The sequence below is a fragment of the Streptomyces sp. NPDC091287 genome (assembly GCF_044768525.1).
Taxonomy (GTDB): domain Bacteria; phylum Actinomycetota; class Actinomycetes; order Streptomycetales; family Streptomycetaceae; genus Streptomyces.
The window spans coordinates 115,344-170,750 of record NZ_JBIVUV010000008.1; the positions used below are offsets into that span (position 1 = coordinate 115,344).

Sequence of the window (55,407 nt, forward strand, 5' to 3'; positions counted from 1 at the left end):
GGCGTCAACGCGTATCTGAAGGGCAAGGAAGGCCGGGACATCTCGGTCGAGTACGCGGCTCTGGGGCTGACCAACGACTACAAGCCCGGCGAGTGGACCCCGGTCGACTCGGTGGCCTGGCTGAAGGCGATGGCCTGGGACCTGCGCGGCAACATGCAGGACGAGATCGACCGTTCGCTGCTGACCAGCCGCCTCGACAAGGACCAGATCGAGGACCTGTACCCCGGCTACCCGTACAAGCAGAACACGCCGATCGTCGAGAACGGCGCGATCTCCCCGGTCACCGGGGAGTTCAACCCCGAGGCGACCCCGTCGGACACCATCGGATCGTCGACCGCCGAGGGCGCCACCGAGGGCCTGAACACGCAGATGGCCGCCCTCTCGGACACCCTCGACGAGATCCCGGCGCTGCTCGGCCCGAACGGCAACGGCATCGGCTCGAACTCCTGGGTCGTCGACGGCAAGCACACGACGTCCGGCAAGGCGCTGCTCGCGAACGACCCGCATCTCGCGCCGATGCTGCCCTCCCTCTGGTACCAGATGGGCCTGCACTGCCGGGAGCTCTCCAAGACCTGCCAGTACGACACGGCCGGCTACACCTTCTCCGGCATGCCCGGTGTGATCATCGGTCACAACCAGGACATCGCCTGGGGCCTCACCAACCTGGGCGCCGACGTCACCGACCTCTTCCTGGAGAAGGTCTCCGGCGACGGCTACCTGTACGACGGCGAGACCAAGTCCTTCAAGACCCGCGAGGAGACCATCAAGGTCGCCGGCGGCAGGGACCGGACGATCACCGTCCGCGAGACGAACAACGGCCCCCTGGTCTCCGACCGCAGCAAGGAGCTGGACAAGGTCGGCCAGAAGGCCCCCGTCAGCAACGCGGCCCCGGACCGGGCCGACGGCTACGCGGTGGCGCTGAAGTGGACCGCGCTGGAGCCCGGCAAGTCCATGGACGCCGTCTTCGCGCTCAACCGGGCCAAGGACTTCACCACCTTCCGGAAGGCCGCCGAGAACTTCGAGGTCCCCTCGCAGAACCTCATCTACGCCGACACCGACGGCAACATCGGCTACCAGGCCCCCGGCAAGATCCCGGTCCGCTCCAAGGGCTACGACGGCACGGCGCCCGCGCCTGGCTGGGACCCGAAGTACGCGTGGGAGGGGTACATCCCCTTCGAGGAGCTGCCGTACGAGTACAACCCGGACCGCGGCTTCATCGTCACCGCCAACCAGGCCGTCATCGACGAGAGCAAGTACCCCCACCTCCTGACCAAGGACTGGGGCTACGGCGCCCGCAGCCAGCGGATCAACGACCTCCTGACCCAGAAGATCAAGGGTGGCGAGAAGGTCTCGACCGATGACATGCAGAAGATGCAGATGGACAACTTCAGCGAGATCGCCGCGCTGCTGGTGCCCGAGCTGAAGAAGATCAACATCTCCGACCCGAGCGTCCGCGAGGCCCAGAAGCTGCTGGAGGGCTGGGACTACACCCAGGAGCCCGACTCGGCCGCCGCCGCGTACTTCAACGGCGTCTGGCGCAACATCCTGAAACTCGCCTTCGGCAACAAGCTGCCCAAGGAGATGCGGGTCGAGGGCGACTGCCTCAACGTGCCGCCGGCCAAGAACAGCGGCCCGGCCGACCAGCAGAAGAAGCTCATCCGCGAGTGCGGCCAGCGCGACGGCGACACCGCGCAGCCGGACGGCGGCGACCGCTGGTTCCAGGTGGTCCGCGAGATCGTGGACGACCAGGACAACGAGTGGTGGAAGGCCCCCGCCCGGGGCCGCGAGGACGCCCTGGAGAGCCGGGACGACCTGTTCGCCCGGGCGATGGAGGACGCCCGCTGGGAGCTGACCTCCAAGCTCGGCAAGAACATCTCCACCTGGAGCTGGGGCCGCCTGCACCGGCTGACGCTGAAGAACCAGACCCTCGGCACCGAAGGCCCCGGCCTGCTCCAGCGGGCGCTCAACCGCGGCCCCTGGAACCTCGGCGGCGGCGAGGCGGCGGTCAACGCCACCGGCTGGAACGCGGCGAGCGGCTACGAGGTCGTCTGGGTGCCGTCGATGCGGATGGTCGTCAACGTGGGGGACTGGGACAAGTCCCGCTGGATCAACCTCAGCGGAGCATCCGGGCACGCGTTCAGCGCGCACTACACCGATCAGACCGACAAGTGGGTCGACGGTGAACTGCTCGACTGGTCCTTCGGGGCGGACGCGGTCGACGCGTCCACCGTCGACACGCTGACGCTGAAACCGTAGGTCTATCGAGGGTTCACGAAGCGCCGCGCTCCGGCCGGCGTGACCACCGCGTCCACGGGGTGGTCGTGCGGTTCCGAGGGGACCCGCGCGACCACCTCGTCGTCGTACAGGAGCACGACGAGCGAAGGGTGCGCCCCGGCCGCCGTCAGCCGGGCCAGCACCCGGTCGTAGCTGCCGCCGCCCCGTCCCAGCCGCATCCCGGCCCCGTCCACCGCCAGGCCCGGCAGCAGCACCGCCTCGGCTTCCAGGACGGCGGCGGGGCCCAGGCGCGGGCCGTCCGGCTCAAGGAGCCCCCGCCCGGCCGGGAGCAGGTGCTCCGGGCCCTCGTAGGTCGCCCAGTCCAGGTCGTTGTCGGCCAGGAGGACCGGTAGCAGCACCCGGACGCCACGCCCGCGCAGCGCTTCCAGGAGGGCCCGAGTGCCCGGTTCACCCCCCACGGAGACGTACGCGGCGACCGTACGGGCGTCGGCCAGTTCGGGCAGGCCCAGGGCCGCCTCGGCAAGAACCTCGGCCGTCCGGACGGCGTCCTCCTTCGTCAGGAGGGCCCGCGCGGCGAGCAGTTCGCGCCGCAGGGAGCTCTTCGCGGACGGCTTTCCGGACTTGTCGGTGTTCAATGGTGACTCGCACGATTCTCGTATGGGCATATTTAAGGACGAAGTTAACCGGAATATCAGCTTCCGGCCGTGTGCAGCCGCTAAGGTCTGCACATGACTCAGTCGCACCCCAGGATCAGCAAGGCCGTCATCCCGGCAGCAGGTCTCGGCACCCGGTTCCTGCCCGCCACGAAGGCCACTCCCAAAGAGATGCTGCCTGTCGTCGACAAGCCGGCCATTCAGTATGTCGTCGAAGAAGCCGTGGCAGCGGGCCTCTCCGACGTGCTGATGATCACCGGCCGCAACAAGCGTCCCCTTGAGGACCACTTCGACCGCAACTACGAGCTGGAGTCCGCGCTCACCCGCAAGGGCGACGCCGAACGCCTCGCCAAGGTCCAGGAGTCCAGCGACCTGGCCACCATGCACTACGTGCGACAGGGCGACCCCCGGGGCCTCGGGCACGCCGTGCTGTGCGCCGCCCCGCACGTGGGCGACCAGCCCTTCGCGGTGCTCCTCGGCGACGACCTGATCGACCCGCGCGACGCGCTGCTGGCCCGGATGGTCGAGGTCCAGGAGCGTGAGGGCGGCAGCGTCATCGCGCTGATGGAGGTCGATCCCTCGCAGGTCCACCTGTACGGCTGCGCCGCCGCGGACGCCACCGTCGACGGCGACGTGGTCCGCATCACCGACCTGGTCGAGAAGCCGGACCCGGCCGACGCCCCCAGCAACCTCGCCATCATCGGCCGGTACGTCCTGGACCCCGCGGTCTTCGACATACTGCGACACACCGAGCCGGGCCGCGGCGGCGAGATCCAGCTCACCGACGCGCTCCAGCTGCTCGCCGCGGACGAGAAGATCGGCGGCCCCGTGCACGGCGTCGTCTTCAAGGGCCGCCGCTATGACACCGGCGACCGCAGCGACTATCTGCGCGCCATTGTCAGACTGGCGTGCGAACGTGAAGACCTGGGGCCGGACTTCCGGACCTGGCTGCGCAAGTACGTCGCTGAGGAGATGTAACCCCGTGAGCAGCACGATCTGGTCGGTGGACGAGCACCTGGACGACATCCTCGCGGCGGTGAGGCCACTGGAGCCCATCGAGCTGCAGCTGCCGGACGCCCAGGGCTGCGTCCTCGTCAAGGACGTCGTCGTGGAGGTGGCCCTGCCGCCGTTCGACAACAGCTCCATGGACGGTTACGCGGTCCGGATCGCCGATGTCGAGGGCGCCAGCGAGGAGTTCCCCGCGGTCCTCACCGTCATCGGCGACGTCGCCGCGGGCAGTGCGGGGCTCGCCGACGACCAGGTCGTGGGACCGGGACAGGCCGCCCGCATCATGACGGGCGCGCCGCTGCCCGCCGGTGCGGAGGCCGTGGTCCCGGTGGAGTGGACCGACGGCGGTACGGGCGAGGGCCCGGCCGCCGCCATGCGCGCCCACAGCGCCGCGCCCGAGGACGCCACCGGCGAGGTCAGGGTGCACCGGCCCGTCGTGGCCGGCGCCCATGTGCGCGAGCGCGGCAGCGACGTCAAGCCGGGCGATCTGGCCCTGGCCGCCGGGTCGGTCGTCGGCCCGCCGCAGATCGGGCTGCTCGCCGCGATCGGCTGCGGCACCGTGGTCGTACGGCCCCGCCCCCGCGTGGTCGTCCTGTCCACCGGCAGCGAACTGGTCCAGCCCGGGGAGCAGCTGACCGGCGGCCAGATCTACGACTCCAACAGCTTCGCGCTGACGGCCGCCGCCCGGGACGCCGGAGCCATCGCCTACCGGGTCGGCGCGGTGACCGACGACGCCGAGACACTGCGCGCCACGATCGAGGACCAGCTGATCCGCGCGGACATCGTCGTCACCACGGGCGGTGTCAGCGTCGGCGCGTACGACGTGGTCAAGGAGGCGCTGTCCTCCGTCGGGGACGAGGACGAGCCGGGCGGCGGGGTCGAGTTCCGCAAGCTCGCCATGCAGCCCGGCAAGCCGCAGGGCTTCGGCTCGATCGGCCCGGACCACACCCCGCTGCTGGCCCTGCCGGGCAACCCGGTCTCCGCCTATGTCTCCTTCGAGTTGTTCGTCCGCCCCGCCATCCGTGCCCTGATGGGCCTCACCGACGTGCACCGCCCGACGGCCCGTGCCCGGCTGAGCGCCGACAAGGCGCTCACGTCGCCGGACGGCCGCCGCCAGTTCCTGCGCGGCCGTCACGACGCCGAGGCGGGGACGGTCACTCCGGTCGGCGGTTCCGGTTCGCATCTGATCGCCGCGCTCGCGCAGGCGGACGTGCTGATCGTGGTACCGGAGGACGTCACCTCGGTCGAGCCCGGCACGGAGACGGACGTGATCCTGCTCGGCTGACCGCCCCCCGGTGGCGGTACGGTATCTGCCGCCGTGCCTTCCGGGGGATCCCCTCCGGTGCCCCCAGGTCCACCGGCGCCCCTACCGCTAGGCGGAGTGAGTTGAGTACGCAGAACAGGCTGACGCACATCGACGAGGCGGGCGCGGCCCGCATGGTCGACGTGTCGGAGAAGGACGTCACCACCCGCGTCGCCCGCGCCGCCGGCCGGGTGCTCGTCTCGCCGCGCGTGATCGAGCTGCTGCGCGGCGAGGGAGTACCCAAGGGCGACGCCCTCGCCACCGCCCGGATCGCCGGGATCATGGGGGCCAAGCGCACCCCGGACCTGATCCCGCTCTGCCATCCGCTGGCCGTTTCCGGCGTGAAGGTCGATCTGAGCGTGGCCGACGACGCCGTGGAGATCACGGCCACCGTGAAGACGACGGACCGCACGGGCGTCGAGATGGAGGCCCTCACCGCGGTCTCGGTGGCGGCCCTCACGGTGATCGACATGATCAAGGCCGTCGACAAGAGCGCGGTCATCACCGACGTACGGGTCGAGGCGAAGTCGGGCGGCAAGTCCGGCGACTACCGGCGCACCGCGCCGGAGGGACCGGACGCGTGACGCCGCCCGAGCCCGGAGCCCCCGGCCACGAGCAGCGGACGCCCGGGTCGGGAGCCCCCGGCCACGAGCAGCGGACGATCGCACCGGGCGTCCCCGGCCACGGGCAGAGGACGGCCGAGCCCACCGGCGTCGAGCCGACCTCCCCGCTCACCGCGCTCGTCGTCACCGCCTCCAACCGGGCATCCGCCGGGGTGTACGCGGACCGGGGCGGCCCGCTGATCGCCGCAGCGCTGACCGGCCTCGGCTTCACGGTCGACGGCCCGCAGGTCGTCCCCGACGGCGACCCGGTCGAGGCGGCCCTGCGCGCGGGCGTCGCCGCCGGGTACGACGTGATCGTCACCACCGGCGGTACGGGCATCTCGCCCACCGACGCCACGCCCGAGGCCACCCGTCGCGTCCTCGACCACGAGATCCCCGGCATCCCGGAGGCGATCCGGGCCGAGGGCCTGACCAAGGTCCCGACCGCCGCCCTCTCCCGGGGTCTCGCGGGTGTGGCCTCCCGCACCCTGATCGTCAACCTCCCCGGCTCCACCGGAGGGGTGAAGGACGGGCTGGCGGTCCTCGGCCGGCTCCTGGTGCACGCCGTCGACCAGCTCCGCGGCGGCGACCACCCCCGACCGGGGAGCCCGAGCTGAACATCGCGACCTGGCCGGTGACGCTGACCGACGGCGAGATCGTCCTGCGCCCCATAAAGATGCGTGACCAGCGGATGTGGCGCGAGGTCAACCGGCGCAACCGTGACTGGCTGCGCCCCTGGGAGGCGACGGTCCCGCCGCCCGCACCCGGCGGTCCGATGGCGCAGCGTCCCACGTACCGGCAGATGGTCCGCCACCTGCGCGCCGAGGCGAACGCGGGGCGGATGCTGCCGTTCGCCATCGAGTACGAGGGCCGGCTGGTCGGCCAGCTCACGGTCGCGGGGATCACCTGGGGCTCGATGTGTTCCGGGCACGTCGGTTACTGGGTCGATCAGAGCGTCGCCGGGCGCGGAGTCATGCCGACGGCCGTGGCCCTCGCCGTGGACCACTGCTTCCGCGCCGTGGGCCTGCACCGCATCGAGGTCTGCATTCGCCCGGAGAACGGTCCCAGCCGCAGGGTCGTGGAGAAACTCGGATTCCGTTCGGAGGGCGTGCGCCCGCGCTATCTCCACATCGACGGCGCCTGGCGTGACCATCTGATCTTCGCCCTCACCGCCGAGGAAGTGCCCGAGGGGATGCTCCGGCGCTGGCGCCGGTCGCGCCCCGCGACGCCGAGGGGCCCGGACCGACCGACGAAATAAAATAAGTGTTCGAATTTGATCGCCCGGCGACCGCATTGGGTCGGGCTATCGGCGGCTGTTGATCCGAACAATCACAAAAAAAGTCCGTGATATCAGCCGGATCGTGCGACACACCGGGCCAATTGGCGGATCCTTCCGCGCAAACCCCTCTACGGTGTGAGCGTGAGCAGCAGCGGCCTCATCTACGCAGTCATCGTCGGGGCCTGGGCCGCCTACTTGGTACCGATGTGGCTCCGCAGGCAGGACGAGCTCAACGAAGCCCGTCCGACGGAACGCTTCAGCACCGCCATCCGGCTGCTGTCCGGACGGGCGGCGATGGAGCGCCGGTATGCCAAGGAGCTGCGGGAGCGCACCGCCGAGGAGGCGACGCCCGACGTCGACCCGGACCGGGAAACGGATCGTATGGAATCCGTGGACGTCCGGGCCTTTGCCGCGCCTCCGGCGCACACGGAAGCCAGGCTGACCGACCCGGCGCACGCTCCCGAGCGCGCCCCGGACCACCAGGCCTCCGACCGCCCGGCGCACGACCGTCAGGCGCACGACCGACGGGCGGCGCATCAGCCGTCGGACCGTCAGGCGCACGAGCGCCGGTCCGGCGAACGCCCCGCGGAACACGTGCCCCCCGCCCGACGCCGCCCCCGCTCCGGCGCGGCCGACGCCGAGCGGGCCCGGCGCGCCCAGCGCTCCCAGGTCCTGGCCCGGCGCAGGCGGACCACTGTCGTCCTCTTCCTGGCCTTCACCCTCGGAGCGGTCGTCGCGGCGGTCGGCGGCCTCGGCTTCCTGTGGGCGCCCGCCGCGCCCGCCGTGCTGCTGAGCACGTACATCGTGCATCTGCGCGCCCAGGAGCGCCGACGGTTCGCCTTCACCATGGACCGCCGCCGGGCCGAGGTCGCGGCACAGCGGCTGCGCGAGAACCGCCCCCGCAGGCACCAGCCCACGGCGCCCGCCCCCGCCGAGCCCGACGACGACTCCGAGGCCCACCACCGGGAGCCGGAGCCGACGCCCACGGTCTCCCCGCAGGAGGCCGGCCGCCGCGCCCTCGTCGAGCAGACGGACCACGCGGAGTGGGTGGACCAGCAGCGCGAGCGCGGCCGTGTCCAGGGCGACAGCTGGGAGCCCGTTCCCGTACCACTGCCCACCTATGTCACCGCGCCCGTCGCCCCCCGGGCCACGGGCGGCGTGGAGGTCAACGACCCGGAGACCTGGAGCGCGGCCCGCTCCAGCACCGCCGAGCCCACCCAGACGGGCACGTCGCACCCGACGGCCCCCGCGGTCGACCCGGCCCCGCGTCAGCGCACGAACCAGGCCCGCCGCAACCGCGACCGGGGCCGGACGCCGCTCTTCGACCAGTACGACGACGAGGACCGGCCGCGTGCGGCCAACGAGTGAGGCGGCGGGTGGAGCTCGGAAATCCCGACACCGCTGACCAGCGGAGGAACGGATTTCCAAGCACCCCCGCAGGGGTGCTAGAGTTTCACACGTCGCAAGGGCCTGTGGCGCAGTCTGGTAGCGCACCTCGTTCGCATCGAGGGGGTCTGGGGTTCAAATCCCCACAGGTCCACAAGACAAGCCGTTCACGGTTCATCCCGGAGCGGTTCAGGAGATCCCGGTCAGACGGTCACCGTCTGACCGGGATCTCCTCGTTTTGGCTTCTCCTCGTGTGGAGGTCGGTCTGGAAGCGCGGCGGCCCGGGGCGGAATGGGCCGGGGCCGGGATGCGGGCGTGCCTCGTCGCCGCAGACGTGAGGCGACAGGCTTCAGCTGTCCGTTGCCACGGCTTTCGTATGCGTGCGGGCGTCCGGAGCCGCCGCGGCCGCGCACCGAGGCGCAATTGCTAGGGTGTCGCGTGCAACGGAAGTGGCGGCGGGGGCTGTTGACCACCATGAACCCGGGGGCTATCCATGAGCGGTGAAGGCGGACAGAGCAGACTGCGGGTCAAAGGTGATCGGCTGACCGCTCTCGCCAACGACCTCGATGCGATGCAGACGCATCTGGACAAGCAGGTCAAGCGCATGGATGCCGTTGTCGACAGCATCGAGGCGGGCTGGCAAGGGCCCGCAGCCAAGGCGTATCGGGCCCTGCATCGGGGTGCCGCCGAGGACGCCGTACGCATCCGTATGGTCCTTCAGCGCCTTGAACAGGGCGTGAGGCTGAGCCGGGACGGGTTCACGGAGCAGGAGCTCGACGTCATGGAGCAGCTGCGGCAGATCCAGACCGAGACGGACGTGCGGGCCGAGGCCGCGGAGCTCTCGACTCCGAATCAGGCCCCCGCGGCGCCGCGGAGCAGCCTCGACGATCTGTGAGCATGGGGGAGAAGGATGGCGGACGACGATCACATAACGGTCGACTTCGCGACGCTGCGGAGTCTGTCCGGCGAGCTTGAGGACATCCTGAAGAACCTCAACGAGCAACTGGACCTCTTGTACGGCCGGGCGGAGAAGGTTGTTCTCACCTGGGAGGGCGAGGCCCGCGAGGCCTTTGTCGACGAACTCGACAAGTGGGACCACTCCGCTCGGGATCTGCGGGCGGCACAGAAGTGGCTGCACGAGGTCGTCACCAAGGGGCACGTGAACTACGCGGCGGCACACCAGGCGGTGCTGCGGGGCTGGGGCGTCGGCTGATGGCGGGACCTGGCTCCGGCTCGCAGCCGGGCGCGCAGGGGCCTGGGCAGAACGGCACCATCGACGTCAAACCGGCGGACCTGTTTCGGGTCTCGAGCGGTGTGGCGATGCAGCAGACCCCCATGGACAGAGGCGCCAAGGACCTCCTGGACAAGCTGAGGCAGTATCCGGACGCCGGCGGCTACGGCACAGCCCCCCAGGCCTTCGCGGCCTCCTACGTGAAGGTGGGCAACCGTTTTCTCGAGGTGTGGGCGAGGAGCGTCGTCAGCATCGGAGGTGCTGCGGTCGGCTTCACCTCGACGGCCAACAACTACGCCAAGGCCGAAGCGGCCAACGACCCCACGGGCCGGACGAAGGCGGTCACCCAACCCCTCCCGCAGGTCATCGAGAACGAGCCCGGCTACGGCTCCGTGCCGAACCTGAAGTGGGGGGACGACGACGGCGGCGACGGCTGGATCCGTTCGCTGCTCGAATGGGTGCCGGGGCCGATCCGTGACGTACTGCGGCCCGTCGTGAAGCACGCCTTCCGGATGGGCAAGGTCGCCGAGGTCTACCCGTACCCACAGCAGCACTATCTCAACTCGCTCTCCAAGGCATGGATGGCGATGACCATGACGCTCTCCATGACCGAGAGCGCACTGACGGGCAATGTCAGCAGCATCACGCAACAGAGCAACAGCGAATGGCACGATGCCATGCGTCAGTTCTGCAGCTCGCTGTGGGGTACGACGGCGTGGGGCACGGGCACTGCGGGCTACCAGTGGAAGCACGACTCGGCCTCCTCGCCCACCGCCACGCATCCGGTGATGACGGTGTTGTTCGACACCGCCCAGAAGGTCAGCGATCTGCTGTACCAGTTCGCCGAGGCGGCCGTGTACGTCAACGGCGAGGTCTGGGACGTTTACTGGGACGCCGTCAAGGACGCCGTACCCAAGGTCGAGGTGGACCTCAAGGACGGCGTCGGCATGGACGACGTCAAGGGGCTCGTCAAGGGCCTGGCGAAGGGGGCCGTCAAGGGCGCCGCCCAGATCGGTGCGGGCATCGTCCTCAACATCGACACCGCGAAACTGAACGCGATCGTCACCGAATACAACTCCCGCGTCAACGCACTGGTGCCGAGGCTGGACGCACTGATGGCTCCACTGGACGAGGCGCACCGGAGCGCGCCCTCGTTCCACGCGGAGGAGGCGCGGGCCGAGTCGTTCGGTGCGAGGGCAATGAACGAATTCAAGAACGAGCACCAATACATGGTTCCGGGCGAGGATCCGAAAGATCATTTCTTTCCGCTCGACCTCGCGAGTCAGGAAGGCATCGGGAACAGCCATGGTGTGGACAAGCACATCGGGCTCACCGACGACCAGCTGACCCAGCGACTGCGCGACCAGAACAACGCCCCGTCCGCTTCGGCGTACAAGGATCTCGCATCCGCGCAGCGGTACACCCAGGCGGCGCTCGACGACATCGACAACGCGGACCGGATCGAGAGGTGGATCGAGCGGGTGCAGCAGCGGGAAAGGAACAACCCCGCGTGGGACCCGAACAACTCCAAGATATCCCCGCCGCTGACCCTCACCTTCCCGGACGCCACCGGGCGCACCGTCGAGCGTGCCGACTATGATGCGCACGGAATGGGGGCGACCGCGAGCGAGGTGCGCTCCGCGCAGGTCGCCCTGAAGTACCAGAAGGGCATGGACCCCCCTTTCGTGGTGATCACGTCATACCCCGTGTCCCCCTGAGACCCCCGGAACTTTCATGGAGATGATCGCGACGTGATCTCGCACACCGGTACCCTCTTCAACGACGGGCCGGTCAGACGTGTGCTCGAGACCGCACTGCGCGCCCAGCGATCGCAGGGCGCCCTCGACCTGAACGACGAGCTCAGGCGCTTCGTTCGCACCATGTGCGCTGCCGACACGTCGCGCTGGCTGTTTCCCGTCGCGTCCGTCGCCGCCCTGCTCGACCACACGGCCGACCTGTTGCGGTCGGAGGGCCCGGCGTTCTTCCCCCGTACGTTTACCGAACGGTTGGGTGAGGCGCGAAACGGCGTTCCGGGAGACGACTATCTGCACGGGCTGGCCGGTCTGATGAGGGCGGCCGACCAGCAGCCGGATGCCGGATTCGCCGATCTGCCCCTGGCGGACTGGGAGGCGACAGCGCGCTTTCCGGAGCTTCGCGGTTTCGGCGCCAACTGGATCTATGACGGCGAGTACCCCTCGCTGTCCGATTCGATCGCGGCTTTCGTCGAAGCGGAGCATCCCTTCTGCAGCGAGACGTTCTCCCGCCTGGTAGCCGATGCCCAATCGGTACTCGTGATCTTTCCGCGGTCCGATGCGCTGTCCGCCAATGTGACGCGTTGGATTCCCTGGGTTTCGCACGACGCGCTACGAGAGATCATCCGGAGAATCGACGACCATATGCGGACCGAGCATTCCGGTTCCTGAATGACGCACAGCCCACAGGAAGTCTTCGCATGACCGTAAGGACTCGCTCGGCCACCTATCCCGACCGGGAAACCGCCCAATGGGCGACCCAGCAGGTGGTGACCGGCAACGAGCAGAAGATTCACCGCTGGCTCGCGCAGGGCACCCGCGCGCGTCTCGTCATCGAGGCCGCCTGGCCCTCCCGTGAGGTTCCTGTCGGCCGCGTCCTGCTCCAGGCGATGATGCTCGCCGGGCGGGAGCCCGTCGAGGTGCGCGCGGCACGGGTCGTCCTCAAGCGTGAGCCGGCCAGCCCGCACGGCTTCGTCGTGCTCACCTCCGTCCCGATCTATCTGTAGAGGTCCAACGCCGTGTCCATGAAGCCGCCCGAATTCGACCGTCGCTATGGCGAATTGGACCTGGTGCTCAGGGCGTACACCGGCATGTCGGCCGACGACGAGCCGGACAGGCCGAGCGAAGCCCTCCAGGCCTACCTCCGCCACACCTGGCACACCCGCCCCGAGGCCTTGGCCACGGCCGAACGCCAGATCCGCACGTACGCCCGCAACCCACCGGGCCGCCTGCGCCTGAGCCTCGGTGAGTTCTACCCCGTGCCGGATGTCGGCCTGGCCGGGTCGGCGATCCAGGACTGGTTGTTCGTCGTCGCGGACCATCTGAAGCGGTCGATCGAGGAAGGCGAGGTCCCGCCCCCGGCGAGCCCCCGCACGCACTGGGAGTGGCATGCCCGCTTTCCCGAGCTCGGCCAGTTCCTCGGCGGTTGGTTCTCGCAGGACATGCCGGACGAGTTCCCGGACCACGACGCGGCCGTGCGCGACTACACCGCCGCCACGGACCCGCAGCTGGTTGCCCGCCTCGCGGGCGAGGTCCGCGAGCTTCTCGCCCTCGGCCTCGAAGAGTCCGACTACGCCCTCGCGACGGCCGAGCTGGGGATGGAGGTCGATCCTCCCCGACCGTACTCATCGAGTGGCTGGCTGGCCTGCCTCGCGGACGGTCTGGGCGGATTCAGGGCGGACTACGGGGCCGGTCCCGCTGGTGACTGACGGCACGGCCCCCGCCCCGGGGCGCGCCCAGGTCGTGTCCGGAGTCGGCCGAGGCCTACCGCTCGCCCCGGGACAAGTCCGCCAGCAGGAGCAGATGCTCCGGCGCCACCCCGGCGATCGCGGCGGCGTCGTTCTGGCCCGCCATGCGGGAGGTGATGAAGAACGCGACGACGTCGATTCCGGGCGGCGGATTCAGGACGAACTCCGCGAGCAGAGCGGACTTTCCGGCCCAGGCGGGGGTCAGCCAACGCCAGTAGTTCTTTTCGGACACGCCTGGGGAACGCGCCTCCGTACCGAAAGACGCCAGCTCCGAAAGCTCGGCTTCACGTCCCCGGAAGTCGGCTGCGGCCATCCTTTCGACCTGGAGCAGATAACCCGACACGGCGGTGCGGGGGGCATGCAGGTTCACATCGCCCGTGACCGCGCCGGTGTTCACGAACACCACGCCGCCCTCCGCTGAGGCGTCGCCCGTCCCCTTCACTCCGATCCTGGCGTCGGCCACCGCGCCGCTACCCCTGCCGGAAGCCGGTGTTCGCGCTGCCCCCGTCGACCTCCGCGTCGCCGCCGCCCCGGGACGTCGCCCTTCCGGTCGCCGAGACCTGCACGTCGGGGCCCCGGGGCGGGCCGAGCGCTCCGTACACGCCGACTCCCAGGGCGGCCACGCCCACCACGGCGGAGACCACTCCGGCCACCTGGTCGGCCCGGTCCCAGCTGAGGAAGGACAGCACTCCGGCGAGCACGGCGACCGCCAGCCCCGTCCACATCAGTACGGCTTGTCGGCCAGTGTTCACGGTGGAGTCCCCCTCATTCGGAAGGTAACTCCACTGCTGGTCCATGGTGTTCGGGCGGGGCTCGGCTACGGCCACATTTTTCGGCGCAAAGGTCTGCACCTGGGCTTTCCGTCGATCTCTCTACAGTTCTCGGCCAGTTCTGTAGAAAAGAGCCCCATCTCCGCTTCTTGTCGCGGCAGTTCCGGCTGAGCCAGAGTTCGGGGCGCGGCGACAGGAACATGTCATCGCCGCCGGGCAGTGTCCATGGAACACATCGTGCTTCCCCAGGCGCGGTGTGGCCACCCCCCCATTGTCTGGACGCTCGCCTGCGTAGCGGAAGGAATCGCGTGAAGCACAGCAGGAAGAAGAACGCGCGCAGATACATCGTGGCCGCCTCGATCGGCGCCCTTCTGTCGGCCGGAGTCGCCACAGGGGCCTACGCCGGGGCGCCGACGGAGCCCTCGGCTCCCTCGGCTCCGGCGTACCAGCCGGAGATGGTGAAGGCGCTCGCCACCACCCTGGGTATCAGCGAGAAGGCCGCAGTGCGGCGGCTGGACCGCGAGGCCGACCAGCAGGATCGGTTCGCGGAGCTGCGGAAGGACCGGGTCGACACGCTCGGGGCCTTCTTCGCCAAGGACGGTTCGCTGATCGTCAACGCCGCCGACGCCGAAGCGGCGAAGGACGTCCGGGCCGCGGGGCTCAAGGCCCGCGTCCCCGAGCGCGGCGAGAGCGAGCTCGACCGGATCAAGGCGCAACTCGACGCCAAGGCGCTCAAGAGCGCCCCGGCCGGGGTCTCCGCGTGGTCCGTCGACCTCGCTTCGGACACCGTGACCGTCGAGGTCAACGGCGACTCCGACGCCGCGACCCGCAGCTTCCTCAAGGCAGCGAAGAGCAACGGCGACGCCGTACGCGTCGTGAAGGGCCAGGAGAAGCTGGAGACCCAGGCCGTCGTTCCGCCCGGCAGCCGGATGACCTTCAACGGCTACCTGTGCTCCGTCGGTTACGGCGCCAAGGACCGCAATGGCAGGCAGGTGCTCGTGACCGCCGGGCACTGCATCGAGGACCTGCCGGCACTGGCCTACAACGGCACCCGGTTCGCCAAGGGCACCCACACCCGGTTCGCGCTGGGCACCCGCAGTGTCGACATGGGTATCGCGGCCGTCGACGCCGGCCACTCGATCGGCCTCGACGTCACCACGTACGGCCGAGCCGGCACCGTCCCGGTCAAGGGCAGCAAGCGGGCCCCCTCCGGCGCGGCGCTCTGCAAGTCCGGTCAGACCACCCAGTGGACCTGCGGCAAGGTCGGCTCGTACAACGTCAGCGTCACCTACACCGACCAGAACGGCGGTCCGGACACCGTCGTGACCGGCCTGGCGAGCTCCAGCGTCTGCACCCAGGGAGGGGACAGCGGAGGCGCGTACATCTCCGGTGACCAGGCCCAGGGCATGACGTCCGGCGGTCCCAGCAACCAGCGCTGCAACGGCCAGGTCAACTCGCCCGGCTCCTCCTACTTCCAGCCGCTCGACGACGCCCTCGCCTACTACGGGCTGACACTCAACACCAAGTAACCGCACCACAGACTCAGACCGGCCAAGGCCACCCCCCGAACGCGGGAGGCCGTCCACTCATCCTGGGCGGTCTCCCGTTCCATCTGTTCCCGTCCCGTAGTCCCACGCCACCCCGTGGACGCCGGGCTTGCACCGGGAGGTGAGGACGTGGACGTCGTGCGATTCGCTCAGCGGGATGCGCCGCCGGGCGCGGGGCGGGGCGCCGACCTTCTCCCGGACGTAGCGGTGGCAGTCCGACGGCAGGGCGCCGGGGTGGAAGAAGACCTGTTGGAGGTACTCGTGGAGGTTCGTCCGCGACCAGCGCTCGTAGTGGGTGGCAGGCGTCTCGGACGGGCTCACCTCGACCGCGTAACTCACCACCGTGGTGTCCAGTTTGGCCAGCTCCCGGCCGAAGTGGATCTCCAGCACCAGGGATTTGAGCCCCTTCAGATACGTTGCCTCGGCGAGGCGTCCGCAGCTGACCCTGATGTCGACCGGCTCGGCCGCCTCGTCGTCGAAGCTGAGCACGAAGATCGCCCGGTCGGCCCCCGCCCGGCTGGCCCGCAGCACGTTCGTGGTGGAGATCGCGCTCAGTGTGCCGCTCTCTCCCATCCTCACGATGTCGTGGACCATCAGGGAGCTGGTCTCCTGGTTGAAGTGGCGGAAGCGCGCACCGAGCGCCTTCTCGACCACCGAGTCCTCCCCGAGGATCTGGAGCGCCGCACCCTCCGCGCCGGGCGGGGTGATCCGACCGCGCGGGCGGCGCGGTCCGAGCAGCGAGCGGAGGGCTCCGGCGGGCAGTTCCAGGATCTCCTCCAGCACCTCCACCGCGCGCAGGGACCGGGCCCGTTCGGGCTGGCTGCGGCCGCGCTGCCAGCTGCTGAGGGTGGCCTGGCTGATGGTGATGCCGCGCACCCTGAGCCGTTCGCTCACCCGCTCCAGGGACAGCCCGCGGCGGTTCAGCGCCTCCCGCAGCGCCCCGGGGAAGGTGTCGGCGCCGGTCGCCGCCGCGTGCAGGGCCGAGGTCGTGATGGCCTCGCCCGTCCGCGCCGCGGTGGCGTGTGCCTCGGTGACCTGCGCCTCGGTGACCTGCGCTTCGGCGACCCGCGCTTCGGTGGTGTCCGGACCGGTGGAGCCGCTCGCTCCGCCGCCCGTGACCTCCGGCAGCGTGACGTCGGTGTCCGTATCGCTCGACATGTCCCTCCCGTTCCCGGCACTCTCTCGGCGGGACGGCCTACGGGCCCCCGCATACTGGTTGACCACCGGGCGGGGGACGGATAACAAAACCCTCAGGGGTGACCTGTCCCACATCCCGGTGGCGAACCGAACGAAGGGCGTGAACGGCGTGGACAGCACCGCTCTGGTCATCGCGGCGAGGAACGGCGACCGGGCCGCCGGGGAACGGCTGGCCGCCCAGTACCTCCCGCTGGTCTACAACGTCGTCGGGCGCGCGCTCAACGGCCATCCGGACGTGGACGACGTGGTGCAGGAGACCATGCTCCGGGCGCTGTCCGGACTGCCCTCGCTGCGCGATCCGGCCCGCTTCCGGTCCTGGCTCGTCGCCATCGCCATGAACCAGGTCCGCACCCGCTGGTCCGGTCTCGGCCACCGCCCGGCCCCGCTGGAGGCGACCGATGAGCCGGCCGACCCCGCCGCCGACTTCGTCGACCTGACGATCCTGCGCCTCGAACTCTCCGGCCAGCGGCGCGAGACGGCCGAGGCCACCCGCTGGCTGGACGGATCCGAGCGCGACGTGCTGTCCCTGTGGTGGCTGGAGACGACCGGCGACCTCACCCGGCCCGAACTCGCCGAGGCGCTCGGGCTCTCCCCGCAGCACGCCGCCGTACGCGTCCAGCGGGTGAAGAACCAGCTCGACGTCGGCCGCGCGGTCGTCCGGGCCCTGGCCTCCGACCCCCGCTGCCCGGCCCTGGAGGACCTGCTGGGCGACTGGGACGGTACGCCGACGCCGCTGTGGCGCAAGCGGATCGCCCGCCATGTACGCGGCTGCGCCTCGTGCTCCGACGGCAGTGCGGGGCTGGTTCCGCCGGAGGGCCTGCTCTCCGGGCTCGCCCTGGTGGTGCCGCTCTACGACAGCGGGCAGCAGGCGGCGGTGGCCTTCGCCTCATCGGCGGCCCCGGCCGCCGCGTCCGCAACCGCCCCGGCCGCCTCCGCCGCCTCCGCACCGCTCGCCTCCGCCCCCTCCACCTCCGCCGCGTTCGCGGCCGGGAAGGCGGCGGGGCTCATAGCCGGCGCGGCCGCCGTGACCGCCCTCGCCGTACTGATCTGGCCCTCCGCCCCCGCCCCGCCCGCATCACGGGGCGGGGGCGTCACATACAGTCCCTCGCCCCCACCCCCGCCGCCCGCGGCCGCCGCCGCCGAGCCGCTTCCGGCACCCTCCACGGCCTCGCCCTCGCCGACGCCCAGCCGCACCGCCGCCTCCCGGCCGCCCACCGTCGCCCCGTCGCCCTCCGCCCCGCCCGCGCGCCCCGAGCCGCGCCCCCGCCCGGAAGCAGGCGTGGTCACCCGGGTCAACACCCTGCGAGCCGCGAACGGCTGCCCGGAGCTGGAGACCGACCCCCGGCTGACCGAGGTGGCCCAGCGGCACTCCGCGGACATGGCCGCGCACAACTACTTCGACCACACGGACTCCTCGGGCCGGGGCGCGGGCGACCGGGTCGACGCCACGGGCTACGACTGGTCCGCCGTCGGGGAGACCATCGCGACCGGCATGAGCGATCCGGCCGCGGTCGTCGAGGAGTGGCGCGACAGCCCGGGCCGCGACGACGACATCTTCAACTGCGACTTCGTCCACGTGGGCGTGGGCATCGCCGACTCCCCGCGCGGCCCCTACTGGACCCAGGTGTTGGCCACCCCGCGCTGAGCGGCCCCCGGCCGATTGTCAGTGGCGGGTGCCAGACTCGGTCGGCATGGAGAACAGCGTGCGGCTCAGGGATGTGGAACCAGCGGACCTGGAGGTCTTTCTCGCGTACGAGCACGACCCGGAGGCGGTCCGGAGGTCGCGCTTCACCCCCCGGGAGCGGGAGGCGTTCATGGCGCACTGGACGTCGAAGGTGCTGGGGGACCCGGCCAACCTCGTGCAGACGGTCGTCGTGGACGGCGGGACGGCGGGGAACATCGTGGCCTGGTGGGACGGCGAGCGGCGCTACATCGGCTATTGGTTCGGCCGTCAGTACTGGGGACGGGGCATCGGCACCAGGGCGTTGACCGCGTTCCTGGAGCGGGAGACGGCACGCCCGTTGTACGCGGACCCCGTCTCCGGGAACACCGGCTCGATACGCCTGCTGGAGAAGTGCGGGTTCACGGCGACCGGCACGGAGCGGCACGGGGAGGACGAGTACGTGGTCCTGGCGCTCGGCGGGGGCGCCTGAGCGACCGCCCCGCCGGACGGGCCGGCTCCCCGGCGCCCGGGGAGCCGGATCAGGCTCCGGGCTGCTGGAGCGGCTTGGCCATGCAGATGCTGCTCTCGTACTCCCGGTAGTGGCCGAACTTCTCGCACACCGTGTAGCCGCTCGACGCGTACAGCGCGATGGCCTCGGGCTGCTGGTCGCCGGTCTCCAGGACCATCCGCATCCGGCCGGCGGCGCGCGCGTCCTCCTCCAGGGCGGCCAGCATCCGCCGGGCCAGGCCCCTGCCGCGCCCTTCGGGTATCACGAACATCCGCTTGATCTCGGCGTCGCCGTCCCAGTAGCCCTCGGCGTTGCGGTCCTGGGTCCGCCAGCCGCCGGTCGCCACCGGGCGGTCCAGCTCGTCGTAGGCGAGCAGGTACAGGCCGCGCGGTGGAAGGAACATCGAGGGGTCGAGCGGTGTGAGATCGCCCCCATCGCCGTAGCGCTCCTCGTATTCGAGCTGGACCTGGTCGTTGAGTTTGACGGCGTCGGGGTGGTCAAAAAGCCGGGTCTGAATAATCATGCTGAATATCGTACATCTATGCGTAGGGGTGGAGTGGGTACTGTTCCGGGATGCTCACAGTGACCTCCGTGAATGTTAATGGGCTCCGCGCCGCCGCCAAGAAGGGCTTCGTCGAGTGGCTGGCGGGGACCGACGCCGATGTGGTCTGCCTCCAGGAAGTGCGGGCCGAGCTCGCCCAGCTGCCCGAAGGTGTCGGCACCCCCGAAGGGTGGCACACCGTCCACGCGCCCGCCGCCGCCAAGGGCCGCGCCGGCGTCTCGCTCTACTCGCGGCAGGCCCCCGAGCGGGTCCAGACCGGCTTCGGCGGCTTCGGGGTCCCGGGGGCGGAGGAGTTCGACGCGAGCGGCCGGTATGTGGAGATCGACCTCCCGGGTGTCACCGTCGCGAGCCTGTATCTGCCCTCCGGCGAGGTCGGCACCGAGCGCCAGGACGAGAAGGAGCGCTTCATGGCCGCGTTCCTGCCCTACCTCCAGGGGCTGAAGGCGCGGGCCGCGGCGGACGGCCGCGAGGTCGTGGTCTGCGGCGACTGGAACATCGCCCACCAGGAGGCGGACCTGAAGAACTGGAAGGCCAACCGCAAGAGCTCCGGCTTTCTGCCCGAGGAGCGCGCCTGGCTGACCCGGGTCCTGGAGGAGGCGGCGTACGTGGACGTCGTGCGGACGCTGCACCCGGAGGTCGAGGGGCCGTACAGCTGGTGGTCGTACCGGGGACGGGCCTTCGACAACGACAGCGGCTGGCGCATCGACTACCAGATGGCGACCCCGGGGCTGGCCGGGCGCGCGGTGAAGGCCTGGGTGGAGCGGGCGGCCACGCACGGCGAGCGCTGGAGCGACCACGCGCCGGTGACGGTCGTCTACGAGCGGTAGTCCCGGCTCGCACCCCGGATGACCCGGCTTGCACCCCGGAGAACCCGGGCCGCGCCCGGAGGACCCGGCCCGCACCCCGGAGAATCCGGTCGGCGCCCCGGGGGAGGGGTGCGTCAGTCGGACTTCGGAGGCTGTGTGCCGTCCTCGCGGCGCAGTCTCCGGTCGAGGGCCATGGACAGCTCGGCGTCCACCACCGCGCGGGCCAGCGGCCGGAGTTGGGCCGGTTCGGTCTCCTTGGTGTGGGCATGCAGTACGCGTACGAAGATCTCGGCGAGCGCGTCCGCGTGCTCGCGGACGCGGCGGCCCGAGGAGAGCACCGTGGACAGCGGCACCCCTTCCCGTACGAGCTCGGCCGACACCTCCAGGAGGCGGCGGCTGATGTGCACGATCTCGTCCCCGTCCGTGGCCAGATAGCCCAAATCCAGTGCGGTGGCGAGGTTCTCGGGCGTGACCTCGCCCTCGAAGTAGTCCGCGAGCTGCTCCGGGGTGAGGCGGACCGGGGTCTCCTCGGTCGGTTCGCCCAGGCCCAGCACCTCGGCGACATCGCGGCCGCTCTCGAAGGTGGCCGCCAGGTCGGCGATGCCGTTGAGGGTGTGGCCGCGCTCCAGCAGGCCGGCGATGGTCCGCAGCCGGGCCAGGTGGTGGTCGTCGTACCAGGCGATGCGGCCCTCGCGGCGAGGTGGCGGGATCAGCCCGCGCTCCCGGTAGAAGCGCAGGGTCCGCACGGTGATGCCGGCCTCCTTGGCCAGCTCCTCCATGCGGTATTCGCGGTGTTCGCGTCCTTCGGCCACAGGGGCACCCTATGTTGTACCGCCGGTAACTTTCCTCGGTCCGCCCCCTACCCATCAGTACGGTCCTGCTCTACTCTCCGAACAATGCCAGTGATTGCTGGCAGAGTCGTGTGACGTACCGCGGGAGGCGGCAGCATGGCCCAGCAGGAGCACGTACGTGTGGCGGTGATCGGAACCGGATTCGGGGGCCTGGGGGCCGCCGTACGGCTGCGCCGCGAAGGCATCACCGATTTCGTCGTCCTGGAGCGGGCCGACTCGGTGGGCGGCACCTGGCGCGACAACAGCTATCCCGGCTGCGCCTGCGACGTACCGTCCCACCTCTATTCCTTCTCGTTCGCCCCCAACCCCGACTGGCCGCGCACCTTCTCCGGGCAGGAGCACATCCGGGCCTATCTGGAGCGCGTCGCCGACACCTTCGGGCTCCGCCCCCACATCAGGCTGAACCACGAGGTGAAGCTGATGACCTGGGACAAGGAGAATCTGTACTGGGTGATCGAGTCCGCCGACGGGGCCGTGCTCCACGCGGATGTCGTCGTCTCCGCCACCGGGCCGCTCTCCGACCCCAAGACGCCCGACATACCCGGGCTCGACTCCTTCACCGGCAAGGTCTTCCACTCCGCGCGCTGGGACCACGACTACGACCTGGCCGGCAAGCGCGTCGCGATGGTCGGTACGGGCGCGTCCGCGATCCAGATCGTCCCGGCGATACAGCCGAGGACCGCGAAGCTCACGCTCTTCCAGCGCACCCCGCCCTGGGTCATGCCGCGCATGGACCGCACGATAAGCAAGGCCGAGCGGGCACTGCACCGGGCCGTTCCGGTCACCGGCACGGCGCGCCGCGGACTGCTGTGGGGCATAAGGGAGTTGCAGGTCAGTGCCTTCACCAAGCACCCCGATCAGCTGGGCCTGGTGGAGAAGATAGCCAAGTCCAACATGGCGCGGGCCATCAAGGACCCGGCCCTGCGGGCGAAGCTGACCCCGGACTACCGCATCGGCTGCAAGCGGATCCTGCTCTCCAGCACCTACTACCCGGCCCTCGCCCAGCCCAATGTGGACGTCGTCGCCTCCGGGCTCAGCGAGATACGCGGCAACACGGTGGTCGCCGCCGACGGGAGCGAGGCGGAGGTCGACGCGATCATCTTCGGCACCGGCTTCCATGTGACCGACATGCCGATCGCGGAGCGGGTCGTCGGCGAGGACGGCATCACGCTCGCCGAGTCCTGGAAGGACGGGATGAACTCGCTGCGCGGCGCGACCGCCGCCGGGTTCCCCAACTGGATGACGATCATCGGCCCCAACACCGGGCTCGGCAACTCCTCCATGATCCTGATGATCGAGTCCCAGCTGAACTACATGGCCGACTACCTGCGGCAGTTGAACGTGCTGGGCGGACGCGCCGCGCTCGGCGCCCGTTCCGCCGCCGTCACCGCGTGGAACGACCGGGTCCAGCAGCGGATGAAGCGCACCGTGTGGAACACCGGCGGCTGCACCAGCTGGTACCTGGACGAGGCGGGCCGCAACACCACCGTCTGGCCCGGCACCACGGGTGAGTTCCGGCGGCAGACGCGTTCGGTGGACCTCGCGGAGTACGACGTCGTCCGGGCCGGTGCGGCGGGCGGGACGGGCCGGGCCGCCGGGAGCGGACGCGTACCGGAGCAGCCCGGGCGCGCCGATCGGGAGACCGTGACCGTCGCCTCCGACACGGCTTCCGACACGGCTTCCGGCTCCGGCGCCGGTTCCGTCGCCGAGGAGGCCACGCGATGAGCCGCCTCCTGCACCGCGACACCGTACCGCCGGTGCCCGCGGCCGAGATGACCGCGCGCTCCGCCGACGGCTCCCGGATCCACGTCGAACTGCACGGCCCCGAGGACGCCCCGGCGGTCGTCCTGGCTCACGGCTGGACCTGCAACACCCGCTTCTGGGACGCCCAGATACGCGACCTGGCCGCTGACCACCGGGTCATCGCCTACGACCAGCGTGGCCACGGGCTCACCCCCGCACCGGGGCCCGGCGGCTACAGCACGAACGCGCTGGCCGACGACCTCGAAGCGGTTCTCGCCGCGACGCTCGCCCCGGGCCGCAAGGCGGTGCTCGCCGGGCACTCCATGGGCGGGATGACGGTGATGGCCGCCGCCGCGCGCCCCGGACTCCGTGAGCACGCCGCCGCCGTGCTGCTCTGTTCCACCGGCAGTACGGGGCTGGCCGCCGAGGCCCGCGTCCTGCCGCTGCGCGCGGGTGCGCTGCGGACCCGGCTCACCACCGCCGTACTGGGCGCGAAAGCGCCGCTCGGGCCGGTCAACCCGGTCTCCAGGAAGGTCCTCAAGTACGCCACGATGGGAGCCGGTTCGGCTCCGGACCGGGTCGACGCCTGCGCCCGCATCGTGCACGCCTGCCCGCGCCGCGCGAGAGTGGAGTGGGGCCATGTGCTCGGCGAGCTGGACCTCGCGGCGGGCGTGCGCGAGCTGCGGGTGCCGACCGCGGTGATCGCCGGCACGGACGACCGGCTGACCCCGCCGGTCCACGCGCGGGCCATCGCGGCCGCGCTGCCGGTCGGGCTCGGGCTGACCGAGCTGGCGGGCATGGGGCACATGACGCCGGTGGAGGCCCCGGAGGCCGTCACGGCGAAGATCAGGGAGCTGGTCACCCGGTACGTCGCCACGGGGACGGCCGCCGAGCGGAAAGCCGCCACTGCGGAGAAGGAGGATGTCGCATGAGCGGCAAGCGGAATCTGGAGGGTCAGGTCGTCGTCGTCACCGGCGCGGCCCGGGGCGTGGGCGAGTTGCTGGCCCGCAAGCTGTCGGCGCGCGGGGCGACGCTGGCGCTCGTCGGCCTGGAGCGGGACGAGCTGAAGAAGGTCTCCGAGCGGCTGCACGGCGAGAGCGACCACTGGTTCGCCGATGTCACCGACCACGAGGCGATGGCCCAGGTGGCGCGCGAGGTGAAGGAGCGCTTCGGCAAGGTCGACGTCGTCGTCGCCAACGCGGGCGTCGCCTCGGGCGGCCCGTTCGCCGACTCCGACCCGGACGCCTGGCGGCGGGTCATCGAGGTGAACCTCATCGGCGGCGCGGTCACCGGGCGGGCCTTCCTGCCGGTGCTGATGGAGAGCCGCGGCTACTTTCTCCAGATAGCGTCGCTGGCCGCGATCACCCCGGCCCCGATGATGACCGCGTACTGCGCGTCCAAGTCGGGCGTCGAGGCCTTCGCGCACAGCCTGCGTGCCGAGGTCGGCTACAAGGGCGTCAAGGTCGGCGTCGGCTACCTCTCCTGGACCGACACCGACATGGTGCGCGGGGCGGACCAGGACGACGTGATGCGCGAGCTGCGCCAGCGGCTGCCGTGGCCGATGAACCGCACGTACCCGCTCGGCCCTGCCGTCGACCGGATCGTGGACGGGATCGCGCGGCGCTCCCCGCATGTGTACGCCCAGTGGTGGCTGCGCGGGATGCAGTCGGTCCGCGGTTATCTGCCGTCGGTCATCGCGATCGGCGGGCAGCGCGAGATGCGGCGGTTCGAGCCGCGGCTGCACACCGTGTCGAAGGGGCTCGTGGGGGCCGGGGGAGCGGCGGACCAGGACGCGCGTGCGGAGCGTGCTGACCGTACGTAGCGGTACGAAATGCGTGGGATGTCGGGTCGTGCAACGCTGGGCGAGGCCCCGCAGGGGGCCGTCCCCCACGTACGCCACGCATCCCACAGGAGTGAACAGCATGGGCATTTCGGACCAGTTCAAGGACAAGGCGCAGGAGCTCGCCGACCAGGCCAAGCAGAAGGCCGGTCAGGGCAAGGACGAGGCCCAGGACCGGGCCTCCCAGGGCCGTGACCAGGAGCCGGACTCCTCCTCGGGCATGAAGGACCGTGCCCGGGACGCGAAGGACCAGGCGCGCGAGCGTTTTGACCGTTGACGGTCATTGAGGTGTGACGCGTGCGTGCTGCGGTTCGCGCGTGCGTGCGCGTCGCTCCAGGAGGCGCATCCGGGTGACCGGGTGCGCCTCCTTCTTGTGCGGTCGCCGCTCCCGGGCGCGGGTTTGAAAGATGTCCTCAATCGCCGGACGGGCTGGGAAAGATGCCCTCAATCGCCGGGCGGGCTGGGGTGGCCGGACGGGCTGGGAAAGATGCCCTCAATCGCCGGGCGGGCTGGGGGTGGCCGGACGGGCTGGGAAAGGTGCCCTCAATCGCCGGGCGGGCTGGGGTGGCCGGAGGGGCTGGAAAGGATGCCCTCAATCGCCGGGCGGGCTGGGGTGGCCGGGCGGCCTGGGAAAGGTGCCCTCAAGCGCCGGGCGGGCTGGGGTGGCGGACGGGCTGGAAGGGATGCCCTCAATCGCCGGGCAGGCTGGAGTGGCCGGGCAGGCTGGGGTGGTTGGGTGGGCTTGAGGTGGTGGGGTGGTCGGTCTCCCCGTGAGGGAGGGGCGTGGGCGGTCACTTCAAGCCCCTCCGGCGATTGAGGAGCGGGGTCCGGGGCGGAGCCCCGGGGTGGGCCGGGGGTTACTGTCGTGGCGGCAGCGGTGGTCGCCGCAGGTTCGGGGCCGTTTCGTACGAGGGCGGGGTCGCCGCCGGGTGCGCGGCCAGTAGTTCCAGGGCCAGGCGGACCGCGTCGTCGAGGACGGCGTACCGGCCCTCCGCCCAGTCCAGCGGAGTGCGCAGGGCCTCCACGTCCGGTTCCACGCCGTGGTTCTCCACCGACCAGCCGTACGTGTCGAACCAGGCCGCGTTCATCGGGACCGTGATCACCGTGCCGTCGCCCAGCCGGTGGCGGCCGGTCATCCCGACCACGCCACCCCAGGTGCGCTGGCCCACCACCGGGCCCAGTTTCAGCAGCCGGAACGCGGCGGTGATCATGTCGCCGTCGGAGGAGGTCGCCTCGTCGGCCAGGGCGACCACCGGACCGCGCGGCGCGTTGGAGGCGTAGCTCACCGCCCGGGCGTTGCGGGTCAGGTCCCAGCCGAGGATCTTGCGGGTGAGCTTCTCCACGACCAGCTCGCTGATGTGGCCGCCCGCGTTGCCCCGTACGTCCACGATCAGGGCGGGGCGGGAGACTTCCAGACGCAGGTCGCGGTTGAACTGGGCCCAGCCCGAGCCGCCCATGTCCGGGATGTGCAGGTAACCGCACTTGCCGCCGCTCAACTCCCGTACGACGTCACGGCGTTTGGCCACCCAGTCCTGGTAGCGCAGCGGGCGTTCGTCGACCAGGGGCATGATCGCCACCCGGCGGGACGGGCCGCCGCCCGCCGGGGAGAAGGTCAGCTCCACCGTCGTGCCGCCCGCCGCCGTCAGCAGGGGGTACGGGCCGGCGACCGGGTCCACCGGGCGGCCGTCGACATGGGTGAGGACCGCGCCCTCCCTGATCCCCGTACCCGCCAGCGGCGAACGGGCCTTGGAGTCCGAGGAGTCGCCGGGCAGGATGCGCTGGACGGTCCAGGCGCCGTCCCGGCAGACCAGGTTGGCGCCGAGGAGGCCGATCGCGCGCTGGTAGTGCGGCGGGCCCTCGTTGCGGCGGGCGGGGGAGACGTACGCGTGCGAGGTGCCCAGCTCGCCCAGCACCTCGCGCAGCAGGTCCGCGAACTCGTCGGGCGACGCTACCCGTTCGACCAGGGGGCGGTACTGGTCCAGCACCCCGTCCCAGTCGATGCCGCACATGTCCGGCTCCCAGAAGTAGGAGCGGATGATCCTCCCCGCCTCGCCGTACGCCTGCCGCCACTCCGCCCCCGGGTCGACCTCGTGCAGGATGCGGCGCAGGTCCAGATAGACCGTGGAGTCGGTGTCGCCGGGCTCGGTGGCCGGTACGGCGCGGAGTTCGCCGTCGTCCATCACGACCAGGCGGGACGCGTCGCCGCTGACCGCGAACCAGTCGAGGTGGTCGACCAGTTCGGTCCTGCGGGCCTTCGTGATGGTGAAGTGCTCCAGGGTCGGCCGCCCCGACATGTCGGCCGGGTTGGCGAACGTCTCGCCCAGCGCCCCCGAGATCGGCCAGCGCAGCCAGACCAGCCCGCCGCCGCTCACCGGGGCCAGCGCCGAGTACTTGGAGGCGGAGACCGGGAACGGCGTCACCCGGCTCTCCAGCCCCTCGAACTCGACCATGACCGTGGACCCCTCCGACGTACCGCCTTCCGGCACGTCCACCGGGTCCAGGCCGCCCGCCGCCGGACGGCCGTCGGGTGAGAGGGCGAAGGGGGACGGGGTCGCCGAGGAGAGCGGGACCAGGTACGGGCGGCAGCCGAGCGGGAAGGACAGGTCGCCGGTGTGGACGTCGTACACCGGGTCGAAGCCACGCCAGGAGAGGAAGGCGAGGTAGCGGCCGTCGTCCGTGAAGACCGGGTTCTCGTCCTCGAAGCGGCCGTTGGTGACGTCGACGATCACCGGGGCGCCGGGGCCGGAGATCCGGGCCAGCTTGATCTGCCGCAGCGAGCGGCCGATGCCCGGGTGCGACCAGGTCAGCCAGTCGCCGTCGGGGGAGAAGGCGAGGTCGCGCACGGGCCCGTTGACCGAGCGGATCAGCTCGGTGAGGCCGGGGTGCTCGTCGACCGGCGCGGCGCTGTCCGGGGTCGCCGCGCCGGTGGCGGCGTGGAGGTCGGCGCGGGTCGAGCCGCTGGGGGCTTTCTCCTCCTCCACGGTCTCCCGGGGCTCCGGCTGCGGTTCCAGAAGCTCCGCCTCCCCTTCCCCCGTGTCCAGGAGCAGCAGGCGGCCGTCGTTCGACGCGATGGCGAGGCGTTCCCCCTCCGGGTCGGAGATCATCTCCTGGACCCGGCCCAGCAGCCCGGAGGCCAGCCTGCGCGGGGGGCGGTCGCCGCTGGCGCGTGGCAGGTAGGCGATCTCGACGGCGTCGGGGCCGTCCGCGTCGGTGACGTACGCGACCTGACCGCCGCTGCCGAGCATCTCCGGCAGCCGCACCCGGACGCCGGGGGTGTCGGCGATGGTGCGGGCGGGGCCGTCGCGGTGGGTGAGCCAGTAGAGGCTGCCACGTACGGTGACGGCGCTGGCCCGGCCCGTCTCGTCGACGGAGAGCGAGTCGACGTTGCTGGCGGCGGGCACCTGGTGGACGCGCCGGCCGGTGCGCGGGCCGCCGAGGCGCACCTCCAGCTTGCGCGGGGTGGCGTCGGGCGACTCCAGGTCCTCGACCAGCCACAGCTCGCCCGCGCACTGGTAGATCACCCGGTGGCCGTCGCTGGAGGCGTTGCGGGCGTAGAAGGCGTCGTGGTCGGTGTGCCGGCGCAGGTCGGTGCCGTCCATCAGGCAGGAGTAGAGGTTGCCGACGCCCTCGTGGTCGGAGAGGAAAGCGATGCGGCGGCCGACGAACATCGGGTTGGCGAGGTGGCCGTCGATGTCCGGGAGCAGGCGTTCGCCATGCAGCCACAGGCGGCCCATGGCCCCGCCCCGGTAGCGCTTCCAGGCGGCCGGTTCGTGCGGGGGCGTGCCGGTGAGCAGCAGGGTGCGGCGCTCGCCGTCGATGTCGGCGACCGCGATGTCGGAGACCGGGCCCCAGGGGAGCCTGCCGCCGGGGCCGCCGTCGGTGGGGACGCTGTAGGCCCAGGAGAAGTACGAGAACGGCTGGTTGTGCGAGGACACGGCGAGGATCTGGCAGGCCTCGCCCGGATCGGGGCTCCAGCCGCAGACCCGGGCGTCGGTCGAGCCCCAGTGGGTGAGCCGGCGGGCCGGGCCGCCGTCCACCGGGGCGAGGTGGATCTCGGGGTCCAGGGTGCGCCAGGTCGTGTAGGCGATGGAGGAGCCGTCGGGCGAGAAGCGTGGATGGCTGACCCGGGTCCGGTCGACGGTCACCCGCCAGGCCCGTCCGGGGCGGTGCCCGGCGGCGGCGAGGGGGGCGACCCAGAGGTCGTCCTCGGCCGCGAAGCACAGCAAGTCCTGGTGAAGGTGCGGGAAACGGAGATACGCGACGTCGTCACTCACCCCCCAATGTTTTCGGTGCGCGGGGCCCGGGGCAACTTGTGGTGCAGAACACAAGCGAAACGATTTCGTTTCGCTGGGTCGTGCGGGTACGGTTCAGGTGTACGAAACAGTTTCGTTCGATGGTGAACGGGACTGCCGAGCCGGACACCGGCAGGCAGGGCGCACGCGAAGGAGGTCGGCACATGGCACGCACCAGGCTGACCCCCGAGCGTGAGGGCGAGCTGTACGAGGCCGTCCTCGACCTGCTCCGCGAGGTCGGTTACGACGCCCTGACCATGGACGCCGTCGCCGCCCGCACCCGGTCGAGCAAGGCCACCCTCTACCGCCAGTGGGGCTCCAAGCCCGAGCTGGTCGCGAAGGCGCTGCGGCACAACAAGCCGGGGAACCTCGCGGACATCGACACCGGCTCGCTGCGCGGGGACTTCCATACCGCGCTGAGCCGGACCGACGACTGCCAGATGGAGAAGGACGCCGCGCTGATGCGGGGTCTGAGCCATGCCGTCCATGAGTACCCCGAGCTGCTCCAGGCCCTGCGCGAGCTGCTGATCGAGCCGGAGATGACCGGCTTCGACCAGATGCTGCAACGGGCGATGGACCGGGGTGAACTGCGACCGGACAATCCGGCGCTGAAGTACATCCCGCACATGCTGGTCGGCGCGCTGGCCGCCCGGCAACTGATCGAGGACCGTCCTGTCGACCAGGAGTTCCTCATCGACTACGTGGATTCCGTGGTTCTCCCCGCCCTCGGTGTCTGACGTCCCCGTCCCACCCGTACGGCCCTCTCCCCGACGCTCCACCTGACACGCCGCTCTCGTCGTCGGGCTGGTTCCTCACGCCCAATTCCACTCATACGACCTGACCGGGAGTACGCCCCCGTGGCCACTTTCCTCTACAAGCTCGGACGGCTCACCTTCCGCCGCCGCCGCTTCGTCGCCCTGATCTGGGTGGCGTTGCTGGCGGTCGCCGGAATCGGTGCGGCCACCGCGCCCGCCGCAACCTCCAGCTCCTTCTCCATTCCTGGTACGGAGGCGCAGCGCGCCTTCGACCTTCTGGATCAGCGCAACCCCGGCACCAGCGCCGACGGTGCCACCGCCCGGGTCGTCTTCAAGGCGCCCGGCGGCGAGAAGGTGACCGATCCCGCCAACAAGAGCGAGATCACCGGCATCGTCAAGGAGCTGGAGTCCGGCTCGAAGCAGATCGCCTCGGTCGCCGACCCGTTCGAGCAGCAGGCCGTGAGCCAGAACGGTTCGACGGCGTACATCTCGGTCTCCTACAAGGTCAACTCCATGGAGCTGACCGACGCGACCCGGGAATCCCTGGAGGACGCGGGCAAGGACGCGCAGAAGAGCGGAATGAAGGTGGAGATCGGCGGTGACGCCCTCCAGGTCATGCCGCACACCGGGACCGCCGAGATCATCGGTGTCGTCATCGCCGCCATCGTCCTGGTCATCACCTTCGGCTCGCTGGTCGCCGCCGGACTTCCGCTGGTGACCGCGCTCGTCGGGGTCGGTATCGGGGTCTCCACGATCACCGCGCTGGCCAATGTGCTGGACCTGGGCTCCACCACCTCGATCCTCGCCATGATGATCGGGCTCGCCGTCGGCATCGACTACGCCCTGTTCATCGTCTCCCGCTACCGCGCCGAACTGGCGGAGGGCCGGGAGCACGAGGAAGCCGCCGGGCGGGCCGTGGGAACGGCGGGATCCGCGGTCGTCTTCGCGGGCCTGACCGTGGTGATCGCCCTGGTGGGCCTGGCCGTCGTCAACATCCCGATGCTGACGAAGATGGGCTTCGCCGCCGCCGGCACGGTGGCCATCGCCGTCCTCATCGCCCTCACCCTCGTCCCGGCCGCCCTCGGCTTCGCGGGCAAGCGGATCATGGGCCGCAAGGCGCGCAAGGCCGCCGAGGTGGAGAAGAGGCCCGAGGCCAAGCCGAACATGGGCACCCGTTGGGCGCGGTTCGTGCTGCGCAAGCCGGTCTGGGTGATGCTCGTCGGCGTGCTCGGCCTCGGCATCATCGCCGTACCCGCCGCCTCGCTGGAAATGGGTCTGCCCGACGACGGCGCCCAGCCGAAGTCGACCACGCAGCGTCAGGCGTACGACATGCTCTCGGACGGCTTCGGTCCCGGGTTCAACGGTCCGCTGCTGGTCGTCGTCGACACGAAGAACAGCTCGGACGGCAAGGCCGCCGCCTCGCGGGTCGCCGAGGAGATCGAGTCGATCGGCGTCAGCGCCGTCATTCCGCCCGCCTTCAACAAGGCCGGCGACACCGCGACGATCACGGTCATCCCCAAGGACCGGCCGTCCTCCCACGCCACGGAGGAGGTCGTCCACGACATCCGTGACGCGGGTCAGGACGTCAGGTCCGACACCGGCGCGGAGGTGCTGGTCACCGGCGCCACCGCGATGAACATCGACTTCTCGCAGAAGATGAACGACGCGCTGCTGCCCTACCTGGCGCTCGTCGTCGGCCTCGCGTTCCTGCTGCTGATGCTGGTCTTCCGCTCGATCCTCGTCCCGCTGAAGGCGGCCCTGGGCTTCCTGCTCTCGGTGGTCGCGGCCCTCGGCGCGGTCGTCGCGGTCTTCCAGTGGGGCTGGCTCGGCTCGCTCTTCGGTGTCGAGCAGACCGGTCCGATCATGAGCATGATGCCGATCTTCATGGTCGGTGTGGTCTTCGGCCTCGCGATGGACTACGAGGTCTTCCTCGTCACGCGGATGCGTGAGGCGTACGTCCACGGCGAGAGCCCGGGCCAGGCCATCGTGACCGGCTTCAAGCACGGCGCACGGGTGGTCACGGCCGCGGCGGTGATCATGATGGCGGTCTTCTCCGGCTTCATCGGCTCCAGCGAGCAGATGATCAAGATGATCGGCTTCTCGCTCGCCATCGCCGTCTTCTTCGACGCCTTCGTGGTGCGGATGGCGATCGTGCCCGCCGTCCTGGCCCTGCTCGGGAAGCGGGCCTGGTGGCTGCCGCGCTGGCTGGACCGGGCGCTGCCCAACGTGGACGTGGAGGGCGAGAAGCTGCAGAAGCAGCTGACCGACGATCCCGGCTCCGAGCAGGGGCCCGGGGACGGCGGCGAGGGTGAGCGCGAGCTCGCCCGCGTCTGACCCGTCCGTCCCGGCGGTGCCCTCCCAGCTCCGGGGCCGCGTCTGAGCGGAGCGTGGCCCCGGAAGCGCCGGTTACCTGTGGGGACGGGGACCGGGGCACAGCGAAAGCCCCCGTGTGAACTGCACGGGGGCTTTCCTCTTGCGACGTTCCTCTTGTCGAGGACGGGCGAGGCGCGGGCGGGGCGCCGCACGCGGTCAGCGCGCCGCCGGGTCGCGGAGGAACAGCGACTTGGACCACAGGTAGCCGAGCACCACGAGGCCGACGCTCCAGCCGGCGGCCAGCCAGCCGTTGTGGCCGATCTCGGTGCCGAGGAGCAGGCCGCGCAGGGTCTCGATGACGGGGGTGAAGGGCTGGTACTCGGCGATCGGCTGGAACCAGCCGGGCATGGTGTCGGCCGGGATGAAGGCGCTGGAGATGAGCGGGAGGAGGATCAGCGGCTGTGCGCTGTTGGCGGCGGCCTCCGCGTTCGGGCTGGCCATGCCCATCCCGACCGCGATCCAGGTGAGCGCCAGGGCGAAGAGCGTGACCAGTCCGAAGGCGGCCAGCCACTCCAGGGCGGTGGCGTCGACGGAGCGGAAGCCGATGGCCACGGCCACGGCTCCGACCAGGACCAGGCTGGCGAGGATCTGCAGCACGCTGCCGACGACGTGCCCGGTGATCACGGAGCTGCGGTGGATCGCCATGGTGCGGAAGCGGGCGATGATGCCCTCGGACATGTCGGTGGAGACGGACACCGCGGCCCCGATCACGGTGGAGCCGATGGTCATCATCAGGATGCCCGGAACGATGTAGGCGATGTAGTCGGAGCGGTCCCCGCCGCCGATGCCCGCGCTCATCACGTCGCCGAAGATATAGACGAAAAGCAGCAGGAGCATGACAGGCGTGAGGAGCAGGTTCAGGGTGAGGGACGGGTAGCGCCGGGCGTGCAGGAGGTTGCGGCGCAGCATGGTGTTGGTGTCGCGGACGGCGAGGGCGAGGGTGCTCATCGGAGGTTCTCCTTCGGCTGGTCGGCCTGTGCGGGCACGGTGGTGGAGGCGGTGAGGGCGAAGAACACGTCGTCGAGGTCGGGGGTGTGGACGGTGAGTTCGTCGGCTTCGATGCCGGCGGCGTCCAAGTGGTCGAGGATGGAGCGCAGTTCGCGCTGAGTGCCGTCGCTGGGGATGGAGAGCGACAGGGACTCGTCGTCGGGGGCGGCCTCGGTCAGCGCGGAGGCGGCGCTCCGGTAGGCGTCCGGGTCGGTGAAGCGGAGCTTGACGTGGCCGCCGGGGACGATGCGCTTGAGCTGCTCGGCACTGCCCTCGGCGGCGATCTTCCCGTTGTTCAGAACGGCGATGCGGTCGGCGAGTTCGTCGGCCTCTTCCAGGTACTGGGTGGTGAGGAAGACGGTGACGCCGTCGGCGACCAGGCCGCGGATGATGCCCCACATGGTGTGGCGGGATCGCGGGTCGAGGCCGGTGGTCGGTTCGTCGAGGAAGATGATCCGCGGGGAGCCGACCAGCGTCATCGCGATGTCCAGACGCCGCTTCATACCGCCGGAGTAGGTGGACGCGGGCTTCTTCGCGGCCTCCACCAGGTCGAAGCGCTCCAGGAGTTCGGCGGCGACGCGTCGTCCCTCGCGCTTGGGCAGGTGGTGCAGGTCCGCCATGAGCAGCATGTTCTCCTCGCCGGTGATCAGCCCGTCGACGGCGGAGAACTGGCCGGTGACCCCGATCGCGGCGCGGATCGGCTGGGCGTCGGTGGCGAGGTCGTGCCCGCCTACGCGGATCTCGCCGGAGCCGGCGCCGGGGGAGATGAGGGTGGAGAGAATCTTGACCGCGGTGGTCTTGCCGGCGCCGTTGGGGCCGAGCAGGGCGAAGACCGTGCCGGCGGGGACGGTCAGGTCGATGCCGTCCAGGACGGCCTTGTCGCCGTACGACTTCCGCAGCCCGTTCGCTGCGATGGCCGGATGGGTCATGGTCGTTGCTCCTCGAAGAGTGTGTTCGCGGGGTGCGTTCGGAGGCGTTCGGATGGTGTGTTCGGGGGTGTGTTCGCGGGGTGTGTTCGGGGTGCCGGCCGGCGGTCAGAGGCTGCGGGCGGTGATGTCGCCGTGGGTGGTGGTGGCGCGGATGTCGAGCTCGGCGGTGCCGTTGTTCTTGAGGGCGTTGCTGACGCGGCCGTGGTCCGTGCCGGCGTCCAGGGCGGCCGAGACGCCGGCGGCGGCCGTGACCGAGATGTCGCCGGACCGGGTGCGGAGCACGACCGCGCCGCGCGTTGCTTCGGCGATCCGGATGTCGCCCCGTGTGGTGCTGATCTCCGCGGGGCCGCCCAGCCGGCCGACCTCGACGTCGCCCTCGATCGCGCTGAGGCGGAGGCTCGCCGCCTCGTCGATCTTGATCCGGCGGTACGCGCCGTCGAAGGCGACATCGCCGAGGCGTCCGACGCCGCGGAGTTCGGCGGCGCCCGAGCGCGCCTCGACGTGGGACCCGGCGGGCAGTTGGACGGTCACCTCGACGGAACCCGAGTCGCCGAGGATCCGGTTCCCGGCCGCCGGGACCGCGATGCGCAGGACGCCGTCGCCGTAGGTGACCTCGATCCCGTCGGCGGCCTTCACGTCCCGGCTCCTGGAGGCGTCGGCGGGCCGGACCTCGACGGTGGCGTCGGCCCGGTCGGCGGCGATGAACTGGACGCGTCCGGCGGGGATGTCGAGGACGGCGGTGACCGGGGCGGTGGTGTCGAACTTCTGCATCGTGCTCTCCTTGCGCTCGTCGTTTCCGATGAGGGAAAAGCTACGTTGCATTTACGGATCGCTCAACGGGTTCGTTGCAAGCAATCCTTGTATTCGCAGGTCAAGGCAACTATTTCGTTGCACTGCTCTTCGCGCTTAACGCAACGTCAGCTAGCAATGCGTTGCAACGGGTTGGGGGTGAACGCTATAGTGGGGGCTCCCTGGACCACGAAGGAGAACCGCGATGCCGGGAGGCAGGCTCACTCAGCAGGAACGTCAGCAGATCGCGCTGGGGCTGGCCGACGGCCTCGCCTATGCGGAGATCGCCAGGCGCCTGGACCGTCCGACCTCGACCATCACACGTGAGGTGATGCGCAACGGCGGCCCTGCCGCCTATCGCGCCGATCTGGCTCACCGCGCCACCGAACACCGTGCGCACCGGCGGAAGCAGGCCGCCCCCCGGGAGCCGCAGGTGTCGGCGCAGCCCTACGGGCGCGACGCCGAGGCCGTGCGGGAGTACGAGGAGCAGTTCACCACCGTCATCATGGGTTCGGGCATGCCTTTGATGATGTCCCGGGTGCTGGCCTGCCTCACCCTCACCGACTCGGGCAGCCTCACCGCACCTGAACTCGCCCAGCGCCTCCAGGTCAGCCCGGCGTCCATCTCCAAGGCGATCGCGTTCCTCGACAGCCAGGGCATGGTCCGCCGGGAACGCGACGAGCGCCGGCGCGAGCGCTACATCGTCGACGACGACATCTGGTACCAGTCGATGATGGTCAGCGCCCGGGCCACCGCCCAGCTGGTCGACTCCGCGCGGGAGGGTGTGGGCGTCCTCGGCCCCGGCACTCCGGCCGCCATCCGCCTGGAGAACGTCGCCCGCTTCCTCGACTTCGTCTCCGAGGGCATAGCGCGCGCCGCCGAGCAGGCCCGCGACATTCTCCATACGGCACCGGCACCGGCACCGGCACCGGCACCGGCACCGGCACCGGCACCGGCACCGGCACCGGCACCGGCACCGGCACCGGCATCGGTCGTGGCGCCGGACGGGTCTTCGACTGCGGCGCCGGGCGCGACTTCGGGCGGCCCTGCCGGGCAGGGTTCAGGGCGCGGCTGAGCCGCCCTCCCGGTGCTTGCCGTCGCGCTCGTCCTGGCGCTCGTCCTGGCGGCCCTTCCGGTGGTGCTTCAGCCGCGGGCGGGCTGCGCGCCCCGCTCGGGCTGCGTGCCTTGTTCCGTCTGCGCGCCCCGCTCCGGGCGGGTGGTGCGGGACGGCGGCTGCGGCTGGGATTCCCGGCCGGCGTCCGGTGGGGTGGCGGGGGTCTGCGCGCGGGTGCGGGCGAGGAAGCGGATCAGCGTCCGGATCTCGAACTGGAACACCTCGACCCCGTCCGTCGAGTGCAGCTCCACGATCAGCTGCGTACGGCCGCACGGCCAGACGCGGACGTCGCCGCGCTCGATCGGGGTCCGCAGGCCGCGCTCCAGGAGGTCGCGGCCGAACGCCCAGTCGGTGCCGTCGGGCAGTCCTATGTGGACGGTACGCCGCTCGTCGGCCGGGTCGTAGCGCAGATTGACGGGGACCGGGCGGGTCAGGGGGCCATCGGTGATGAGCCGGGCACGCGCATGTACTTCGATCACAGGGGACATGGACCGGCTCCTCCTATATGTATAGCTCTGCCCTCTAATGTCCCATATTTCGCGGCAGCGGCGCGGCGAGATCCGCTCCACTTGCTGTGTTTCCGCTCTTGCGTACAGTTCGCAGGACGGCACTACTATTGATGGGTTCATGACCCCGCCCGCAGGACCTCGTCCGCACGGGCGTGGAGACCGTGCGGACCCCGCAGAAAGCGGAGCCTCCCATGCATGTACCCGATGGTTTCATCGATGCACCTGTCTCCGTGGCCGCCGGGGGGATCGCAGCCGGCGCGGTGGCCATCAGCCTGCGCGGCGCGCGCCGTGAGCTGGACGAGCGCACCGCCCCGCTCGCCGGGCTGGTCGCCGCCTTCATCTTCGCCGTGCAGATGCTGAACTTCCCCGTCGCGGCCGGCACCAGCGGGCACCTCATGGGCGGGGCGTTGGCCGCGATCCTGGTCGGTCCCTACACGGGGGTGCTCTGCGTATCGGTGGTCCTGCTGATGCAGGGCATCTTCTTCGCCGACGGCGGCCTCACCGCCCTCGGCGTCAACATCACCGTCATGGGCGTGGTCACCGTACTCGTCGCGTACGGTCTCTTCCGGCTGCTGACCGGGGTGCTCCCGCGCACCCGCAGATCGGCCACCGCCGCCGCGTTCGTCGCCGCCCTGGTCTCCGTACCGGCCGCGGCCGCCGCCTTCACGCTGCTCTACTGGATCGGTGGCACCACCGACATCCCGATCGGCAAGGTCTTCACGGCCATGGTCGGCGTGCACACCCTTATCGGCATCGGCGAGGCGGTCATCACCGCGCTGACCGTGGGCGCGGTCCTGGCCGTGCGCCCCGACCTCGTCCACGGTGTCAGCGGCCCGGCCGCCCCCCTCAAGCTCCGCATCGACGGCGAGTTGGTCGACGCCCCCGCAGCCACCCGCGATCCCGAACCGGCGGCCCCGGCCCGCTCCACCCGTGGGTTCTGGATCACCGGACTGGTCTCCGCGTTCCTGCTCGCCGGGGTCGTCTCCTTCTACGCGTCGGCCGACCCGGACGGCCTGGAGAAGGTCGCCGCCGACCAGGGCATCGACGAGAAGGCCGAGGAGCACGGCGCGGCCGACTCCCCGCTCGCCGACTACGGCGTCGGGGACATCGCGAACGCCCGCCTCTCCGGCGGTCTCGCCGGAGTGATCGGCGTCAGCGCCACCGTCGTCGTCGGTACCGGAGTGTTCTGGGCGGCCCGCCGCCGCCGCGAGGACGACCACGGCACCGCCCCCCACGGCCACGCCTCCGACCACGATTCCCACCGGGACCCCGGCCCCGACCGCGATCACGGACACGTCTGACATGGGCGCGGGCCACGCCCACAAGCTCTACCGGCACGCACACTCGCCGGTCCACGCCCTGCCCCCGCACTGCAAACTCGCCGCCGTCTTCTGCTTCGTCCTCGTGGTCGTCTCCACCCCGCGCGAGGCGATGTGGGCCTTCGGGCTGTACGCGGCGCTGCTGGCCGCGGCCGCCGCCGTGGCCCGCGTGCCTGCCGGCTTCCTGCTGAAGCGGCTCGTCGTCGAGGTGCCGTTCGTCGCGTTCGCCCTGCTCATGCCGTTCGTGGTGCCGGGCGAGCAGACGAGTGTGCTCGGCGTCTCCGTCAGCGTCCCCGGCCTCTGGGGCGCGTGGAACGTCCTGGCCAAGGCCACCCTCGGTGTCGCCGCCTCGGTGCTCCTGGCCTCCACCACCGAACTGCGCGCCGTGCTGCTCGGCCTCCAGCGCCTCAAGCTGCCGCCGCTGCTCGTGCAGATCGCCTCGTTCATGATCCGGTACGGGGACGTCGTCACCGACGAGATGCGGCGCATGTCGATCGCCCGCCGCTCCCGGGGCTTCGAGGCGCGCGGCGTACGGCAGTGGCGGGTGCTCGCGGCCTCGGCGGGCGCCCTGTTCATCCGCTCCTACGAACGCGGCGAACGCGTTCACCTCGCCATGGTCAGCCGTGGTTACACCGGCACCATGCCGGTCATCGACGAGGTGACCGCCACCCGCGCCCAGTGGGCGTACGCGGCGGCACTCCCCGTACTCGCCCTCGCCGTCTGTCTGCTGGGATGGAACCTGTGACCTCCTCCATGGATGACGCCCCGTCGCTGGAAGTCAGCGGCCTGGCCTACGCCTACCCCGACGGCCACCAGGCCCTCTTCGGGGTGGACCTGACCGTCGGGCGCGGCGAACGCGTCGCGCTCCTCGGCCCCAACGGAGCGGGCAAGACCACGCTCGTCCTGCACCTCAACGGCATCCTGGACGCCGGCTCGGGCACGGTGCGCGTCGCCGGACTCCCGGTCGCCAAGCGGAATCTGGCCGAGATCCGCCGCCGGGTCGGCATCGTCTTCCAGGACCCCGACGACCAGCTGTTCATGCCCACCGTCCGCGAGGACGTCGCGTTCGGCCCCGCATCGGCCGGACTGCGCGGCCCGGAGCTGGAGGAGCGGGTGGTGCGCGCGCTGAAGCAGGTCGGCATGGAGGAGTACGCCGCCCGGCCGCCGCACCACCTCTCGTTCGGGCAGCGCCGACGGGTCGCCGTGGCCACCGTCCTCGCGATGGAGCCGGAGATCCTCGTCCTGGACGAACCCTCCTCCAACCTGGACCCGGCCTCCCGCCGCGAACTGGCCGATATCCTGCGCTCCTTGGACGTCACCGTGCTGATGGTCACGCACGATCTGCCGTACGCCCTGGAGCTCTGCCCGCGCGCCGTCATCCTCAGCGAGGGCGTCATCGCCGCCGACGACCGTACGCGGGACCTCCTGTGCGACGAGAAGCTGATGCGCTCCCACCGGCTGGAGCTGCCGTTCGGCTTCGACCCGCGCTCCGTCAGCGTTCCGTCGGCGTAAACAGGTCGTGACAGCACGGTGGTCACGGCGACCCGCCCCCCGAACACCCTGCCGGAACGTGCACCATGGGGGGATGAGCGGGAGCGCGGGAGTGAGCACGACGGCGGGCGCGGAAGCGGAATTGGAATCGGGATCGGGATCGGGATCAGGCACGGGGGCGGAGCCGGGCACGGGAGCGGAGCCGGGCACGGGGGCTGAACCACGCACGGGATCGGGATCGGACAGGGGAACCGAACCACACACGGGAGCCGACGTGACCGTCGCCGAAGCCGTCACCGAAGTCGTGGCCCAAGCCTTCACGGTGGACGTACGGGGCACGGTCGCGCCCGGTTTCGAACCGGTCGCGGAGGCGTTCGTCCGTAACTTCGAGCAGCGCGGGGAGCGCGGCGCGGCCGTCGCCGTCTACCGCCACGGGCGCAAGGTCGTCGACCTGTGGGCCGGTACGCGCGACGTCGACGGCACCGAACCGTGGGCCGTCGACACCGTCCAGATCGTCCGCTCGGCGGGCAAGGGCATCGCCGCCGCCGTCCCCCTCCTCCTCCACCAGCGCGGGCAGGTCGACCTGGACGCCCCGGTCTCCACCTACTGGCCGGAGTTCAAGGCGAACGGCAAGGAACGCGTCCTCGTCCGCGACCTCCTCGCCCACCGAGCCGGGGTACCCGCCCTGGACACCGCCCTCACCCCCGCCGAGGCCGCCGACGGGGTCTCCGGGCCCGCCGCCGTCGCCGCCCAGCGCCCGCAGTGGGTGCCCGGCACCGACCACGGCTACCACGCCCAGACCTACAGTTGGCTGATCGGCGAACTGGTCCGCCGCGCCACCGGCCGCACCATCGGCCGCTGGATCGCCGAGGAGATCGCCCGCCCGCTCGGCCTCGACTTCTGGTTCGGGCTCCCGGCCGACGAGGCCCACCGCATCGGCCGCATCGGCCCGGTGGAGCCCCCGGCGGCGGCCACGGCGTCGGGCGCCCTGCGCGTACGCCCCAAACGCTCCGTCGTCGAGGCCTACCGGGACCCGGACTCCCTCACCCGCAGGGCGTTCGGCGCGATTGACCCGTTCCCCGACGAGAACGATCCCGCCTACCGCGCGGCCGAACTCCCCGCATCGGGCGGCATCGCGACGGCCCGGGGCCTGGCCCGCTGCTACGCCGCGATGATCGGCCCCGTCGACGGCCACCGCCGCCTGTTCGCCCCCGCCACGCTCACCCTGGCCCGTACGGAGGAGTCGGCGGGCCCGGACCGGGTGCTGGTCGTCAACACCCGCTTCGGCCTGGGCTACATGCTGCACGGCCCGGCGGCGCCGCTGCTGGGCCCCGGATCGTTCGGCCACCCGGGCCGGGGCGGCTCGCTGGGCTTCGCGGACCCCGAGTCCGGCATCGCGCTGGGCTATGTCACCAACGGACTCCAGAAGGGAGTCACCGCAGACCCCCGTGCCCAGGCCCTGGTCAGGGCAGTACGGTCGGCGCTATGACACCAGCACCCGCGCAGACCCCAGCCCGGTTCGCCGGATACAGCGTCCTGATCACCGCCGCAGGCCAGGGCATCGGCGCGGCAACGGCCCGCCGCCTGGCGGCGGAAGGGGCCTCCGTCCTCGTCACCGACCTCGACGCGAAGCGCGCCGCCCACACGGCGGCGGCGATACGCGAGGCGGGCGGCACCGCCGAGTCCCTCGTCTGCGACGTGGCCGACCGGGCGGCGGTCGAGGCGGCCGTCGCCCACGCCGTCGCCGCCTTCGGCCGGCTCGACGTCCTGGTCAACAACGCTTACGCGGCGGGCCTGGACACCCCGCTCTTCGAGGACGAGACGGACGAGGTCTGGGAACGCGACCTGGACATCACCCTCTCCGGCCCGTTCCGCTGCGCCCGCGCCGCGCTGCCGCACCTGGTCGCCTCGGGCCGGGGCGCGATCGTCACCATCGGCTCGGTCAACGGCGAACAGGACTTCGGCGGCCACGCGTACAGCGCCGCCAAGGCGGGCCTGACCAGCCTCACCCGTACGCTGGCGGGCCACGCCGGACCGCGCGGCGTACGCGTCAACCTGGTCGCCCCCGGCACGATCCGCACCGACGCCTGGGCGGGCCGCGACGCCGAACTGGACCGGGCCGCCGCCCTCTACCCGCTGGGCCGCGTCGGCACTCCCGAGGACATCGCGTCCGCCGTCGCCTTCCTCGCCTCCGACGACGCGGCCTGGATCACCGGGACGACGCTGCGCGTGGACGGCGGGATCCTCGCGGTGAACACGGGCTTCCGGCAGGCGATGACACAGCCGTAAGGGCGCAGCCGTAAATCCGTGGTCGGGCACCGCCCGGGGGCCTACCCTGCGCGGATGATCGACCACGGACACACGGACAGGACCGGCCGCCCCGTCACTCTGCGCGAGGTGGACGCGGAAAACTGGCGGGCGGTCGCCGACAGCGCGCCCCACGACGACCAGCGCGACTGGGTCCCGGCCCTGGCCGCCCGCTACCTGCTACTGAGCAGCCGCGAGAACACCTGGACCTCGCTCGCCGTCTGCGCGGGCGACGAGGTGGCCGGGCACATCATGTGGGCCCGGGACGAGGACGGTTCGCACTGGATCGGCGGCATGCTGATCGACGCCGCCCACCAGGGCGCGGGCATCGGCCGGGCCGCCGTACGGACCCTGGCGTCCTGGCTCTCCACCCGCGAGGACGGCACGGCGGTGCGCCTCTCCTACGCCCCGGAGAACCAGGCCGCCGCGCACCTGTACGCCTCGCTCGGCTTCCGCCCGACGGGGATGGAGGAGGACGGGGAGGTGGTGGCGGAGTGGGGGTAGCGGCGGGGCGAGGGGGGGAGGCTCCGGCTTCCGGCGGCTCCCTGGGAAAGCGCTCGCGTGCTGCTCGCGCCCCCCTGTACTGATTCCGCGCGCTCTATTTTGCCGACAGGGTGTCGGTATCTACTGGGTGCATGACCATACTCACCGAACGGCCGTTACCGGCCGTCGGCCCGGACGGCGTCAATCCCTCGCGTGCCCGGTCCGCCGTGCGTGCCCTCTACACCCGCCCCGCGCTCACCTCCGCAGACCTGAGTGCCCCGCTCCTCGCGCTCCCTGACGGGCACCCAGGGGCCGGACGGCTCCCTGGGGCGGCGCGGCTTTCGGACGTACGGCGGACCGTGGCCCGCTGGAGGGGGCTCGGCATCGGGGGCGTCAAGGCCTTCGCCCTTGGCCACGACCGCGACGACGCCGGGTCAACAGCTCTGGCCCCAGGCAACCTCATGGTTCAGGCGGTCTCGGCGATCAGAGAAGCCACACCGGACATGGCCGTGACCACAGAAGTGTGCGGCTGCTCCTGGACCAGCAGTGGCGAGTGTGTGTTGCGCACCGCCGCCGGAGGCATCGACCTTGACGCGACTTACCGGCTGATGGGTGAGATGGCAGTCCAGCACGCCGAGGCCGGAGCCGATGTCGTATCGCCCACCGCGATGCTCGACGGCTCGGTGCGCGCTGTCCGTGCCGCCTTGGACGACAGTGGGCTCCGTGACGTTGGCGTGAACCCCAACCTGGCGATCCACACGACGCTGTACGGGCCGTTCAAGGCCTTGATGGCCACAGACCCGGCCGCCGGTCACCGGCGTGGACTTCAGCTCGAACCGGGCCGGGCCCAGCGCGACACCGTGGTCCAGGCCCGGCGTTGGATCGCCGAGGGCGCGGACTCACTCACCCTCCAGCCGGTCATGACGGCGGTCGATGTCCTCATACGGCTCCGGGCTGACCAGGAGGCACCGCTCGTCGCGTACTCCACCTCCGGCGAATGGCCTGCGCTGAGAGAGCTGGGCTCCGAGGGCATGACCGAGTACCTCTCCATGCTCTGCCGCGCGGGCGCGGACCACGTGCTGACGTTCGCCGCCGAGCAGGTGGCCACACACCTGGAGCGCAACCGTGGATGACCGCCCGTACTTCCGCCCGGCCGCCCTTGACGCGATTCTCGCGGATGCGACCCGTCTCGGATTCGCCATGTCGTGCGAGGACCGGACCGGGTCCCTCCTCGCCACGCTCGCCGCGTCCAAGCCCGGTGGGCACCTGGTCGAACTGGGAACGGGGGTCGGCGCCGGGGCGTCCTGGCTGCTCCACGGCCTGCGCCCCGATGCCCGTCTGACCACTGTCGAGATGGACCCCGAGCACCAGGCTGTTGCCGCCGGTCACCTGGGCCACGACGCCCGCGTGTCCTTCGTGACGGCAAACGCCGAAGCTTGGCTCGACAGCTACGCCGGACCGCCTCTCGCTCTCGCCTACGTTGACTGCCGCCCCGGAAAGTTCCATCGCCTGGACGACCTCATCGGACTGCTGGAGCCTGGCGGCCTGTACGTCGTCGACGACCTGTTGCCTCAGCCCACTTGGCCCAGCGACCACCAGGCACGGGTCGACGACTTTCTCGCACACCTGCCCGAGCGGTCCAACATGCTTGGAACCAGCGCAACATGGGCATCGGGGCTTCTCGTCGGAACCCGTATCTGACGGTCTATCGTGAGTGTCATGTCCGCCGATCTGATCCGCATCGTGTCCCGTGACTCGCCCATGGCACTCGCCCAGGTGGAGCGCGTTCGCGCCGAGTTGGCCGCCCTCCACCCCGACACCCGTACGGAGGTCGTCCCGGTCAGGACGACGGGCGACAAGTGGATGGGTGACCTCAGTGCGGTTGAGGGCAAGGGCGCGTTCACCAAGGAGGTGGACGCGGCTCTCCTCGCCGGGGAGGCCGACCTCGCGGTGCACTGCGTCAAGGACATCCCGGCGGACCGGCCGCTGCCCGCCGGCACGGTCTTCGCCGCCTTCCTCCGGCGCGACGACATCCGTGACGCGCTGATCCACCCCGGCGGCCTGCACCTCGACGAGCTTCCCGCCGGGACACGTATCGGGACGTCGTCCGTCCGCCGCGCCGCCCAGCTTGCCGCATCGCACCCGCACTTCCGCTGCGTACCGATGCGCGGCAACGCCAACCGGCGGCTGGAGAAGCTTGCCGCGGGTGACGCCGATGCGCTGCTCCTCGCGGCCTCCGGGCTGGAGCGCATCGGCCGCCCCGACGTCATCACCGAGATCCTGTCGCCCGAGGTGATGTGCCCGCCGATCGGTGCGGGGGTCCTCGCCCTGCAGTGCCGTGAGGGCGACAGCGACCTCATCGACGCCGTGAGCGGGCTCGGCGACCCGGCGGCACACCGTGAGACGACCGCCGAGCGGATGTTCCTGCACGTGCTGCAGGGGCACTGCAACAGCCCCATCGCCGGGTACGCCCAGGTGGAACGGAACGGCGACCTGTCGCTCCGGGCCAAGGTCTTCACCCCCGATGGCAAGACCGTCCTCAACGCCCACGAGTGGGCCGGGGCGCTGGACCCGGCCACCCTGGGCACCTCCGTCGCGGTCAGCCTGCTGCGCCAGGGGGCGAGGGAACTGATCGACGGCATCGCCCACTGACCGCCTGCCCACCCGGATGCCTCAGCCGCGACACCTCAGCCGCGTCCGGAGCCGGGATGTGACCGTCTCCGGGGTGCCGGGCAGCGCCGCCGCGAGCGTGAGGGCGGCCTTCAGGTGTTCGGCCGTGGCGGTCCGGTCCTCGTGCACCGCCCGTACGAGCCGCGCGTCGTCCATCGGGACCAGGCAGTACCGCCAGGCCGGGTGGCCGTGCGACCTGGCGTAGCGGGCGGTCAGCAGCTCAGCGGGGGTCAGCGCCTCCGGCCTGCGGAGAAGGATCATCGCGAGCCCCGCCTGCCGGACGAGATGGCAGATCTGCTCGGGCTCGGCCTCGTTGCGGCGGTGGTCGTCGTGGACCTGGTAGATCAGGCCGTACACGAGCAGCGCCTCGCGTTCGGTGAGCGGGCTCGGCAGCCGGACGTCCCGCCAGAACGCCTCGACGGCGGCCGCGTCCACCGGGGGCCGTGGCCCTGACCCGTCCGTGGAGGTCGCCAGCCGTACGGCTCCGAGGGCGACGGCCGACTCGGAGAGCCGCCGCCGGTAGTCGAGCCCGTGGTGGAGCCCGTGGTGGAGACCCGGCGCAGCCTCCGGGCCGCCGACAGTCCGGACCGCTCGCTCCACGGCCTCGACGGTCTCGCCGTCCGTCCATTCCAGCGTCCACCGTCCCGTATCCGGGTCGCGGACCGCCTCGACCTCTGCCCCCAACTTCCCTGCTATCAGGGCCGCGAGGGCATGGTGCAGGCTGTCGTCGCGAGGCGGTGCCCCGTCTCTGTCCGGCACGGTGCCCACCTACTGCTCAGCGCTCAGGACCATCAGCATCGTGGGGTCGGCCACGGGGGCGAACCCGACCTTGGCGTACAGCTCGTGGGCGTCGAGCGTGGCGAGGAGAGTCCGCTTGAGCTCGTACGGGGCGAGGTGGTCGCGCACGGCGGTCGCCAGCCGTACGCCCAGGCCCTGGCCGCGATGCGCCGGGTCCACGTAGACGTCGCAGAGCCAGGCGAAGGTCGCCCGGTCCGTGACGACCCGGGCATAGGCGACCTGGGCCCCGTCGGGGCCGTAGACACCGAAGTTGAGCGACCCGCGCATGGACCGCTCGACGAGGTCACGGCTGCGGCCGAGTGCCCAGAAGGCGTCGGTGGAGAGCCAGTGGTGCACCAGGCCGACGTCGATGCGGTCCGGGTCGGTGTCGATCTCGTACCGGTCTGCGCCCTGGTCCAGGTTCCCGTTCCCGTTCTCGTCTTCGCTGCGCGTGGTGGACGTCATGGGCTGGGATCGTAGCCGCGCCCGGGCGCGCGGTAGGAGGCGGGCAGTGCTTGGCCGACTGGTTTCGTGGCGGGTCGTGGGCTTGAAGAGGTGACGGGTGCCTCCGACACTGTCGGTATGTGGAGGCGCGCACGAGCGATCGGGGACAAAGATGTCGCACGTCAGATGCGGAAGGTGTTCGGCCAGTTCCCGGCAGAGAGCCGCCGTGACCCGGCGGAGGTCGCCCGGGCGTACGGACAGCTCATGTTCACGCCGGAGCGTTTCGGGAGCCTGGGCTTCGGGCGCACGCAGATCAGGGGCGAAAAGAAGTTCATAGGGAAGAGCTTCAATGTCGGACTGAGGGTCGAAAGTAGCGAATTGGAGCAGCTCACGAAACGCGCTACTCTGGTGTCGGATTGTCTTTTATTGTCTCATGGCTCGGACGCCTCCTATTGTCACCTAGGCGAAAGGAGGCATACCGACGTCGAGGCCAGTGATGATACTTATCATGCCAGAGGGAGTGATACCCAAATCATCCGCTACGGGATTCACTGCCCAGATTTGGACGCTCTTGGCTCCTGGCTCCTGAAGGCCGAGGGGTTAATCAAGGAAGGGCTCGCCTGGTACCTTCCGAGCTACTCCACGAGTACAACATTTGAATCATCGGGCTCTGGGAGGCCCTTCAGTCGGAGTGCGCACCCTGTGAGTCAGGTCGCCGCCGTCGATTACATCATCAGGGGTGGCAGGGTGATCGATTCATCCGAGTCCAATCCTGTGAAGGACCGCCTGGTCCGTCTCGTGCTCCAGGTCGATCTGCCTTTCATTGAAGGAGTCACTCTGGAGGACTTCAGCAAAATCACCGTCGATGAATTCGATTCGTACAGTGGATTTCGCAACTTCTTGCGCACAAGCTTCCTCTCCATGGATGAGGCGCTCAATGCGGAGCAGTCCAAAGTCGAACTGGCAAAGCTGACCCTGGAAATCGAAGATCAGGTGCGGGTGATGCAGGCCGAGCTCCAGGCTGCCAGAAGAAGAAGATCTCTGAGCGTGGTCGGTGCCACCGTCGCTTCTACGGCTGCTTTGCTCGTCGCCGTGGAAGGATCAGTGATGGAACGCGTGCTCACGACTCTCGGATTGACCACGGCCGGAACCTTCTGGGGAGCGATTCAGGAGAGGGTCGAGAACGGCCCCCGTGCAATTCAGAACGGGCAGTGGTATTACGTCTGGGTCCTGGCCCGGAAGAGCAGGTCCTTGTGAGGCGGGGTTCAGGTGGGCGGGTCGCTTCTCCCGGTCAGGCGGCGGTCTGTACGTCCTCAGTGCGGTATTCGCGGTAGGCGCGGTCTTCCCGGCAGTCGCGGCAGTGGCCCGGGGTGGGGGAGCGGAAGGCTCGGTCGCAGGCGTCGCAGGTCTGGAAGGGCGTGACGGTGATGTGGGGGCGGCGGGCGAGTGCGGCGAGTTCCTGGATGCCGGGGGGTGGCGGTGGGAGCAGTTCGGTGAGCCGGTGTTTGAGGAGCAGGGCGGGGCGCCTGAGGGGGACGGGCGGGTCGTCGGTGAGGGCGTGGCGCATGGCGTCGGGGTGGGCCCCGCGTTCGAGCCAGGCCGCGACGCCGGGGACCAGTTGACGGACGTCGTCCTCGGTGAGCATGAACCGGGGTGCGTGGTGGTGCAGGTCGCTGAGGAACGCGGTGGCCGCGCAGTCGAGTTCCGGGGTGGGTTCGTTGGGCCGGGGGAGGGGTCGGGGCGGCGGCTTGGGCGCGGTCGGGGGCGGTACGAGCGGCAGCGATGGCGGTAGCGGTACGGAGGGTGAGGCCTGCGGCGGCGGGGGCGGTACGAGGAGGGGTGCGGGCGTTTCCGGTGCGGGCGTCTCGGACGGTCCGGGCAACTCGGACGGCATGGGCTGTTCGGGCGGCATGGGCTGTTCGGTCGCCGGTGCCGGTGCCGGTGCCGGTGCCGGTGCGGGTACGGGTACGGGCGTGGGTGGTTGGGGCGGTGTCGGTGCGGCTGCCGGGCTGCGGGGGTGCAGCAGCGCGGTGGGCTGGTTGCAGAAGACCGTGCGGGTGATGACCCGGCCGCTGGGCAGTCGTTCCCGGACGCGTTGCAGGTAGCCGAGGGCTTCCAGTTCGCGCAGGCCGGCCGCGATGCGCTTCTCGCCTTCCCGGCAGCGGGCGGCGAGTGCCTTGATGCTCACTTCCACGCCCTGGGGCAGCGACTGGATGCGTACGGCGATGCCGATCGCGGTGCAGCTGAGGTCGGGATGCTGGGCGAGGTGGTTGCCGACGACGGTGAAGCGGTCGGTGTGCGGGATGACGATGTGGATCACGCCGGAGGTGGGCAGTGGTCCGGGAACCTCTGCCAGGGCGCGCGTGAGCGCAGTATTCTGCTGGGTATCCATCGGGAAGCTGTCTCTTCCTTGGTGGTCAGGCCCTCGGTTGGGATTGCAGTCCCGGTCGGGGGCCGACGTATGTCTGGTGGGGGTGTTGCTGGCGTGAGCATATGCCGGACAACCCGCCCGAAAGCGAGCCCAGTTGGAAAACCTCACCCGTGTGGGTGACGAGCTCCTGGGATGCGTCAGGTGGTCGCCGGGGTGGGTCGGGTGGGGTTGTTTCTCTTGGTTCTTTGAGTAGTTGACGTCGCGCTTCACCGGGTCGCGGACGAGAACGATCCGGTCGGGGTTCTACCGGGACGTACCGGGTCGCGGCGGCGCACGACCCGGTGGGCGCCGTCACCGTACGAGGTCGATCTCCGCCCACACGGTCTTACGGGGAACGGGCCCGGCGGTAACGCCCCAGTGGTCGGCCAACGCCTCCACGATGAGCAGGCCCCGCCCGGTCTCCGCGTCGTCCTCGGGCGGCTTGACGGCCCCCGGGCCGGGCGGAATGCTGTCGCCGCGCGTGTCGGTGACCTCGATCCGCAACGTGTCTCCGCTGATAGTGAGGCCGAGTTGGAAGTCCCGACCCTTTACGCGCCCGTGCACCGTGGCGTTGGCCGCCAGCTCGGCGACGATGTGCGCCGCCGTCTCCGCCTCCGACGGGAGTCCCCACGCGCCGAGATGGGCTGCGGTGAGCAGTCGGGCTAGCCGGGCCCCTCGACGGGTGGGGGAGAGCAGCACGGTGAACGCCCGGTCGATGGGGAGCTGTTGGGTGCGGGGGATTTCTTGATTCATGTCACTCAGCGTGGCCGTCTCTGCGTACCGTGCCCAGTGACCGAGCCCTTGCGTACGGTGAGTGTCCGGGGCTTGTCCGGTGTTGTCCCGGCTGTCTCCCGTGACGTGGGGGAAGGGGCGCGGTTGGGAATAGAACGGCAGACGCGTTGGAAACGGGGGCTCGCATGAGCGTGGTCGGTGACGGTACGGAGTGTGCGGACGGCGGGGTGGACGAGCCCGGCTGGGACGTCGATCCCGATGACGAGTCGGGTGCGGCTGTTGTCGCGGCGGTGGGCCGCCAGATCAAGACTTGGCGCGAGGCGGCGGGCCTCCGGGCCGGCGAGCTGGGCTCCGCCATGGGGTACGGCGAGGATCTCGTCTACAAGGTGGAGGGCGGCCGGCGCATCCCCCGCCCTGAGTTCATGGATGCGGTGGACCTGGCGGTGGGGGCGGGTGGGAAGCTCGCGGCGATGAAGTCCGACCTGGCGGAGGTGCGGTACCCGAAGAAGATCCGGGAGCTGGCGAAGCTGGAGGCCGCAGCGGTGGAGCTCTCGGCGTACGGCAGCCACAACATCCATGGCCTCTTGCAGACCGAGGAGTACGCGCGGGCGTTGTTCGGGATGCGTAGGCCCGCATTCTCGCAGGACGAGGTGGAGAGGTTGGTGGCCGCTCGCGTGGCCCGGCAGTCCATCTTCGGCCGCTCGCCTGCACCGGAACTCAGCTTTGTCCAGGAAGAGGTGACACTGCGACGCCACCTTGGAGGCAGAATGGTGTGGCGTCGGCAGCTGGAACGGCTCCTGGAAGTAAGCGAACTGCGCCATGTCGAGATTCAGGTGATGCCGACCAGTCGCGACGAGCATGCCGGAATGGGCGGTGAGATGCAGGTGCTGAAGTTCAAGGACGGATCGGCGGTGGGGCGCTCCGAGGGTGACTTCGGAAGCCGACCGGTCTCCGACCCGAAGCACCTCCGGATCATCGAGCTGCGGTGTGGCATCCTGCGGGCGCAGGCTCTCAACCCGAGGGAGTCGAGAGCCTTCATCGAGCAAGTACTGGGAGAGACATGATCAGCGAGACCTCTGCCGGGGACGCTTCCAAGCTGGAGTGGGTCAAGAGCAGCTACAGCGACAGCAGCAACAGCAACGAGTGCGTCGAGGTCGCCACCGCCCCGGACGCCGTCCACGTACGCGACTCCAAGAACGTGCGGGGTCCTCGTCTCGCCGTCGCGCCCGCCGCGTGGGCGGGGTTCGTCGCGTACGCCGCCGCGCACTGACCTCGCGGTCCGATCGCCAGGTGCGCGCCCTCCGATACCGGTAACGCCCCGACCAGGACGGCCTCATGACTTCCGTGTACCGGAGCGAGCAGGCGCGAGCGGAAGTGCGGCGTTGGTGCGTGCATCGGATCGACGGCTCGGACCTGGCCCGTGCCTGTAGTGACGTGGTGACCTCGGCAGGGGTCACCGGAGTCGTGACCGCAGGGCCGGAGCCGCGTGACGGGGAGCCGAGTGTCGTCCTGCTGCCGGGGACGAACATGAACGCCGCTCTGTGTCTGCCGGTGGCGGAGGCGATCGCCCGGGAACGGCATGTGGTCCTCCTGGATCTGCCCGGCCAGCCGGGGCTCAGCGCGGACGGACGGCCTCGTACCAAGCGCTCGTCCTGGTACGGGAAGTGGCTGACCGAGGCTCTTGAGTCGGCGGTGCCGGGGCCGGTCGTCGTCGTGGGGCATTCCCTGGGCGGCGCGGTCGCCCTCGCCTGCGACGCCCCGCAGATCGTCGGCCGGGTGCTGCTCTCCAGCGCCGGCATCACGCGTCTGCGGGTTCCCGTCCCCCTCTTGGCCGCCACCGTCCCCTGGCTCCTGCGGCCCACGGTCGCGCGTTCGACGGCGCTGGTGCGTCGCATGGCGGCTCCGGGGCAAGGGCATGTGGCCGACGGCCTGGGGGAGTGGATGGATCTGGTCGGGCGCTGCTGCCGTACCAGCCTCGCTCCGCCTCCACTTCCGTCCGGTCTGCTCGAACTGCGGCGCTCCGTGCCCGCGTTGGTCGTCGCGGGGCGATTCGACCCCTTTCTGCCCCCGCGCCACCTGGGTCCAGCCGCCCGGCGTCGGCTCGGGGCGGAGTTCAGGGTGATCGAGGGGGCGGGGCACCTTCTGCTGGAAGAGTCGCCGGAGGCGGTCCTCGTCGCGGTGCGGGAGTTCTGCGCGGCCGTCGCGACGGGTTGATGAGCCGCGTCGGTCCGTCTACGCGGCGGCCGGCGGGGTAAGCGAGGCGGGAAGTCCCCCGCCGACCGGAGGACCCCCGGCCGGAGGGCCCCGGCCGGAAACACCCCCTCCGACCTGCCCATAGGTGTCCGATAAACGTATCTGCGGTTCCGTATAACGATGACGTCACCCACCCAGCATCTTCACGCTCACTATCCGGAAAAGTGACCTGCGTCACTAAAGATCAGGTAAACGGCGTGGTACAAATGCCCAACTTCGTAGGCGGAACCCTCGCCGAAGCGGAGTGCCGGGACCGCCCCGGTGACAGGCCAGAGCGACCGTCATCGTCGTCCACTCCATGGGACGCGCCGGGTCGCCGACCGGACAACGACGTTCGCTCATCCCTTCAGAAACGTCCCCCCATCGCACACCGACCGGCGAAGACACCCCACCTGTCCGCCGTTCCCGCGTCATCGAGGTAGCCAACGTGTCACTCGAATCCATAACCGAGAACGTCGACGAAGCCGTCAGCGGGTTCTTCGAACCGATAGCCAAATGGCTCGGCGAGATCGTCTTCTACGCCGTCCCCGTCGGCGGGACGGACCTCCCGCTCATCGTCGCCTGGCTGGTGGTGGCGGGCCTCGTCTTCACCGGCTGGTTCGGATTCGTCCAGGTACGCAAGTTCCGTCTCGCCATCGACGTGGTGCGCGGCAAGTACGACGACAAGGACTCGGCGGGCGAGGTCAACCACTTCCAGGCCCTGACCGCCGCCGTCTCCGGCACGGTCGGCCTCGGCAACATCGCCGGTGTGGCCGTCGCCGTCTCCATCGGCGGCCCCGGAGCCACGTTCTGGATGATCCTCTGCGGTCTCCTCGGCATGGCCACCAAGTTCGTCGAGGTCACCCTCGGTGTGAAGTACCGCGAGGTCCACGCCGACGGCACCGTCTCCGGCGGACCGATGCACTACCTGCCCAAGGGGCTTGGCGAACGCTTCGGGAAGAACGGCAAGACCTTCGGCAAGGTCCTCGCCGTCCTCGCCTCGATCATGATCCTGTTCTTCGGGCTCTTCGGCGGCAACCTCTTCCAGGTCAACCAGTCCTACGCCCAGCTCGTCTCCGTCACCGGCGGCGAGGACGGGGCGTTGGGATCCTCCGCAGGCGCCCTCTTCTTCGGCGTCCTCGTCGCCGCCCTCGTCGGCATCGTGCTCCTCGGCGGCATCCGCTCCATCGCCTCGGTCACCAGCCGGCTCATCCCCGCGATGGCCGGGATCTACATCGTCGCCTGCCTCGTCGTCATCCTCGTCAACGTCACCGCCGTGCCCGGCGCGGTCGGAACGATCATCGAGGGCGCTTTCAACCCCGAGGGCGTCGCGGGCGGTGTGCTCGGCGCATTGATCATCGGCTTCCAGCGCGCCGCGTTCTCCAACGAGGCCGGCCTCGGCTCCGCGCCGATCGCCCACTCCGCCGTCAAGACCAAGCACCCGGCCAGCGAGGGCCTGGTCGCCCTGCTGGAGCCGTTCATCGACACGGTCGTCATCTGCACCATGACCGCGCTGACCATCGTCGTCGCCAACCCGGCGAGCTGGGGCGAGGCGCGCGACGGTGAGTCGATCGGCGGCGTGACGATCACCTCGGACGCCTTCGAGACCGTGCTGCCCTGGTTCCCGTACGTCCTGACCGTCGCCGTGCTGCTCTTCGCGATCTCCACGGTGCTGACCTGGGGCTACTACGGCCTCAAGGCCTGGACGTACCTCTTCGGCCGCAGCCGCACCAGCGAGATCGTCTTCAAGTCCCTCTACACCCTGCTCGCCGTCTCCGGGTCCCTGCTCACCCTGCAGACCCTCATCGACCTGGCCGACGCGGTGCTCTTCTCCCTGGCCGTCGTCAACATCATCGGCCTCTACCTCCTCGCGCCCGTCGTCAAGCGCGAGCTGAACACCTTCCTCGAATACGTCCGCACCCGGAAGGCCGGCGGAACGGACGGGGACGACGGGGACAAGGACGAGGTGGCGGCGAAGGCGAGCGTTTGAGCCTGCCTGCCTGGCCCGCCTGACCTCCCTGCCTGCCTGCCTGCCTGCCTGCCTGACCTGGCGGGTCTGGTCGGCCCGATCCCTCCTGGCGCCTCCCGTCCTGTGCGTACGCAGGGCGGGAGGCGTCACGGCGGGAGGCGTCAACTCGTGTGCAGCATCAGGCCGATGCCCACCACCATCAGCCCCGCCGCCGCGATCCTCGGGGCCCCGAAACGCTCCTTGAAGAACAGCGTGCCGATCGCCGCGCCCACGATGATCGACGACTCGCGCAGCGCCGCGATCGGGGCGAGCGGGGCCTTCGTCTGGGCCCAGAGGACCAGCCCGTACGCGGCCACCGAGAGGGCCGCGCCGAGCAGGCCGCGTACCGCGTAGGGCCGTAGCTGCGGGAGGAGTTCGGCGCGGCGGCGGTAGTACGCGTACGCCGGGATCGCCAGGCCCTCCAGGACCATCAGCCACGCGACGTAACCCAGCGGGGTGCCCGAGGCGCGCACGCCGACGCCGTCGACCGTGGTGTACCCGGCGATGGCCAGACCGGTGCCGAGGGCCGCCACGATCGCCGGCCAGTGCGGGCGCTTGCCCGAGCCCCGGATGCCCCACAGTGCCAGCCCGACCAGCCCGGCCGAGGCCACCGCGACGCCGGCCGTGGCCCAGCCGTCCGGGCGCTCGCCGACGAACACCGCCGCCAGGACCGTCACCACCAGCGGGGCCGTGCCCCGGGCGATCGGGTACATCTGCCCGAAGTCGCCGAGCGTGAACGAGCGCATCAGCAGCAGCATGTACAGCACGTGCAGAGCGGCCGAGGTCGCCAGGTACGGCCAGGCCTCCGCCGCCGGGAACGGGGCGAAGAGGGCCATCGCCACGCCGATCAGCAGACCGCCGCCGGAGATCAGCGTGAACGAGACCAGCTGATCCTTGATCGCGTGCGCGATGGCGTTCCAACTGGCGTGCGTGACGGCGGCTATGAGGACCGCGAGGGCGACCAGAGGGGTCACTTGGCGGGCTCGCGCACATCCGCGACCGTCGCGCCCGCATGGGCGATCAGCGTTTTCGGGTCGAGCTGGAACACCGTGTGCGGGGTGCCCGCCGCCGCCCACACCACCGCGTGGTCCAGGAGTCGTCGGTCGGCCAGGACACGGGTCCTGGTGGCGTGGCCGAAGGGCGGTACGCCCCCGATCGCGTAACCCGTCGTCTCCCGGACCAGGTCCGCGTCCGCCCGCTTGACCTTCCGCGCGCCCAGTTCACGCCGCACCAGCTCGACGTCCACCCGCGAGGAGCCGTCCATCAGGACCAGCACCGGGGCGCCGTCCGCCGTGAAGACCAGCGACTTGACGATCTCGCTCAGCGAGCAGCCGACCGCCGCCGCGGCCTCCGCCGCCGTACGGGTCGCGTCGGGGAAACGGCGCACCTCGACCTGGAGGCCCAGCTCGGCCAGCGCCTCGGCGAACCGGGGATGGGCGTGGGAGACGGGGGCGGCGGGAGTGGTTTCGGTGGGTTCGGGAGTGCTCATGGCTGCACGCTAACGGTCGGTGCCGTATGCATGCGAGGGGGTTCCGGGTGGCGGGCGCGAGGCGGCCTCACTCCGTCCGGTGGGAGCCCGGGGTGTGGCCGAACGTGCGGCGGAAGACCTCGATGAAGGCGCTGGTGGACGACCAGCCGCACTGGTGCGCCACCGCGGTCACCGGCGTCCGCTCGGTCAGGAGGATCAGGGCGTGGTGGAGGCGGAGCTGGGTGCGCCACTGCGGGAAGGTCATGCCGAGGTCGCTGCGGAACAGCCGGGACAGGGTCCGGTCGCTCGCCCCGACCCGGCGGCCGAGTTCGGCGAGCGTACGGCTGTCGCCCGGGTCGGCCAGCAGGATGGCGCACAGGGCGCGCAGCAGCGGGGCGGTGGGCGTGGGCAGGTGCAACGGCTGCTGGGCGGAGGCCCGCAGCTGGTCGAGGAGCACGGCACGGAGGCGGGCCCGTTCGGGGCGGTCGCCGCCCTCGGCGCGGGTGTGGGCGATGAGCAGCTCGCGCAGCAGCGGGCTGACGGCCAGCACGGTCGGTGTGTCCAGGCCGAGCGGATTCTCGGTGACGGGCAGCCCCACCAGGTGCAGATCGAGTTCGCCGTAGGCCCGGTGCGCG

The 55,407-nt window shown here is 70.8% G+C and carries 56 protein-coding genes and 1 tRNA gene (1 of these 57 cut by a window edge); 39 read left to right on the plus strand and 18 right to left on the minus strand.

From position 1 onward, the window contains the following. Positions 1-2,256 carry the 3' portion of a penicillin acylase family protein gene (locus ACIQRW_RS15470; RefSeq protein WP_403759696.1) on the plus strand. Its footprint begins 489 nt before the window's first position, so 2,256 of the gene's 2,745 nt are visible here — the last part of the coding sequence; its start codon lies beyond the left edge, outside the window; the stop codon is at positions 2,254-2,256. A 2-nt stretch (positions 2,257-2,258) separates the two neighbouring features. Here the strand turns inward: ACIQRW_RS15470 and ACIQRW_RS15475 are convergent, their stop codons facing one another. Further along, positions 2,259-2,870, minus strand: a complete 612-nt coding sequence (locus tag ACIQRW_RS15475; protein ID WP_403759699.1) for a 5-formyltetrahydrofolate cyclo-ligase — start codon at positions 2,868-2,870, stop codon at positions 2,259-2,261. A gap of 93 nt (positions 2,871-2,963) precedes the next feature. On the opposite strand from ACIQRW_RS15475, the gene galU reads away from it, so the two are divergent. The 13 genes from galU (at position 2,964) to ACIQRW_RS15540 (ending at position 13,157) form a co-directional block, all read left to right on the plus strand. Further along, positions 2,964-3,866 (plus strand): UTP--glucose-1-phosphate uridylyltransferase GalU, encoded by a 903-nt coding sequence (gene galU / locus ACIQRW_RS15480; RefSeq protein WP_371624005.1) that lies wholly within the window; start codon positions 2,964-2,966, stop codon positions 3,864-3,866. 4 nt (positions 3,867-3,870) lie between these two features. Next, entirely contained in the window at positions 3,871-5,181 is a 1,311-nt protein-coding gene (gene glp, locus ACIQRW_RS15485; RefSeq protein WP_403759702.1) for a gephyrin-like molybdotransferase Glp, read from the plus strand. A 101-nt stretch (positions 5,182-5,282) separates the two neighbouring features. After that, entirely contained in the window at positions 5,283-5,783 is a 501-nt protein-coding gene (moaC, locus tag ACIQRW_RS15490) for a cyclic pyranopterin monophosphate synthase MoaC (protein ID WP_215107583.1), read from the plus strand. Between the two features lie 191 nt (positions 5,784-5,974). Then, complete coding sequence (locus ACIQRW_RS15495; protein ID WP_403760291.1) at positions 5,975-6,418, plus strand: molybdenum cofactor biosynthesis protein B; 444 nt, start codon at positions 5,975-5,977, stop codon at positions 6,416-6,418. Positions 6,419-6,435: 17 nt separating this feature from the next. Beyond that, on the plus strand, positions 6,436-7,059 hold the full coding sequence (locus ACIQRW_RS15500) for a GNAT family N-acetyltransferase (RefSeq protein ID WP_403759706.1): 624 nt from the start codon (positions 6,436-6,438) through the stop codon (positions 7,057-7,059). Between the two features lie 162 nt (positions 7,060-7,221). Further along, positions 7,222-8,448 (plus strand): gephyrin-like molybdotransferase receptor GlpR, encoded by a 1,227-nt coding sequence (gene glpR / locus ACIQRW_RS15505; RefSeq protein ID WP_403759709.1) that lies wholly within the window; start codon positions 7,222-7,224, stop codon positions 8,446-8,448. A 98-nt stretch (positions 8,449-8,546) separates the two neighbouring features. Then, positions 8,547-8,620: transfer RNA gene (locus tag ACIQRW_RS15510), tRNA-Ala, on the plus strand. A 339-nt stretch (positions 8,621-8,959) separates the two neighbouring features. Further along, complete coding sequence (locus ACIQRW_RS15515) at positions 8,960-9,361, plus strand: WXG100 family type VII secretion target (protein ID WP_403759712.1); 402 nt, start codon at positions 8,960-8,962, stop codon at positions 9,359-9,361. A gap of 15 nt (positions 9,362-9,376) precedes the next feature. Beyond that, on the plus strand, positions 9,377-9,679 hold the full coding sequence (locus ACIQRW_RS15520) for a WXG100 family type VII secretion target (RefSeq protein ID WP_403759715.1): 303 nt from the start codon (positions 9,377-9,379) through the stop codon (positions 9,677-9,679). A gap of 107 nt (positions 9,680-9,786) precedes the next feature. Continuing rightward, entirely contained in the window at positions 9,787-11,415 is a 1,629-nt protein-coding gene (locus tag ACIQRW_RS15525) for an RNase A-like domain-containing protein (protein WP_403759718.1), read from the plus strand. Between the two features lie 33 nt (positions 11,416-11,448). Next, complete coding sequence (locus ACIQRW_RS15530) at positions 11,449-12,120, plus strand: hypothetical protein (RefSeq protein ID WP_403759721.1); 672 nt, start codon at positions 11,449-11,451, stop codon at positions 12,118-12,120. Positions 12,121-12,149: 29 nt separating this feature from the next. Continuing rightward, positions 12,150-12,455, plus strand: coding sequence for an RNase A-like domain-containing protein (locus ACIQRW_RS15535; RefSeq protein ID WP_403759724.1), 306 nt, complete (start codon positions 12,150-12,152; stop codon positions 12,453-12,455). A 12-nt stretch (positions 12,456-12,467) separates the two neighbouring features. Further along, positions 12,468-13,157, plus strand: a complete 690-nt coding sequence (locus ACIQRW_RS15540) for a contact-dependent growth inhibition system immunity protein (RefSeq protein WP_403759727.1) — start codon at positions 12,468-12,470, stop codon at positions 13,155-13,157. Positions 13,158-13,212: 55 nt separating this feature from the next. On the opposite strand, the gene ACIQRW_RS15545 is transcribed toward ACIQRW_RS15540, so the two are convergent. After that, positions 13,213-13,659 carry a hypothetical protein gene (locus ACIQRW_RS15545; protein WP_403759730.1) on the minus strand — a complete coding sequence of 149 codons (447 nt, stop codon included), beginning with the start codon at positions 13,657-13,659 and terminating at the stop codon, positions 13,213-13,215. 7 nt (positions 13,660-13,666) lie between these two features. After that, positions 13,667-13,948 carry a hypothetical protein gene (locus ACIQRW_RS15550; RefSeq protein WP_403759733.1) on the minus strand — a complete coding sequence of 94 codons (282 nt, stop codon included), beginning with the start codon at positions 13,946-13,948 and terminating at the stop codon, positions 13,667-13,669. A gap of 326 nt (positions 13,949-14,274) precedes the next feature. Here ACIQRW_RS15550 and ACIQRW_RS15555 point away from each other — a divergent pair, with 326 nt between their 5' ends. Next, positions 14,275-15,495, plus strand: a complete 1,221-nt coding sequence (locus ACIQRW_RS15555) for a S1 family peptidase (protein WP_403759735.1) — start codon at positions 14,275-14,277, stop codon at positions 15,493-15,495. Between the two features lie 57 nt (positions 15,496-15,552). On the opposite strand, the gene ACIQRW_RS15560 is transcribed toward ACIQRW_RS15555, so the two are convergent. Then, positions 15,553-16,671, minus strand: a complete 1,119-nt coding sequence (locus ACIQRW_RS15560; protein WP_403759738.1) for a multiprotein-bridging factor 1 family protein — start codon at positions 16,669-16,671, stop codon at positions 15,553-15,555. Between the two features lie 139 nt (positions 16,672-16,810). On the opposite strand from ACIQRW_RS15560, the gene ACIQRW_RS15565 reads away from it, so the two are divergent. Continuing rightward, positions 16,811-18,355 carry a sigma-70 family RNA polymerase sigma factor gene (locus ACIQRW_RS15565; protein ID WP_403760294.1) on the plus strand — a complete coding sequence of 515 codons (1,545 nt, stop codon included), beginning with the start codon at positions 16,811-16,813 and terminating at the stop codon, positions 18,353-18,355. 46 nt (positions 18,356-18,401) lie between these two features. Further along, entirely contained in the window at positions 18,402-18,863 is a 462-nt protein-coding gene (locus ACIQRW_RS15570; protein ID WP_403759741.1) for a GNAT family N-acetyltransferase, read from the plus strand. Positions 18,864-18,912: 49 nt separating this feature from the next. On the opposite strand, the gene ACIQRW_RS15575 is transcribed toward ACIQRW_RS15570, so the two are convergent. Next, positions 18,913-19,404 (minus strand): GNAT family N-acetyltransferase, encoded by a 492-nt coding sequence (locus tag ACIQRW_RS15575; protein WP_403759744.1) that lies wholly within the window; start codon positions 19,402-19,404, stop codon positions 18,913-18,915. Positions 19,405-19,454: 50 nt separating this feature from the next. Between ACIQRW_RS15575 and ACIQRW_RS15580 the strand changes: the two genes are divergently transcribed. Further along, on the plus strand, positions 19,455-20,270 hold the full coding sequence (locus ACIQRW_RS15580; RefSeq protein ID WP_403759747.1) for an exodeoxyribonuclease III: 816 nt from the start codon (positions 19,455-19,457) through the stop codon (positions 20,268-20,270). A gap of 113 nt (positions 20,271-20,383) precedes the next feature. Here ACIQRW_RS15580 and ACIQRW_RS15585 read toward each other — a convergent pair whose 3' ends face one another. Then, complete coding sequence (locus ACIQRW_RS15585; RefSeq protein WP_050359026.1) at positions 20,384-21,028, minus strand: MerR family transcriptional regulator; 645 nt, start codon at positions 21,026-21,028, stop codon at positions 20,384-20,386. A gap of 168 nt (positions 21,029-21,196) precedes the next feature. Between ACIQRW_RS15585 and ACIQRW_RS15590 the strand changes: the two genes are divergently transcribed. From ACIQRW_RS15590 to ACIQRW_RS15605, 4 genes are all read left to right on the plus strand, one after another. Further along, positions 21,197-22,825, plus strand: a complete 1,629-nt coding sequence (locus tag ACIQRW_RS15590) for a flavin-containing monooxygenase (RefSeq protein WP_403759750.1) — start codon at positions 21,197-21,199, stop codon at positions 22,823-22,825. Continuing rightward, positions 22,822-23,775, plus strand: a complete 954-nt coding sequence (locus ACIQRW_RS15595) for an alpha/beta fold hydrolase (RefSeq protein ID WP_403759753.1) — start codon at positions 22,822-22,824, stop codon at positions 23,773-23,775. The genes ACIQRW_RS15590 and ACIQRW_RS15595 overlap by 4 nt, the downstream gene beginning before the upstream one ends. After that, positions 23,772-24,665 (plus strand): SDR family oxidoreductase, encoded by an 894-nt coding sequence (locus tag ACIQRW_RS15600; RefSeq protein WP_403759756.1) that lies wholly within the window; start codon positions 23,772-23,774, stop codon positions 24,663-24,665. The genes ACIQRW_RS15595 and ACIQRW_RS15600 overlap by 4 nt, the downstream gene beginning before the upstream one ends. A 100-nt stretch (positions 24,666-24,765) precedes the next feature. Beyond that, the gene (locus ACIQRW_RS15605) at positions 24,766-24,960 is read left to right on the plus strand and encodes a hypothetical protein (RefSeq protein ID WP_403759759.1); all 195 of its coding nucleotides are present in this window, start codon (positions 24,766-24,768) and stop codon (positions 24,958-24,960) included. A gap of 580 nt (positions 24,961-25,540) precedes the next feature. Here ACIQRW_RS15605 and ACIQRW_RS15610 read toward each other — a convergent pair. Next, the gene (locus ACIQRW_RS15610) at positions 25,541-28,957 is read right to left on the minus strand and encodes a S41 family peptidase (RefSeq protein ID WP_403759762.1); all 3,417 of its coding nucleotides are present in this window, start codon (positions 28,955-28,957) and stop codon (positions 25,541-25,543) included. Positions 28,958-29,139: 182 nt separating this feature from the next. Between ACIQRW_RS15610 and ACIQRW_RS15615 the strand changes: the two genes are divergently transcribed. Beyond that, complete coding sequence (locus tag ACIQRW_RS15615; protein WP_215106662.1) at positions 29,140-29,712, plus strand: TetR/AcrR family transcriptional regulator; 573 nt, start codon at positions 29,140-29,142, stop codon at positions 29,710-29,712. Positions 29,713-29,832: 120 nt separating this feature from the next. Beyond that, a complete protein-coding gene (locus ACIQRW_RS15620; RefSeq protein WP_403759765.1) occupies positions 29,833-32,064 on the plus strand; it encodes an MMPL family transporter in 2,232 nt (743 codons plus the stop codon). 195 nt (positions 32,065-32,259) lie between these two features. Here the strand turns inward: ACIQRW_RS15620 and ACIQRW_RS15625 are convergent, their stop codons facing one another. From ACIQRW_RS15625 to ACIQRW_RS15635, 3 genes are all read right to left on the minus strand, one after another. Continuing rightward, positions 32,260-33,051: an ABC transporter permease gene (locus ACIQRW_RS15625; RefSeq protein WP_403759768.1), complete on the minus strand. Its 792-nt coding sequence runs from the start codon at positions 33,049-33,051 to the stop codon at positions 32,260-32,262. Continuing rightward, the gene (locus ACIQRW_RS15630; protein ID WP_403759771.1) at positions 33,048-34,019 is read right to left on the minus strand and encodes an ATP-binding cassette domain-containing protein; all 972 of its coding nucleotides are present in this window, start codon (positions 34,017-34,019) and stop codon (positions 33,048-33,050) included. The genes ACIQRW_RS15625 and ACIQRW_RS15630 overlap by 4 nt, the downstream gene beginning before the upstream one ends. 105 nt (positions 34,020-34,124) lie before the next feature. Next, a complete protein-coding gene (locus ACIQRW_RS15635; RefSeq protein ID WP_403759773.1) occupies positions 34,125-34,790 on the minus strand; it encodes a DUF4097 family beta strand repeat-containing protein in 666 nt (221 codons plus the stop codon). A 223-nt stretch (positions 34,791-35,013) separates the two neighbouring features. Between ACIQRW_RS15635 and ACIQRW_RS15640 the strand changes: the two genes are divergently transcribed. Further along, complete coding sequence (locus tag ACIQRW_RS15640) at positions 35,014-35,883, plus strand: helix-turn-helix domain-containing protein (RefSeq protein ID WP_403759776.1); 870 nt, start codon at positions 35,014-35,016, stop codon at positions 35,881-35,883. A 68-nt stretch (positions 35,884-35,951) separates the two neighbouring features. On the opposite strand, the gene ACIQRW_RS15645 is transcribed toward ACIQRW_RS15640, so the two are convergent. Next, the gene (locus tag ACIQRW_RS15645; RefSeq protein ID WP_403759779.1) at positions 35,952-36,410 is read right to left on the minus strand and encodes an SsgA family sporulation/cell division regulator; all 459 of its coding nucleotides are present in this window, start codon (positions 36,408-36,410) and stop codon (positions 35,952-35,954) included. Between the two features lie 212 nt (positions 36,411-36,622). On the opposite strand from ACIQRW_RS15645, the gene ACIQRW_RS15650 reads away from it, so the two are divergent. The 9 genes from ACIQRW_RS15650 to hemC all read left to right on the plus strand — a co-directional run bounded on the left by ACIQRW_RS15650 (position 36,623) and on the right by hemC (position 44,683). Beyond that, positions 36,623-37,732 carry an energy-coupling factor ABC transporter permease gene (locus tag ACIQRW_RS15650; RefSeq protein WP_403759781.1) on the plus strand — a complete coding sequence of 370 codons (1,110 nt, stop codon included), beginning with the start codon at positions 36,623-36,625 and terminating at the stop codon, positions 37,730-37,732. 1 nt (position 37,733) lies between these two features. After that, the gene (cbiQ, locus tag ACIQRW_RS15655; protein ID WP_403759784.1) at positions 37,734-38,495 is read left to right on the plus strand and encodes a cobalt ECF transporter T component CbiQ; all 762 of its coding nucleotides are present in this window, start codon (positions 37,734-37,736) and stop codon (positions 38,493-38,495) included. After that, positions 38,483-39,262: an energy-coupling factor ABC transporter ATP-binding protein gene (locus ACIQRW_RS15660; RefSeq protein ID WP_403759787.1), complete on the plus strand. Its 780-nt coding sequence runs from the start codon at positions 38,483-38,485 to the stop codon at positions 39,260-39,262. The genes cbiQ and ACIQRW_RS15660 overlap by 13 nt, the downstream gene beginning before the upstream one ends. Positions 39,263-39,563: 301 nt before the next feature. Further along, positions 39,564-40,730, plus strand: a complete 1,167-nt coding sequence (locus tag ACIQRW_RS15665) for a serine hydrolase domain-containing protein (RefSeq protein WP_403760297.1) — start codon at positions 39,564-39,566, stop codon at positions 40,728-40,730. After that, positions 40,727-41,530, plus strand: a complete 804-nt coding sequence (locus tag ACIQRW_RS15670) for an SDR family NAD(P)-dependent oxidoreductase (protein WP_403759789.1) — start codon at positions 40,727-40,729, stop codon at positions 41,528-41,530. The genes ACIQRW_RS15665 and ACIQRW_RS15670 overlap by 4 nt, the downstream gene beginning before the upstream one ends. A 54-nt stretch (positions 41,531-41,584) precedes the next feature. Then, positions 41,585-42,052: a GNAT family N-acetyltransferase gene (locus ACIQRW_RS15675; RefSeq protein WP_403759792.1), complete on the plus strand. Its 468-nt coding sequence runs from the start codon at positions 41,585-41,587 to the stop codon at positions 42,050-42,052. A gap of 131 nt (positions 42,053-42,183) precedes the next feature. After that, complete coding sequence (locus ACIQRW_RS15680; RefSeq protein ID WP_403759793.1) at positions 42,184-43,164, plus strand: hypothetical protein; 981 nt, start codon at positions 42,184-42,186, stop codon at positions 43,162-43,164. Next, positions 43,157-43,732, plus strand: a complete 576-nt coding sequence (locus tag ACIQRW_RS15685) for an O-methyltransferase (protein ID WP_403759795.1) — start codon at positions 43,157-43,159, stop codon at positions 43,730-43,732. Before ACIQRW_RS15680 ends, ACIQRW_RS15685 begins: the two co-directional genes overlap by 8 nt. A gap of 18 nt (positions 43,733-43,750) precedes the next feature. Next, positions 43,751-44,683, plus strand: a complete 933-nt coding sequence (gene hemC / locus ACIQRW_RS15690; protein ID WP_403759798.1) for a hydroxymethylbilane synthase — start codon at positions 43,751-43,753, stop codon at positions 44,681-44,683. Between the two features lie 21 nt (positions 44,684-44,704). Here hemC and ACIQRW_RS15695 read toward each other — a convergent pair whose 3' ends face one another. Both ACIQRW_RS15695 and ACIQRW_RS15700 read right to left on the minus strand, forming a co-directional pair. Beyond that, entirely contained in the window at positions 44,705-45,460 is a 756-nt protein-coding gene (locus tag ACIQRW_RS15695) for a hypothetical protein (protein WP_403759800.1), read from the minus strand. 9 nt (positions 45,461-45,469) lie between these two features. Then, a complete protein-coding gene (locus ACIQRW_RS15700; protein WP_403759802.1) occupies positions 45,470-45,943 on the minus strand; it encodes a GNAT family N-acetyltransferase in 474 nt (157 codons plus the stop codon). Between the two features lie 174 nt (positions 45,944-46,117). Here ACIQRW_RS15700 and ACIQRW_RS15705 point away from each other — a divergent pair, with 174 nt between their 5' ends. Continuing rightward, positions 46,118-47,179 (plus strand): hypothetical protein, encoded by a 1,062-nt coding sequence (locus ACIQRW_RS15705; RefSeq protein WP_403759804.1) that lies wholly within the window; start codon positions 46,118-46,120, stop codon positions 47,177-47,179. Positions 47,180-47,213: 34 nt separating this feature from the next. On the opposite strand, the gene ACIQRW_RS15710 is transcribed toward ACIQRW_RS15705, so the two are convergent. After that, on the minus strand, positions 47,214-48,314 hold the full coding sequence (locus tag ACIQRW_RS15710) for a hypothetical protein (RefSeq protein ID WP_403759806.1): 1,101 nt from the start codon (positions 48,312-48,314) through the stop codon (positions 47,214-47,216). A gap of 330 nt (positions 48,315-48,644) precedes the next feature. Next, positions 48,645-49,085 (minus strand): ATP-binding protein, encoded by a 441-nt coding sequence (locus ACIQRW_RS15715; protein WP_403759808.1) that lies wholly within the window; start codon positions 49,083-49,085, stop codon positions 48,645-48,647. A 164-nt stretch (positions 49,086-49,249) separates the two neighbouring features. Here ACIQRW_RS15715 and ACIQRW_RS15720 point away from each other — a divergent pair, with 164 nt between their 5' ends. The 4 genes from ACIQRW_RS15720 (at position 49,250) to ACIQRW_RS15735 (ending at position 53,286) form a co-directional block, all read left to right on the plus strand. After that, on the plus strand, positions 49,250-50,128 hold the full coding sequence (locus ACIQRW_RS15720; protein WP_403759810.1) for a helix-turn-helix domain-containing protein: 879 nt from the start codon (positions 49,250-49,252) through the stop codon (positions 50,126-50,128). Next, positions 50,125-50,334 carry a DUF397 domain-containing protein gene (locus ACIQRW_RS15725; RefSeq protein WP_403759812.1) on the plus strand — a complete coding sequence of 70 codons (210 nt, stop codon included), beginning with the start codon at positions 50,125-50,127 and terminating at the stop codon, positions 50,332-50,334. The genes ACIQRW_RS15720 and ACIQRW_RS15725 overlap by 4 nt, the downstream gene beginning before the upstream one ends. A gap of 65 nt (positions 50,335-50,399) precedes the next feature. Continuing rightward, the gene (locus ACIQRW_RS15730) at positions 50,400-51,278 is read left to right on the plus strand and encodes an alpha/beta fold hydrolase (protein WP_403759816.1); all 879 of its coding nucleotides are present in this window, start codon (positions 50,400-50,402) and stop codon (positions 51,276-51,278) included. Positions 51,279-51,744: 466 nt separating this feature from the next. Then, on the plus strand, positions 51,745-53,286 hold the full coding sequence (locus ACIQRW_RS15735) for an alanine/glycine:cation symporter family protein (RefSeq protein WP_403759818.1): 1,542 nt from the start codon (positions 51,745-51,747) through the stop codon (positions 53,284-53,286). A 140-nt stretch (positions 53,287-53,426) separates the two neighbouring features. Here ACIQRW_RS15735 and ACIQRW_RS15740 read toward each other — a convergent pair whose 3' ends face one another. The 3 genes from ACIQRW_RS15740 to ACIQRW_RS15750 all read right to left on the minus strand — a co-directional run bounded on the left by ACIQRW_RS15740 (position 53,427) and on the right by ACIQRW_RS15750 (position 55,037). Further along, positions 53,427-54,278, minus strand: coding sequence for an EamA family transporter (locus ACIQRW_RS15740; RefSeq protein WP_403759821.1), 852 nt, complete (start codon positions 54,276-54,278; stop codon positions 53,427-53,429). Further along, a complete protein-coding gene (locus ACIQRW_RS15745; protein WP_403759824.1) occupies positions 54,275-54,793 on the minus strand; it encodes a YbaK/EbsC family protein in 519 nt (172 codons plus the stop codon). Before ACIQRW_RS15745 ends, ACIQRW_RS15740 begins: the two co-directional genes overlap by 4 nt. A 67-nt stretch (positions 54,794-54,860) precedes the next feature. Further along, the gene (locus ACIQRW_RS15750; RefSeq protein ID WP_403760300.1) at positions 54,861-55,037 is read right to left on the minus strand and encodes a helix-turn-helix domain-containing protein; all 177 of its coding nucleotides are present in this window, start codon (positions 55,035-55,037) and stop codon (positions 54,861-54,863) included. Positions 55,038-55,407 lie beyond the last annotated feature (370 nt).

Bases quoted from the DNA above. Each gene is read 5' to 3' on its own strand.
- galU (WP_371624005.1), top strand. From the start codon at position 2,964: ATGACTCAGTCGCACCCCAGGATCAGCAAGGCCGTCATCCCGGCAGCA.
- ACIQRW_RS15515 (WP_403759712.1), top strand. From the start codon at position 8,960: ATGAGCGGTGAAGGCGGACAGAGCAGACTGCGGGTCAAAGGTGATCGG.
- ACIQRW_RS15520 (WP_403759715.1), top strand. From the start codon at position 9,377: ATGGCGGACGACGATCACATAACGGTCGACTTCGCGACGCTGCGGAGT.
- ACIQRW_RS15525 (WP_403759718.1), top strand. From the start codon at position 9,787: ATGCAGCAGACCCCCATGGACAGAGGCGCCAAGGACCTCCTGGACAAG.
- ACIQRW_RS15535 (WP_403759724.1), top strand. From the start codon at position 12,150: ATGACCGTAAGGACTCGCTCGGCCACCTATCCCGACCGGGAAACCGCC.
- ACIQRW_RS15560 (WP_403759738.1), bottom strand. From the start codon at position 16,671: ATGTCGAGCGATACGGACACCGACGTCACGCTGCCGGAGGTCACGGGC.
- ACIQRW_RS15570 (WP_403759741.1), top strand. From the start codon at position 18,402: ATGGAGAACAGCGTGCGGCTCAGGGATGTGGAACCAGCGGACCTGGAG.
- ACIQRW_RS15575 (WP_403759744.1), bottom strand. From the start codon at position 19,404: ATGATTATTCAGACCCGGCTTTTTGACCACCCCGACGCCGTCAAACTC.
- ACIQRW_RS15580 (WP_403759747.1), top strand. From the start codon at position 19,455: ATGCTCACAGTGACCTCCGTGAATGTTAATGGGCTCCGCGCCGCCGCC.
- ACIQRW_RS15585 (WP_050359026.1), bottom strand. From the start codon at position 21,028: ATGGAGGAGCTGGCCAAGGAGGCCGGCATCACCGTGCGGACCCTGCGC.
- ACIQRW_RS15590 (WP_403759750.1), top strand. From the start codon at position 21,197: ATGGCCCAGCAGGAGCACGTACGTGTGGCGGTGATCGGAACCGGATTC.
- ACIQRW_RS15595 (WP_403759753.1), top strand. From the start codon at position 22,822: ATGAGCCGCCTCCTGCACCGCGACACCGTACCGCCGGTGCCCGCGGCC.
- ACIQRW_RS15600 (WP_403759756.1), top strand. From the start codon at position 23,772: ATGAGCGGCAAGCGGAATCTGGAGGGTCAGGTCGTCGTCGTCACCGGC.
- ACIQRW_RS15605 (WP_403759759.1), top strand. From the start codon at position 24,766: ATGGGCATTTCGGACCAGTTCAAGGACAAGGCGCAGGAGCTCGCCGAC.
- ACIQRW_RS15615 (WP_215106662.1), top strand. From the start codon at position 29,140: ATGGCACGCACCAGGCTGACCCCCGAGCGTGAGGGCGAGCTGTACGAG.
- ACIQRW_RS15625 (WP_403759768.1), bottom strand. From the start codon at position 33,051: ATGAGCACCCTCGCCCTCGCCGTCCGCGACACCAACACCATGCTGCGC.
- ACIQRW_RS15630 (WP_403759771.1), bottom strand. From the start codon at position 34,019: ATGACCCATCCGGCCATCGCAGCGAACGGGCTGCGGAAGTCGTACGGC.
- ACIQRW_RS15635 (WP_403759773.1), bottom strand. From the start codon at position 34,790: ATGCAGAAGTTCGACACCACCGCCCCGGTCACCGCCGTCCTCGACATC.
- ACIQRW_RS15640 (WP_403759776.1), top strand. From the start codon at position 35,014: ATGCCGGGAGGCAGGCTCACTCAGCAGGAACGTCAGCAGATCGCGCTG.
- ACIQRW_RS15645 (WP_403759779.1), bottom strand. From the start codon at position 36,410: ATGTCCCCTGTGATCGAAGTACATGCGCGTGCCCGGCTCATCACCGAT.
- ACIQRW_RS15650 (WP_403759781.1), top strand. From the start codon at position 36,623: ATGCATGTACCCGATGGTTTCATCGATGCACCTGTCTCCGTGGCCGCC.
- cbiQ (WP_403759784.1), top strand. From the start codon at position 37,734: ATGGGCGCGGGCCACGCCCACAAGCTCTACCGGCACGCACACTCGCCG.
- ACIQRW_RS15660 (WP_403759787.1), top strand. From the start codon at position 38,483: ATGGAACCTGTGACCTCCTCCATGGATGACGCCCCGTCGCTGGAAGTC.
- ACIQRW_RS15670 (WP_403759789.1), top strand. From the start codon at position 40,727: ATGACACCAGCACCCGCGCAGACCCCAGCCCGGTTCGCCGGATACAGC.
- ACIQRW_RS15675 (WP_403759792.1), top strand. From the start codon at position 41,585: ATGATCGACCACGGACACACGGACAGGACCGGCCGCCCCGTCACTCTG.
- ACIQRW_RS15680 (WP_403759793.1), top strand. From the start codon at position 42,184: ATGACCATACTCACCGAACGGCCGTTACCGGCCGTCGGCCCGGACGGC.
- hemC (WP_403759798.1), top strand. From the start codon at position 43,751: ATGTCCGCCGATCTGATCCGCATCGTGTCCCGTGACTCGCCCATGGCA.
- ACIQRW_RS15700 (WP_403759802.1), bottom strand. From the start codon at position 45,943: ATGACGTCCACCACGCGCAGCGAAGACGAGAACGGGAACGGGAACCTG.
- ACIQRW_RS15710 (WP_403759806.1), bottom strand. From the start codon at position 48,314: ATGGATACCCAGCAGAATACTGCGCTCACGCGCGCCCTGGCAGAGGTT.
- ACIQRW_RS15715 (WP_403759808.1), bottom strand. From the start codon at position 49,085: ATGAATCAAGAAATCCCCCGCACCCAACAGCTCCCCATCGACCGGGCG.
- ACIQRW_RS15720 (WP_403759810.1), top strand. From the start codon at position 49,250: ATGAGCGTGGTCGGTGACGGTACGGAGTGTGCGGACGGCGGGGTGGAC.
- ACIQRW_RS15725 (WP_403759812.1), top strand. From the start codon at position 50,125: ATGATCAGCGAGACCTCTGCCGGGGACGCTTCCAAGCTGGAGTGGGTC.
- ACIQRW_RS15730 (WP_403759816.1), top strand. From the start codon at position 50,400: ATGACTTCCGTGTACCGGAGCGAGCAGGCGCGAGCGGAAGTGCGGCGT.
- ACIQRW_RS15745 (WP_403759824.1), bottom strand. From the start codon at position 54,793: ATGAGCACTCCCGAACCCACCGAAACCACTCCCGCCGCCCCCGTCTCC.
- ACIQRW_RS15750 (WP_403760300.1), bottom strand. From the start codon at position 55,037: ATGACCTTCCCGCAGTGGCGCACCCAGCTCCGCCTCCACCACGCCCTG.